Raw genomic sequence first — 57,671 nt, 5'->3', positions numbered from 1 at the left:
GAGATCCAGATGCGTAATTTCGAAGCCAGCATTCCGGTTGGATTCTTCTGCTATCCTATCAGCCAGGCAGCAGATATCACGGCTTTCCGTGCAACAGCAGTTCCGGTTGGAGAGGATCAGCTTCCTATGCTGGAGCAGTGCAAAGAGATCGTACACAAGTTTAACACAGTATATGGTGAGACACTTACAGAGCCGGAGATCGTACTTCCTTCCAACAAGGCGTGCCTGCGTCTGCCAGGTATTGATGGTAAGGCAAAAATGAGTAAATCTCTTGGAAACTGCATTTATCTTTCTGATGAGGCAGATGAGGTTAAGAAGAAGGTTATGTCCATGTTCACGGATCCGAATCATCTTCGTGTTCAGGATCCGGGAAATGTTGATGGTAACCCGGTATTTATTTATCTGGATGCTTTCTGCAAACCAGAATACTTCCCGGAATTTCTTCCGGATTATCAGAACCTGGACGAGCTGAAAGACCATTATAAGAGAGGCGGACTTGGAGATGTTAAGGTTAAAAAGTTCCTGAACAACGTTCTCCAGGCTGAGCTTGGCCCGATCCGCGAGCGCCGTAAAATGTGGGAACAGCGTATTCCGGATGTTTATGACATTTTAAGAGAGGGCAGTAAGGTGGCTGAGGCAAAGGCAGCTGAGACTCTGAAGGATGTAAAGGCTTCTATGAGAATTAATTATTTTGATGATGATAGTTTGATTCAGTAAAATATGTGGATTTTAAGTGTCAGTAAAATATGTGAATTTTAAGTTGACATTTCGTTGGTTATGGCATATCCTAATAGTAGCTAAGGATTAGAGCAATAGTCCATCGAAAGCAAACGAAAACCCCGGAGGTGTGCGAGACTTCCGGGGTTTTCTATTCCGTTTATGTAGGTGGCTTATGCCTTAGGCTGTTATGCTGCCTATTTGTCTTTTCTGTCCAGCCATTTGTAAATGCAGTAGCTAATTACATTTACTGCGACAGGGACAAGGATTAGAGCAATAATATTATCCATCGAATTCACCTCCTTTCTGCTGGAGGCTCGGCAGCTTTTATAGTATAACATAAGGGCAGACAATTAGAAATAGCGTATAATAAATTTGGACATATAAAAAATATTGCATGTAAAGAAAAAATACTTGACACACACTACAAAATACGGTATGATACCCAAGGTGATAACGAATGGAAAAGTTTGTGGAACGTACTTTGCTCTATGATTTTTACGGAGAGCTTCTTACGAAGAGACAGCAGCAGATCTACGAGAGTGTAGTTCTGGAGGATTATTCTTTAAGTGAGGTTGCAGAGGAACTGAATATCAGCCGTCAGGGCGTACATGATATGATCAGACGCTGTGACAAGGCACTGGAAGGATATGAAGAGAAGCTGCATCTGGTGGAGAAGTTTGTGAATATCCGGGGACAGGTACAGAAGATACATGAGCTTGCATCCGGATATCACGCTGATGATATTGAGGCAATATCCAATGTGATTTTAGAGGAGTTATAATTCATGGCATTTGAAAGCTTAACAGATAAACTTCAGAATGTATTTAAGAAGCTGAGAAGCAAAGGCCGTCTGACCGAAGAGGATGTTAAGATTGCTCTTAAAGAAGTTAAGATGGCACTCCTTGAAGCAGACGTTAACTTCAGAGTCGTGAAACAGTTCACGAAATCTGTACAGGAACGTGCAGTTGGACAGGACGTTATGAACGGACTGAACCCAGGCCAGATGGTCATCAAGATTGTAAACGAAGAGCTGGTTAATCTTATGGGAAGCGAGACTACAGAGCTTCCGATCAAGCCTGGCAATGATCTGACTGTCATTATGATGGCAGGTCTTCAGGGAGCCGGTAAGACTACTACCGCAGCCAAGCTTGCAGGTAAGATCAAGTCGAAAGGTAAGAAACCTCTTCTGGTAGCCTGTGACGTTTACAGACCCGCAGCGATCACTCAGCTGCAGGTAAACGGTGAGAAACAAGGCGTGGAAGTCTTTACCATGGGTGATAAGCAGAGCCCGGTAGACATAGCCAAGGCGGCTGTTGCACATGCCAAGGCGAATCAGCAGAATGTAGTGATCATTGATACAGCAGGTCGTCTTCATGTCGATGAGGATATGATGCAGGAGCTTGCTGATATTAAGGCTAATATTGAGGTAGATGCTACAGTCCTTGTAGTAGATGCCATGACCGGACAGGATGCAGTCAATGTAGCCCAGACTTTTGCAGAGAAGGTTGGAATCGATGGAGTGATCCTGACCAAGATGGATGGTGATACCCGTGGTGGTGCAGCCCTTTCCATCAAGTCCGTAACCGGTAAACCAATCCTGTATGTAGGTATGGGAGAGAAGTTATCCGATCTGGAACAGTTTTATCCGGAGAGAATGGCATCCCGTATCCTTGGTATGGGAGATGTAATGAGCCTGATCGAGAAGGCAGAAGCAGCCGTAGATCAGGAAGCAGCCCAGGAGATGTCCAAGAAGCTGAAGAAGATGGATTTTGATTTCAATGACTATCTTACCAGCCTTGAACAGATGAATAAGATGGGCGGAATCTCCAGTATCCTGAATATGCTCCCAGGTGTGGGAAGCAAGATGAAAGATGTGGAGAGCATGATTGATGAGAAAGCAATGGACAGAACCAAGTCCATTATTCTTTCCATGACTCCACAGGAGCGTTCTAATCCGGGAATCCTGAACCTTTCCCGCAAGAACAGAATTGCCAGAGGCGCAGGTGTGGAGGTTGCAGAAGTCAATCGCCTTGTGAAACAGTTTGAGCAGAGCAAGAAGATGATGAAGCAGATGCCGGGTCTCATGGGCGGCGGCAAAATGGGTGGTAAAAGAGGCGGCTTCAAGCTTCCTTTTTAACATAAAATAATTAAATTAACTAATAAAGAGAAAGTAAATTGGAGGAAAATTAAAATGGCAGTTAAGATCAGATTAAGAAGAATGGGACAGAAGAAAGCACCTTACTATAGAATCGTTGTTGCAGATTCCCGCAGCAAACGTGATGGAAGATGTATCGAAGAGATCGGAACATATGATCCAAACCAGGAGCCAAGTGTATGCAAGGTTGACGAAGAAGCAGCTAAGAAATGGCTTGCAAACGGTGCTCAGCCTACAGAAGTTGTTGCTAAGATCCTCAAACAGGCCGGAATCGAGAAATAATTTAAGGAGTATCTTAGAGGTTGCCAGAATGGTTCAGACTGCACAGTATTTCCTGTGAAAGTCGTGAACTGTAACCGGCAATTTTCAGGGGGTATTTCTGTAACGTCCAGATGAGGGCATTTTTTGAATATGCTCCGGGGCGGGATCAGGGAGGTGTGTAATGAAAGAATTAGTAGAAGTAATTGCAAAATCTCTTGTTGAAAATCCGGACGAAGTAGTCGTTACCGAAACAGAAAAGGATGACGCTGTTGTTATCGAACTGAAGGTAGGACCATCTGATATGGGTAAGGTGATCGGACGTCAGGGCAGAATCGCCAAGGCCATCCGTACCGTAGTAAAAGCGGCTTCTTCCAAAAGCAGCAAAAAAGTGATTGTAGATATTCTGCAATGATAAGCAAGATATATGGATGCAGGAGCTGTGGAGACATGGCTCCTGTTTTTACTTATGAAAGTCCTGGACGGCAGACATATTCGTTTTTTGTAGAGGAGTTTTGAATGGAAGATTTATTAAAGGTTGGAGTAATTACCACCACTCATGGCGTGCGGGGAGAAGTAAAAGTATTCCCTACCACAGATCCGGAGCGTTTCCTGGATCTTGAATACGTGATTCTGGATGCTGGCAGAGAGATGAAAAAGCTGGAAATCCGTAACGTGAAATTTTTTAAGAATCTTGTGATCCTGAAATTTGACGGGATTGATAATATAAATGATATTGAAATGTACAAAGGCAGAGACCTGTGGGTTCCCAGAGAAGAAGCCCAGGAACTGGATGAAGATGAATATTACATCGGCGACCTGATTGGCATGGAAGTGGTTCTGGAGGACAACACCCATTTCGGAACCCTGAAAGATGTTATGGAAACAGGAGCCAATGATGTTTACGTAGTAGAGCTTCCAGATCATCAGGAAGTACTTCTCCCGGCAATCAAGGAATGCATCCTTGACGTTGATCTGGAGGAGAATGTGATGACGGTACATTTGATGAAAGGACTTTTGTAAATGAATTTCCATGTTTTGACCCTTTTTCCAGAAATGATCCGGAATGGAATGAACACCAGCATTACAGGACGTGCCATTAATGCAGGAATCCTTTCTGTGGAGGCCATAAATATCCGCGACTATGCTTTTAACAAGCACCAGAAAGTAGATGATTATACTTACGGCGGCGGTGCTGGAATGCTGATGCAGGCAGAACCGGTTTACCTGGCTTATGAAGCGATTGCCGAGAAAGCCGGGAAGCGCCCCCGTGTGGTTTATCTCACCCCGCAGGGACAGGTGTTTAATCAGCAGATGGCAAGAGACATGGCGAAAGAGGAAGACCTGGTTTTCCTTTGCGGTCACTATGAGGGAATTGATGAGCGTGTTCTGGAAGAAATTGTGACGGATTATGTGTCTATCGGAGACTATGTGCTTACAGGCGGCGAGCTTCCGGCCATGGTTATGATGGACTCTATTTCCCGCATGGTTCCAGGCGTGCTCAGCAATCAGGAGTCTGGCGAGACCGAGTCCTTTGCAGGAAACCTTCTGGAATATCCCCAGTACAGCCGCCCGGAAGAGTGGCATGGTAAAAAGGTTCCGGAGGTTCTTATGTCCGGTCATCATGCAAATATAGAGAAGTGGCGCAGAGAGCAGTCTATCATTCGTACAGCCAGAAGGCGCCCGGATCTGCTGAAAAAGGCAGATCTCACCAACAAAGAATGGAATTTTGTGCGGCAGCTGAAAAAGCAGTGGAAAGAGGAGGAATCCAAAGATGAGAACATCTGATTTTTACTATGAGCTCCCTCAGGAGCTGATCGCCCAGGATCCGCTGGAGGACAGAAGTTCTTCCAGACTTATGCATCTTTCTATGGCAGATGGCAGTATTGAGCATCGCCATTTCAGGGATATACTGGACTATCTGAATGAAGGTGATACTTTGGTTATCAATGATACCAAGGTTATTCCGGCAAGGCTTTACGGTCACAAGGAAGAGACTGGCGCAGTGATCGAAATCCTTCTTCTGAAAAGAAGAGAGAACGATATCTGGGAATGCCTGGTAAAGCCTGGCAAAAAGGCTCGTCCAGGTGCCAAAATCACATTTGGTGATGGCATTTTAGAGGGCGAGATCATCGACGTGGTGGACGAAGGCAACCGTCTAATCCAGTTCCATTATGAAGGCATTTTTGAGGAGATTTTGGACCAGCTGGGAGAGATGCCGCTGCCGCCATATATCACTCATAAATTAAAGGATAAGAATCGCTACCAGACTGTTTATGCAAAGAATGAGGGTTCCGCAGCAGCTCCTACAGCAGGTCTGCATTTCACCAAAGAACTTCTGGAACAGGTGAAAGCCAAGGGCGTAAATATTGCCCATGTAACGCTTCACGTAGGTCTTGGAACTTTCCGTCCGGTTAAAGTAGATGATGTAGAACAGCATCACATGCATTCTGAATTTTACATTGTGGAAGAAGACCAGGCGAAGCTGATCAACGATACCAAGAAAAATGGCGGACGTGTGATCGCAGTTGGAACTACCAGCTGCCGTACACTGGAGTCTGCAACTGGTGAGGATGGTGTTCTGAAGTCTGGAAGCGGCTGGACAGAGATTTTTATTTATCCAGGCTATAAATTTAAGATGATCGACGGTCTGATCACCAACTTCCATCTGCCGGAATCCACACTGGTTATGCTGGTGTCTGCACTGGCTGGAAAAGAGAATATTCTGCATGCCTATGAGGTTGCAGTGCAGGAGAAGTATCGGTTCTTTTCATTTGGGGATGCGATGCTGATATTATAATCAAAAAATACCCCCGGAGCTTTCGCTCTGGGGGTGCTGAATAACATATTTTTTCTATCCGATCCAGGAACTTCTTTCCTGGATTTTTTCCATAATTCTGGTCTTTTCATCCCCTTCAGCAGGTGTTGGCTGGTAATTGTTATAGCCGTAAGCGGAGGAGATGGAACATGGGATGATATTTGTTACATTATCTGCTTTTACGCCGTCGTTTGAGATGGTAAAGGTCTGCTGGAAAATCATACTGTCCATGTCACTTGGGGCGCTGTTTCCGCCGAAGCAGAAGTTTCCAAGGCTGTATACAATATTCTTTCCTTTATATTCTTCAATTCCCTGAAGTACATGAGGATGATGCCCACACACCAGATCAGCACCAAGGTCAATGGCAAGATGTCCAAGTGTGGTCTGATTGGAGTCTGGAACGGTTTCTTTTTCGTTTCCCCAGTGGAAGATAACGATGATCAGTTCTGCGCCATCTTCTTTTACCTTGGCAATGTTGTCTTTCAGCTGCTGTTCACGCTCTAGATGATCGTATAACTCATAGATTCCAACAAGACCTACTTTTACCCCTTTTATATCCATTACAGCCGTCTCATCATAGCCGAAATGAACAATTCCCTGGCATCCAGGGCATCCATGGTATCCTGAAAGCTCTGCTCGCCGTAATCATGGCTGTGGTTGTTAGCTGTGTTCACTGCTTCCACAGAACTGCTGGAGTAAATTCCTGCAAAAGATGCGGGTGCTTTGAATGCGAAGGTTTTATCCTCGCGGCTGCTGCTGTCTGTGAAGGTTCCTTCATTGTTGGCGATAGTCAGGTCATCTGCTTCAAAAATGCTCTTTACATTCTGTAAAAAGTATTCTTTTCCATAATTTTCAAAATATGCATTCAGGCTGGTACTGTAATCGAAGGCTTCATCTGTACCAAGGGTACAGTCTCCCACAACGCTTATAGTAAGGGTGACTGGGGTGTCGTGCTTCGATTTTGTTGAAACAGTATCGCTGCTTTCGGAATCAGAAGATGAATCTGAGCTGTCACTGGAAGATTCTGCAGTCTGCTTAGCTCCATCGGCAAATAAAGAATCGTTCTTTTCGCTGTCAGAAGAAAGAGCAGAACCAGTTGTATTTTCGTCGGTTGCGTTGTTTATATTCGAAGAGTTTACACTCTTTGTCTTTCCTGCACATCCCCGGACGATCAGGAGCAGTACCACCAGCAGCAGGACACCACCTGCGGTCATACAGATCTGCCGGATTTTTTTCTGGCGCCGGCGGTAATATTTGGATTTTTTGTATAAATTCTTTTTCTTTTGCATACGTCTGTCCTCATATGGCTTTTGTATATGATGTCGCCGACAGGCGACGTGTTTGTTCCGTATAAACATTGAGGCAAAAATCCATAGGTCATGTTTTGAGTGAATAGCCCTGTGAACTTTTGCCTTTGATTTACATTACAATAATATTTATCTGAAGAATTTATCGTAATAACCCATTACGAAAATCAACAGTACAATAAGCGGCAGTACATAGGTAAGATATGGACGTGCCCACTTCGGGAATTTAATGCCGTTTCCTGTATCCGCTTCTTTGATGAAATTGTCCCATCCCCATCCGTAGCGGGTTACGCAGAACAGCAGGTAAACTAGGCTTCCAAGCGGAAGCAGGTTATTGGAGATGATGAAGTCCTCCAGATCCTGGATGGTGCTTCCTGCGCCCAGTGGCTGAAATCCGCTCCATACGTTGAAACCAAGTACGCATGGCATGGATAAAACAAAGATTGCAATTCCGTTTACCAGAACTGCCTTCTTACGGCTCCAGCCCCACAGATCCATGGCAAAGCTTAAGATATTCTCAAATACTGCAATGACGGTGGAGAGAGCTGCGAATGTCATAAAGATAAAGAACAGTGCACCCCAGAAACGACCGCCCATCATCTGGTTAAACATGTTCGGCAGTGTTACGAATACAAGTCCAACACCCTGTGTAGGGCTTACATTGTAAGCAAAGCATGCCGGGAAAATAATAAGTCCGGCCATTAGTGCCACGAAAGTATCCAGAATACCAATCTGGATGGATTCGCCCATAAGGCTGCGGTCTTTGTCGATATAACTTCCAAAGATTGCCATTGCGCCGATCCCAAGGCTCAAGGTGAAGAATGCCTGTCCCATAGCGGCATAAATACCGGAAAGCAGTCCGTTCTCTTTCAGACGGCCAAAATCCGGGAGAAGATAGAACTTAATACCCTCGATGGCACCTGGAAGCGTACAGCTCTTAACGCAAAGAACTACCATAATAGTAAGAAGACATACCATCATAACCTTTGTGATACGTTCAACACCTTTCTGCAGTCCCATGCAGCAGGTACCAAAACCGAATGCAGTTACGATTACCATCCAGAAGGTCATTTCTCCAGGATTGGAGAGCATGGTGTTAAATACGTTTCCTACCGCTTCTGTATCAAGACCTGTGAAGGTGCCGCTTGCTATTTTAAAGAAGTAAGCCAGCATCCAGCCGCCTACAGTGGTGTAAAACATCATCAGCATATAGTTGCCAAGCATGGCTCCATAGCTGTAAAGGTGCCATTTGGTGCCCTTTGGCTCAAGGAGATGGAAGCTTCTGGCAGCGGACTTGCGGCTTGCGCGTCCGACAGCAAATTCCATAACCATAATAGGCAGTCCAAGAATTACAAGGAACAGAAGATAGATCAGTACAAATGCTGCGCCGCCGTACTGTCCTGTTATATAAGGGAAGCGCCATACATTGCCGATTCCAATGGCGCAGCCGGCTGAAATGAGAATAAATCCAAGCCGGGATGAAAACTTTTCACGTTCTTTCATGTTGATTTCCTTCCTTTTTTCTATGTATGAATTCTGTGAAAAAGTATGGGACAAAAGTCTTTTTTACAGAAGAGCACACCTTTTAACAGTATAAGAATAAAATGGGTTTTCGTCAATAAATATCTTGAAAAAGAAGGGGGAAATGCTAAAATATATAGGATGTACTTAAGGAGTGCCTGAGAGCCAGCTGTTTCGCGCCTATGGCGCTCCCGCAGCTGCCGACCGCATTCGTAATCCGGGCCATCGCCCTACTTACTCATACGGTCTAGCCCGTTCGATATCCAAGAGTTCGCTCGTGCAAGCATGGCTCATTTTTGGCTACCGTACGGGATTTTCATAATAAAATAGTAAATAAGAAGGGAAAACGACATGTTATATATAGGAAATCATACTTCATCATCTAAAGGCTACGCAGCCATGGGACGCCAGATTGTAAAAAATGGCGGCAACACGTTTGCATTTTTTACCAGAAATCCAAGAGGAGGGAATGCCAAAGCTATTGACCCTGCAGATGTGGCGAAGTTTCAGGAGATTGCCAGGGAGCATGAATCGGCAAAATCGTGGCGCATGCGCCTTATACCTTAAATGCCTGCGCGGCCAAAGAAAATCTGCGGGATTTTGCCAGAAATACTTTTTCGGATGATCTGAAACGCATGGAAGCCACACCAGGAAATTATTATAATTTCCATCCAGGCAGCCATGTGGGACAGGGAATAGAGGTTGGAATTCAGAAGATTGCAGAAGTGCTGAATGCAGTTCTTACTGAAGAACAGACCACTACAGTTCTTCTTGAAACCATGGCTGGAAAAGGCTCTGAGGTGGGAAGCCATTTCCAGGAGCTTCGTGCCATCATGGACCTTGTAGAAAAACGCGATAAACTTGGAATCTGCCTGGATACCTGCCATGTGTGGGATGGTGGCTACGATATTGTAAACGACCTGGACGGTGTCTTAACTGAATTTGACCGCATCATCGGTCTCGACCACTTAAAAGCCATCCACCTAAACGACAGCCTCAACCCTCTTGGCAGTCACAAAGACCGCCACGCCAGAATCGGGGAAGGCCAGATTGGTCTTGATGCCCTTGTCCGTGTCATCCGGCACCCGGCATTGGAGGGAAAGCCTTTTATTCTGGAAACGCCTAATGATGATGAGGGTTGGACAAGAGAAATTGCACTTCTTAGGGAAAGATATTCAGAATAAATTGCTATTTAGTGTGTTGAAAGTTGTTCAAGGCGGACGCACTCGGACAATGGTGATTGCTCACTCGCCGGCGCAACGCTCCAGCGAACTAACTGCTAACTGCGACTAAATCGTTCAGGAGAGCCTTCACGATTAAGTCTCCGTAAGCAGTGGATTTCGCCTACGCTAAAACCGCGCCTGAAATGGCTCGCTGGAGCAATCACCATTGCCCGAATGCTGTGTACTGGCTAGGACTTATTTGTACATAGGAACTTTCAACAGGTGGGGAGGGTGAGTGACTGGCTTCCATATACTATATCGGAAACGAAAGTTTATGGAAATCTTGCCGGAAATTAGCGGCTTTTACAATTTCTATGAAGTATTTGCACATTTTCAGGGCTGTTTTGCAAACAAAGAACTTGACATATTATTATATGTGTCTTCGATACCTCATTTAGATGGTTGGTACTTCGCAGCTTTATTGTTTTTATCTAATCCATCATTGCCAAGAAAGTATCAGAAAACCAATCACTCCCCCTCTTCCTCGTTAAAAGTTCCTAAATAGAATCAGTCCCAGCCGACACACAGCATTTGGGCAATGTGTATTACTCCAGCGAGCCATTTCAGGCGCGTTCTTAGCGCAGATGAAATCCAGCGCTTACGGAGACTTATGCGTGAGGGCTCTCCCGAACGCATTAGTCGCAGTTAGCGATTAGTTCATCGGAGCGTTGCGCCGGCGAGTGAGTAATACACATTGTCCAAATGTGTCCCTCCTGAAAACTTTTCACCCTCCCAACACACTAAATAGCAAAACGGTGTTTCAATACCTATGCATTGAAACACCGTATTTTCTATAGTGATTTATGAATTATGAGAGAACCTCGTTCTTCAGCTCATCTCCATTGATATAAGCCTGCGCATTTTCCATAGTTGTCTCTGCAATGTTAGTGAGCGCTTCTTCTGTAAAGAATCCCTGATGGGAGGTCATGGTTACGTTCGGGAAGGAGAGAAGCCTCTGGATCAAGGAAGTCTGCATGATGCTCTCAGACAGATCTTCGAATACGTAATCAGATTCCTCCTCATAAACATCCAGACCAACTGCGAAGAACTTGTGGTCACGGATACCGGAAATCAGATCCTCCGTCTTGATAAGACCGCCACGGGAAGTGTTTACAAGGATAACTCCGTCCTTCATCTGGGCAATTGTCTTTTCGTTGATAATATGTTTGGTTTCGTCAGTAAGCGGGCAGTGCAGGCTGATCAGATCACTGGTAGCCAGCAACTCATCAAGAGAAACGTATTCCAGGAAGTCAAGATTCTTGTTTGGGAAAAGATCATATGCAATGACCCGCATTCCAAATCCCTTGCAGATTCTTGCCATAGCCTGACCAATTTTACCAGTACCGATAATACCAGCTGTTTTCTTGTAAAGGTTCACGCCCATAAGACCGCTTAAAGTAAAGTTGTTCTCACGGCATTTGATGTAAGCCTTGTGAGTGTGACGGTTAGCTGTAAGCGCCAGCGCCATTGCGTGCTCTGCAACAGCCTCGGGAGAGTAACCTGGTACACGCAGAACTTTCATGCCATATTTGTGGGCTGTCTTAAGATCCACGTTATTGTAACCAGCGCAGCGCATAAGGATCAGTTTTACACCCTGCTGATGTAATTCTTCAATAACAGGAGCGCCAAGGTCTGCATTTACAAAAGCACAGATTGCTTCATAACCTTTTGCAAGAGAAGCGGTCTCCTCATGGATATTTGCTTCAATAAATTTAATCTTAATATCTGGAAATTCAGGTAAAAGTTTTTCAAAAAACTGCTCGTCATAATTTTTGGTTCCGTAAAATAAAATTTTCATTATTTCTGGCTCCTTTCTTGTGGCAGCCGCTCTTTTGTCTGGGCTGTTCACCTTCGCTTTGTTTGTTTTAGTGTTTCTCAACTTACAGTGGGATTATACGTTATTTTTTTGAAGAAAAAAAGAGGAAAACGGAAAGTTTTTTAACTTCGTCGAAATCGTTAAAAAAATATCAATATAGAAATGAGATTAAAACGAATTTTAAAATTGCACAGAAATTAATACATGGTAAAATGTGCAATATGTATATTTCAAAAGAAAATACAAGCATATAATCTGGCAAAATATGACAGTTACACTAAACTAACATTGACTATTATTTAACATAAAATAATAGGAATGCACATCTAAAAAGGCAAAAAAACAGGAACCTAAATGGAAAAATGGTTATTGCTCACTCCGTTCACAGTAACGAAAAATGTTCTCATTTAAGTTCCTGAGGTTTAGATTATTCCCCTAACCTATACAGATCCTCATAAAATTCCGGATAAGAAATCTTCACACAGTCCCCCCCCTTAATAGAGAGCGGTCCATCACAGAGCAGTCCGGCAACAGCGAAGGACATAGCCACTCTGTGATCCAGGTAAGAGTCAATCTCTGCCCCATGCAGTGGTTTTCCCCCATGAATGATCATGCCGTCATCTGTAGGTGTAATGTCCGCACCCATGCGGGAAAGATTCTCTGCCATAACCAGAATACGGTCTGATTCTTTTACTTTAAGTTCTTTTGCATCCTTGATCACAGTAGTTCCCTCTGCGAAAGCCGCCATAACTGCAATCATCGGAATCTCATCAATAAGCGTCGGGATAATTTCTCCGCCAACAGTTGTACCATGAAGAGAACTGGCGCGGACAAGAAGGTCAGCAGTAGGTTCTCCATCCATATTAACATTTAGCAGGGTAATGTCTGCGCCCATGTCCTTACACACACGGAGCAGTCCGTCTCTTGTGGGATTGATTCCCACATTCTTCAGAAGAATCTCACTGCCTGGCACCAGAAGTCCGGCAGCGATGAAATAAGCAGCAGAAGAAATATCCCCAGGTACTGTAATTTCTCTGGCAAAAAGAGATGGTTCCGGAGCAATGGAAGCGGTAGTTCCCTCAGAAGTTACCTGAGCTCCAAAATAGTTTAACATGATTTCTGTATGGTTCCTGGAAAGAACCGGTTCGGTGACGCTGGTAATTCCGTCAGAATACATTCCTGCAAGAAGTACACAGGATTTTACCTGAGCAGAAGCAACTGGGGAATCATAGTGAATGGCCTTCAGAGGATGACCTGTGATCCGAAGGGGAACACAGTTATTTCCCTTTATGCTTGCAATATCAGCGCCCATGGAAAGGAGAGGCGTCATGATCCGTTTCATGGGACGGCTCTGGATAGAGTCATCGCCGGTAAGCTCCGATACAAAATTTTGTCCTGCAAGAATACCGGAAATCAAGCGGGTAGTTGTGCCACTGTTTCCGACATCCAGAATATCAACAGGGGCAGATAATCCGTGGAGTCCTTTTCCATGAACCAGGATTTCTCCGCTGTTATTCTCAATATCAATGCCCATTTTGCGGAAACAGGAGATGGTGGAAAGGCAGTCAGCTCCTTCCAGAAAATGGGTGATCTTTGTGGTTCCTTTGGCAAGGGAACCGAACATGACGGCACGGTGGGAGATGGATTTGTCGCCTGGGACTGTAAGTTCTCCGTGGAGATTTGTAAGTTTTTTTATTTCCATAATAATCGTTCCTTAAATATAAAGTTTAATACAGCAAAAACGGGTATCGGCTATATTACTTATAAAGAATTAGACGAGTCAATATGGCGGTTACTTCGTATTTGCTGTATTGATACAGAGTTTGTCTGAAAAATTAATTGTGATGTATCCAATAAACAACTGCCGGTGCGCTGGTTATCGCTCATAAACAATATAATTGCGCTTTTTCAAAAGTGCAATGGCCCGTTCCATAGCGTCTTCTTCATAAAATTCGATTTTCAGAACGCCCTGCTCGAATTCGCGGTTGTGGATGATGCCGATGTTTTTAATGCTGATCTTGTCCATGGCAAGGATGGTGGCAATGGTAGCGATTCCGCCGGCCTCATCTGCAATATCCAGATAAAGCACATAAGCCTTGCGGATAGGACCATTATCCACAACATCAATGGAATCACGGTAATCCCTGGAGCTTGCAAACATCTGATAAATAGCATCTGCCTCCTTCCCATCTGTAGCACAGTTGTCTACAGAACAGCGGATCTGGATCAGCATGCGGATGTAGTCGTCCAGAACATTGGAAATGTTCTCATGGTTTCCATGCAGATCTGCTGCCACATAACGGGAGAGGAGGAGGCAATCCTTGTAATATCGCGGAAACCGCCTGCTGCGATGGTCTTCATATATTCGGCATCGTTGTCCAGAGTTTTTACCAGATTTACAAGGGCGGAAGCAATAATATGGGGCAGATGGCTTACACCTGCTGTAATAAAATCATGTTCTTCAGCTGTAAGCACCATAGGGATAGCACCAAGAGAACTGATCAGCTCTGTAAAATCTGAAATATATTCCAGTCCCACTTCCCCGCCCGGAGTAAGAATATAGTATGCATTTTCCAGAATGCGCTCGTTGGAATGGTCAAAACCGGTTTTCTCAGAACCGGCCATAGGGTGACCGCCGATAAAGCAGTCTGTCATTCCCAGCTCCTCCACTTTCTGATGGATGATTCCCTTTACACTTCCCACATCTGTGATAATGCAGCCTGGCTGGCGGATCTCTTTCAGATATGCAAGGCACTCCAGGTTGATCTCTACCGGAGCACATAAAAATACATAATCACAGGATCCAAAGCGTGGATCCTTCATTTCCTCACAGACACCATCTATAATGCCGGTGCTGATGGCGGAGGCAAGTGCTTCCTTACTGCGGTTATAGGCCAGAATGTGGTAATCCGGATGGTACTTCCGGATGGCCTTGGCGATAGAGCCGCCAATCAGACCGAGACCGATAAAACCGATTGTCTTCATAATATAATGTCGTTTCCTTTCCTTCGTTAAAGTGAAAAATTATCTTATGATATTGTACGAGATTCCTCGCAAATTGTCAATTCCTACAGAAATGACAAAATAATCTAAACTTTTTTGAAAAAAGACCGTCAAAATCCCAGAAAATACTTGAAATTCTTCTGAATATTTAGTAAAATATGAACATATTAGACAAACAGGGAGGTATTACATATGGACGTTTTTAGAACTGACCGAATCAGAAATGTAGTGCTGTTAGGACACGGCGGTGCTGGAAAGACAACTCTGGCAGAAGCAATGGCATATCTTGCCGGCTTGACCAACCGTTTAGGCCGTGTAGAAGATGGCAATACAGTCAGTGATTATGATAAAGAAGAAATCAAACGACATTTCTCTATCACTACATCTCTGATTCCGGTCCCGTGGCAGAAGAACAAGGTAAACATTCTGGACACTCCCGGATATTTTGACTTCGTAGGAGAAGTTGAGGAAGCTGTCAGCGCTGCAGACGCAGCAATCATCGTAGTATCAGGTAAGGCAGGGGTACAGGTTGGTACCCAGAAGGCATGGAATCTCTGCGAGAAGTATAAACTTCCGCGAATGATTTTCGTTACCGATATGGACGTGGACGATGTAAGTTACCGTAAGGTAGTAGATCAGCTTACCGAGCTTTATGGCAAGAAGATTGCCCCGCTGCATTTCCCGATCCGTGAGGATGGCAAGTTCGTGGGATATGTTAACGTTGTGAAGCAGGCCGGAAGAAAATATATCGACAAGGGACAGAAGGAAGAGTGCGAGATTCCTTCTTATCTGGATGAGTATCTTGAGAAGTATCATGATATCCTGATGGAATCTGTAGCAGAGACCAGCGAGGAATTCATGGATCGTTATTTTGAGGGAGACGAGTTCTCCGTTACAGAAGTTTCCGCAGCACTTGCCGCCAATGTACAGGATGCAAGCATTGTTCCGGTATGCATGGGATCCCCGATCAATCTTCGCGGCGTATCCAACCTTCTGGACGACATCTGCGGATATTTCCCAAGCCCGGACAAACGTTCCTGCAACGGTATTTCCCAGAAGACCAACGAGATTTTTGAAGCAAATTACGATTTCGCCAAAGCAAAATCAGCATATGTATGGAAATCCATCGTGGATCCATTCCTTGGCAAGTATTCCCTGATCAAGGTTTGCTCCGGTGTTATCAAATCTGATGATACCCTTCTCAATGTTGAGAAAGGCACAGAAGAGCGCTTGAACAAATTATATGTTCTTCAGGGTTCCAAGCCTATCGAAGTTCCAGAGCTCCATGCAGGTGATATCGGTGCAATTGCCAAATTAGTCAGTGTTCAGACTGGTGACAGCCTTGCCACCAAGGCGAATCCGGTTCTTTATCCGAAAGCAATTCTTTCCACACCTTATACCTATAAGAGATTTAAGGCTGTGAACAAGGGCGATGAGGATAAGATTTCCCAGGCTCTTGCCAAGATCATGAGCGAAGACAGGACTGTTCGTGTTGAGAACGATGGTGCTAACCGTCAGAGTCTGATCTATGGTATGGGCGATCAGCATCTTGATGTTATTGTCAGCATGCTGAAAGAGCGTTATAAAGTTGATGTAGAGCTTTCCAAACCGAAGGTTCCATTCCGTGAGACCATCCGCAAGAATTCTGACGTAGAAGGCAAACATAAGAAACAGTCCGGCGGACATGGACAGTATGGACATGTTAAGATGCGTTTTGAGCCGTCTGGCGATATGGAGACTCCATACGTATTTGAGCAGGTTGTTGTTGGTGGTGCAGTTCCGAAGAACTACTTCCCGGCAGTCGAGAAGGGCCTTCAGGAATGTGTTCAGAAAGGACCTCTTGCAGCATATCCGGTAGTTGGTGTAAAGGCTACTCTTTATGATGGATCTTATCATCCGGTAGATTCCTCAGAGATGGCGTTTAAGATGGCTACCATCCTTGCATTCAAGAAAGGCTTCATGGATGCTTCTCCGGTACTGTTAGAGCCAATCGTTTCCATGAAGGTTACAGTTCCGGATAAATATACAGGTGACGTTATGGGCGATCTGAATAAGCGCCGCGGCCGTGTTCTTGGAATGAATCCGGATCATAACGGAAATACCATTATTGAAGCTGACGTTCCTCTTCTTGAGATTTATGGATATTCCACAGATCTTCGTTCCATGACTGGTGGAAGTGGTGACTTCTCCTACGAGTTTGCCCGCTATGAGCAGGCTCCTGGTGATATCCAGCAGAAAGAGATCGAAGCAAGGGCAAGTAAGGTTGACGCTGCTGATGAATAAGTAGTATAATGAGACGGAGAATTTCTTGAAGAAGCTCTCCGTCTTTTATGATGGAAGTTCATATGAGGAAAGAAGGAGGAATATTATGAACAGAAAAGGAATCAAAAAGATTATGCTGTTTTTACTTGCTTTTATGCTTGTATTTCCGGTTTATTCATTTGGAAAAGCAGAGGCGGTTCAGGCAGCAGCATTAAAAGCACCGAAGCTTTCCAAGGTGGTACGTGTAAACAAAAGTGTTAAAATTACCTGGAAAAAGAGTAAAGGCGCTTCCGGCTACTATGTTATGCGTAAGACAGAAAACAGTTCCTGGAAAAAAATCAAAACTGTGAAAGGCGGTTCCAAAACATCTTACACAGATAAAAAAGTGAAGAGTGGAACTACATACTACTACACAGTAAAAGCCTACAAAGGAAAGAAAGTAAGTTCCTATAACAAAAAAGGACTGAAAATTGTTTATGAGGTGCCAACCACAACGAAACCGGATACTGCCGGCGGAAATACCACGGCAACAGGTTCCACTGTTGCAAATACAGCTTCCGAATATACCATTGAAACGGATATGGTACTTTCTGGTTCCGGTTCCGGTTACCATGCGAAGCTGGTTGCCTGCACGGCGACCTCTGCAGTAAGCTTTGGTATCCAGTATGACAAGCATGCAAGAGCTCCCTATACAGGTAAGGCGTGGTTCATGATCGAGAATGTAGCCCACAATGGTGCAGGCGGTCAGAACTATATCTGGGTTCAGAAAGCGGCCAGAGATAAGACTTACCATGTAATGCTGACTGTGAAAAAAGACGGAACCTGCAATTGCTATATCAATGGCAAACTTGTCAAAACAGTTAAAAACAGCAGCCTTGCAAACACAACTGTCTATCTTCGCGTAGAGGGTTCTGCAAGATTAAACGGAGATTCTGTAAATGCCACATTCAGCAATATTGAATTGAAGGCTGACGGCAAATATTATGCAGATAAGATCTGGGGTACACATGATTTCACAACCAATAAGGGAATCAAGGCAGATGCTTCCGGATATGCAGCTTCCAAGAGAGTGACGATCAAAGGAAAAGTAAAAGGACTGGCAAGTGGTCAGGACTGGGATAGTGCATACGAGCAGGTATCCGGAATCATTCAGTTTGTGAACTGATAGAATGAGATATAGTAGAATGACAAATTATTCTAAACGGACATGCTGCTGCAAATGACATCACTATATATGAAATAAAAACAGCATTCAGACAGAATTATGAAGAAGTATATTCTGTCTGGATGCTGTTTTATTTATAAAATAATAATCTTAATATAGCATTTACAGGATCTTAGTTGTCCATTTACTGCAGTCCCACACCTGTGAAACCACATCCTGATAAAATTCCGGCTCATGGCAGATGAGAAGCACACTTCCACGGTATTCCTTTAGTGCCTCCTTCAGAGCTTCTTTTGCATCCACATCCAGGTGGTTGGTAGGCTCGTCAAGAAGAAGGACATTTGTCTCTTTGTTTACCAGCTTGCAAAGGCGGACCTTGGCCTGCTCACCGCCGGAAAGCACACGGACCTGACTCTCAATATGTTTGGTGGTGAGACCGCATTTTGCAAGTGCGGAGCGGACTTCATACTGGGTATAAGATGGGAATTCTGCCCAGATCTCATCAATACAGGTAGTTTTGTTGTCACCTTTTACCTCCTGCTCAAAATATCCGATCTGCAGATTGTCCCCTAATTCCCTGGTTCCCTTCAATGATGGGATCAGACCAAGAATACTTTTCAGAAGAGTTGTTTTTCCAATTCCGTTGGCACCTACAAGCGCGATTTTCTGGCCTCTTTCCATGGAAAGGGTGAGAGGGCGGGAAAGGGGCTCGTTATATCCGATCACAAGATCCTTTGTCTCGAAGATGTATTTGCCAGGGGTGCGTCCCTGTTTGAAATGAAACTCCGGCTTTGGTTTCTCGGCAGCCAGTTCGATCACGTCCATTTTGTCCAGCTTTTTCTGGCGGGACATTGCCATATTTCTGGTGGAAACCCGGGCCTTGTTTCTGGCAACGAAATCCTTCAGTTCGCTGATTTCCTGCTGCTGGCGGCGATAAGCCGCCTCTAACTGAGCTTTTTTCACTTCATAGACTTCCAGAAAGTGGTCATAATCGCCTACATAACGGTTCAGCTCCTGATTTTCCATATGATAAACGATATTGATTACATCATTGAGAAACGGAATATCATGGGAAATAAGGATAAAAGCATTCTCATATTCCTGAAGATAGCGTTTCAGCCATGCAATGTGCTCTTCATCCAGATAGTTGGTGGGCTCATCCAGAAGAAGAATATCTGGTTTCTCCAGAAGCAGCTTGGCAAGGAGCACCTTGGTACGCTGTCCGCCGCTGAGATCTGTGACATCACGGTCAAGCCCAAGATCCAGAAGACCAAGTGCCCGGGCAACCTCTTCTACCTTGGAATCAATTACGTAGAAGTCGTGCATGGTCAGGGTATCCTGGATAGTTCCCAGTTCCTCCATAAGAACTTCCATTTCTTCCGGGGAGGCTTCACCAAGGGAATCACAGATGGTATTCATTCGTTCTTCCAGTTCAAAAAGCCAGGAAAAAGCAGATTTCAGCACGTCGCGGATGGTCATGCCAGGAGCGAGGACAGAATGCTGGTCCAGATAACCTACGCGGACATTTTTTGCCCACTGGATCCTGCCCTCATCCGGCATCAGTTTGTCAGTTACAATATTGAAGAAGGTGGATTTTCCCTCTCCGTTGGCGCCTACCAGGCCAATATGTTCTCCTTTTAAAAGACGGAAGGAAACATCATGGAAAATGGCTCTGTCACCAAATCCGTGGGTAAGGTGTTCAACATTTAAAATACTCATAGATAACTCCTGTTCTTAAATCAGAGCGTGCTTGAAACAGGCTCCGGTGTATATAGATAGCAGCTTGCGGTTTGCAGAGCAGCCGTTTTGCAAATTCAGAGCTGTATGCAAGATGCAAAGAGGGAAAAATGTTACAATCAGGATAGCTGCCGGATTCCTGCAATATCTGGTGAAGCCATCAGAGAATAGTTTGTATAATAAACTACAAATCCCGGTTTGGCTCCAGCCGGCTTTTTCACATTCTTTTTCTGGAGATAATCAATCTCTACCTTTGGTGCAGTGCGTCCCTTGGAATAAAAGGCTGCAAGATTTCCTGCTTCTTCAAAGGTGCGGTCCGGAAGTGTGCCGTCTTTTGTCTTTACCACAACATGGGAGCCTGGCATCTTTTTGGCATGGAACCACCAGTCATTTCCTGTGGCAAATTTAAAGGTCAGCTCATCATTCTGGTAGTTGTTTTTTCCTACATAAATATCGTATCCATCGCTGGAAACATAGTGGAAGGGTTTGGATTTCACCTGCATTTTGGCACCTTTTTTGTTTCCGTAGTGGCGCTTCACATAGCCGTATTCCATCAGCTCTTCCTTGATCTGGGAAAGGTCGCTCTCCTCAGCGGCAATGTCCAGGGCATTGGAGATGGATTCCAGATGTTCGATCTCGCTGGTGGTATCTGCAATCTGAACCTCCAGAGCTTCCTGGGTACGCTTCAGCTTACCGTAACGATCGAAATACTTCTTGGAATTCTCCTGGGGGGTCAGGGTAGGATCAAGAGGAATGGTGATTTCTTCTCCATTATAATAGTTCACAGCCTTAAAGGATTTACAGCCTTCTTCCAGACCGTAGCCGTAGGTGTTGATCAATTCGCCGTAAACCTTGTATTTGTCTTTTTTCTCAGTGTCTTTCATCTGCTTCTGCTGAAGGCTTAATTTTTTTCGGTTGCGGTCAAGGGCAGTCTGGACGATCTTTCGGAGATCCGCAGATTTCTGACGGATACGGGTGATCACGTCGCGGGAGGCATAATAGGTTTCCAGCATCTCTGACACAGATTCAAAGGTCCGGGTGGTGAAGCCTTCTCCATATTGGGAAAAAGGAAGAACACCGTATTCAACCGGCTCGTCCCCTTTGAAAACAATAACCGGGGTAAATTCTTCCCTCCGGATCTGTTCCATTAAACGGGTGAATTCTGTATAAAGCTGCTCTCTGGTATTCTCATCTAATGTCTGGACATCGTCATTTCCATCAATGGAAGCGCGATAGCAAAGTTCCTGAGCCATTACCGGGCTGAAACCGGTAAGCGTCTGATAGAGAGCTTTGGAGACAGCATTGGATCTGCCACATACTTTTTCCATGAAATCCTCTCTGGAAATGGTAAGAGGATCCAGCTTGTCCTGAGTGTGGGGGATGAAATAAGGACGTCCTGGCAGAACTTCACGTACAGAACTTACGTTGCAGGATACGTGCTTGATACTATCCAGGATCATATTATTATCATCACAGAAGATAATGTTGCTGTGCTTTCCCATCAGTTCCATAATGAGAACCTTATGGCATACATCACCAAGTTCGTTCAGGTGCTCCAGCTCAAATTCTACAACACGCTCCAGACCAGGCTGGCGTATCGCAGTGATCCTGGCGCTTCCGATGTGCTTGCGGAGAAGCATGCAAAAATTAGGAGCAGTCAAAGGGCTGATCCGGTTTTTGCCTGTAAAATAGATCAGAGGCAGGGAGGCGCTGGCGGAGAGAAGCAGACGCTTCTGACCATTTGCACCTTTTCCGGTGATCAGCAGTTCGTCACTTTCCGGCTGGGCAATTTTGTTAATGCGTCCCCCGGAGAGATTTTTATTTAATTCAGAAACCATTGCAGCAATGGTAATTCCGTCAAAAGCCATAAAAAACTCCTTTCTGTTGACAGGTTACCGGTCGCTCCGTGACCAGTAACCGTGACATGCAGACTTTATTATAACAGCAAAAAAAGGATTTGACTAGGGTTTTAGAATGAACTATAATAAATCTGTATGCGTAGGCAACTGTGAACGGTAACCTGCGTAGAGTTATTGCCTGAATATCAGAGACGATTCTGTTATGCGGAATGGTACTCTTTTCAGACAGTATTCGGAATAAAAATAAAGAAAGAGATTACTATGATAAAAAGTATGACCGGCTTTGGAAGGGCCGAGGTGATTACAAAAGAGCGGAAAATCACCGTTGAGTTAAAATCCGTCAATCACAGATATCTGGATCTGAGTATCAAAATGCCAAGGAAGCTGGTTTTCCTTGAGGGCGCGATCCGGAATCTTATGAAGACCTATATGCAGCGTGGTAAAGTGGATGTGTTTATCACATATGAGGACTACACCTTAAGCTGTGGCGCACTGAAGTATAATAAGGAGCTTGCAGGAGAATATCTTGCATATATCCGTCAGATGGCAGAGGAATTTGGCCTTGAGAACGATGTGAAGGCAGGAACTCTTTCCCATTATCCGGACGTGCTGACTATGGAGGAGCAGTCTGTAGATGAGGACGCATTGTGGGCAGTTCTGGAAGCACCGCTTCGTGAGGCCTGCGAGAAATTTGCCCAGTCCCGTGCAAGAGAGGGAGAGAATCTGAAGAACGACCTGATCGCCAAGCTGGATGCTCTTGATGAGAAGGTAAGTCAGGTAGAAGCCCGCGCTCCGGAGGTTGTGGATTCTTACAGAGAGAAGCTGGAAGCCAAGGTTCATGAGCTTCTGGAGGATTCTCAGATCGAAGATTCCCGTATTGCAGCAGAAGTTGTCCTGTTCTCCGACAAGATCTGCAACGATGAGGAAACCGTCCGTCTCCACAGCCATATCCAGGGAATGAAGAAGATGCTGGAGGAGAAGGAAGGCATCGGACGCAAGCTCGATTTTATGGCACAGGAGATGAACCGTGAGGCAAATACCATTTTGTCGAAATCAAGTGATCTGATTATCTCCAATATAGCAATTGATCTGAAGACAGAGATTGAGAAGATCAGAGAACAGGTTCAGAATGTGGAGTAACCTAGTACATCGTTTTCGAAATAACTATACCACTCACTTGTCTGTGAATCCGATTGCACAGGTATAAAAGCCTCGGCGTAGCCCGCTACGCCTGCGTTTTTATACCTGCACACTCGAATTCACATCCTACGCGATTGGTATAGTTATTTACGAAACGATGTACTAGAGCGTGTTTGAAAAAGGCTTTCTGCAAGATGTGTAAAAAGCAATCTGTCTTATAACAGACTATTTTCAGTTGCATTGCTGGATACAATTATGTATAATGACCCTAAACTTATAAAAGAAGGTTTTTTTATGGATAAAATCATTAAAGAAATTGAAGATATGTCACTAAATGCATGGCCCTCCCATAAAATGGAGCTTTATGATGGATGGATTCTCCGTTTTTCCTATTTTTATACACATAGAACAAACAGTGTGGAGCAGTTCGGAACTTCTACCCTTTCCTGGAGGGAAAAGGTTTCTTTCTGCGAAGCAGAGTATGCCCGACTGGGCAGCCCTGCAATTTTTAAGATCAGTCCTCTGGTTTCTCCGGATTTTGATTATCTTCTGGAAAACCGCAACTACGAAATCCAGCACACAACAAATGTTATGGCAGCCTCACTGGATGGAGCAGATCTTTCTGCGCCTTGCGATCTGGTAACTCTTACTGACGATATTCCAGATATTTGGATTGAAAGTCTTTTTGATCTGAAAGGCACCATTAATCCTGTTCACCGTGCTGTAGTTCCATCCATGTATCATGCCATCGTAAAAGACACCGTATGCGCCTCCATCTGGAGTAACGGAAAAATTATTGCAACCGGGCTTGGCATTCTGGATCGAAATTATATTGGATTGTACGCTATCCATGTTCGCGAAGATTTCAGACACAAGGGTTATGCTCGTCAGATTTGTACTGCACTTCTAAAAGAAGGAAAAAAGAAAGGCGCAACTAAGGCCTATCTTCAGGTAGTAGAGGGAAACACTCCAGCACGTAATCTTTATGAATCACTTGGACTTCATTATCTCTACACCTATTGGTTCCGGGTTCAGACACATACAAACTGAAAACTTTTCAGAGCATGTTTAAAAAAGGCTGCGATCAGTGTTTATCCTGATCACAGCCTTTTATTTGGGAATCGTATTTTTTGACTTATTCAACAAGTTGATTTCTCAAACAATCAACTTTCCAGTAAGTGCATTGCTTCATAATCCATCTTATGCCATATTATTTAATTTGGGGTTTTGTATATAATTCAGCTCCTGGACTGCTGCCATTTATATGGTCTTCTTCTCCAGCTTAGCAGGTCTTATGTTTCCTACAACCATGCCTGTAAGCGGGCTGAAATAAAGAAGACTGGTAAGTACGCAGTAGATTGGAGTCATGATTGCAAACTGTACAAGACGTCCTGGCATAATTGCATAGAAGTTTGCTCCGATCATTACCAGTCCTGCAGTGGTCAGTCCAAGTGTTCCCACTACGCCAGAGACTGCAATTGCGACACACATAACAACAGTCTTTACTTTTCTGTTCTTTTCAGCCATTAGTTTTCCAGCCAGTCCGGGGATCACACCCCAGGCAACTGCTGATAAAGTAATCAGTGGATTAACTCCATAGCCTTTCATAAAACATCCAATGATATCGGCAACAGCACCTTCTACACCACCAGCTACAGGTCCCATCCAAAGACCTGCCAATACAGTGGCGACAGTTCCCAATGTAATTCGATATACACCAAGATCAATTACCAGAACGCGTGACAGCACAAGCTGGATTGCTACCAGCAGTGCAAGGAATACAAGAGTCTTAACACTCCATGTCTGTTTGTTTTTACGCATAAAAAAAACACCTCCATAATGATTAAAATAACAGAGTAGTTACCATAAATAATAATCCCTCCACATTATGAGATGTTCTCACATGTAGCAACGGGTGCGGAAAATATATCGTAAACAGTCCTGCTGCTTTTCGTTTCACGGCGACTCCCCAGCCAATGAACACTTGACGCATAAATTCCTACTTCGCTATTATTTATTTAAAATGATTATAGCACAAAATATAGAAATTTCAATATGTATTTGTTATAATATTCACATAAATAAATTAGTCGTTACTGTTTACTGGTAATGTTCCGCGAGTGTTTTTTGTGAACAAAGTTCACAGAAAACCCGAGAATCTTAGCGCGAAATCATGCGAATGCATGATTTCTGTGCATCGCGAAGCGCGTTACTGTTCACTGACAAATGTTTGTGCATACTCTCCTCTTTTTCGCATATTCTAAGAATATCTTCCCTTATATAGGAAAAATATTTGACAAAAAGGAGTGTTTCTATGAATATAAAATCCACAAACAAATCATCCTGCCAAAAACAGCCGCCACTACAGAATCCTTACAATGTTTTTTATAATAATTACATGAATACAAATGCTACTACAGAATGTACAGGGCTTGGCTATCGTATGCCGGATAACTCGGAGGAATGGAATGCCTGCCGAGAGGTTTTCGATTTTCTTCCTGTACCATTTCCGGATTCGGAGGATACAAAGCAACAATGAAAAATTTCACAAAACTATTACTTGGCTCTTTGGTACTGTTCTCTCTGTCAGGATGTACTGCCGGTGATATGATCACCAGCTATACTTCTACATCTGATCAGAGTGAAACCACCTTACAGAACACTTCAGGAACACCCAAACAGCGTGTTTATATGGATGAAATCAAAGGAACCCTTAAGGATTTCACCGGTGCCACCCTGACTATGGAAAGTCAGGAACAAACTTACGTTTTTAATCTTTCTGAAGCAACTTTGGAATGCGAAGATGGCATGATCACTGGAGATGAAATCAGTGTCATTTATGAGGGGCAGCTCTCTAACAAGGATACCAGCACTGTAAAAGCATTGAAAGTAGTAGACGACTTTCACAAAAAGAATCAGCTGGAAGTACGAAAGGCCTATGGGGAAGTACAGAGTCTGACTCCAAATACCATTACCATAAAAAATAAAAAAGGCAAAACAGCCACCTATCCAATCACTGGAACAGAACAATATTATCAGAATGGCATCCGTACCGGTGTATGGGTATACATTCATTTTAAAGGCAAGTTTACTTCCAGTCAGGATACCCAAAGTTCTTCTCTTAATGCCAGTCATCTGAAAGTACTAAGCATTTCAGATATTGATCCGCTTACACTTCCAGATCCAACACCAACACCAGATCCTGCACAAGTTCCTGCCGATGACTCAGCAAAAGAACAGCAGATTCATGCAGAAATTCAGAATATTTCCCTGAATACGCTCACAGTTCTTCCCTCTGGCTCTGATAGCACAATAAATGTAGATTTGTCTCAGACTCCTTCTTACTTTAAAGGTGGAACAGCACCAGGCTCCTATGTAACCATAACTTACACTGGACAATTTCAGGGAAATTCACTGGATGGTGTTACTGTTACAGCAGTCACCGGTGATGATCCGGATTCTCTTGGAAGCCGGGAAATTACCAGCTCAGTCAGCGGTACAATTATAGGCCATACAGCAAATACCGTCACACTTCAAACTGGCGATGGCGCAACCATAACCTGCTTTACAGAAGGGGCAAAGGATACCTCCACCAGTAATATGGAATCCGGCGCAGGTATCTGCATTACCTTTGATCCTACAAAATCCAAAAATTCCAACATTTATACATCTATCAAGATTCAGGACGCCTGAAGGTGTCCTGAATCCTTTTCTCTCCATCTGCCAGCCAGGCTCTCACATCCCCGGATTCTCCCAGAATGTCCATAAATGCCTGGTATTCATCCATTAAGCCCTTCCCATGTAAGACCATATAAGCTCCTGCATCACTTCCAAGAGCCACCTTTGCTCGGTACTTGTATGCCAGACGAAGGTTCTTTGTGGCCAGTTCTATAATAGGATCAAGCACTGATTCCTTATATCTTCCACATCCACGAAGATTTCGAATTGTCACAAGAGTAGGAACCCATACACTATCACTGTCAGCTAATTCTCTGATTGTTTCCGGATCAATATAATTTCCATGTTCTACTGAATCCACACCAGCTTCCACAGCTGCCTGTACACCATAAATTCCATTGGTATGGCTCATCACCGCCATCCCTTCTTCATGGGCAATATGTACCATCTCGCAGACTTCCTTCCTGTCTAAAGGCGTTCCGGTAATCTGTCCATGGTTATTAAAATCCAGAAGTCCTGTGGTCATAATTTTAATAAAATCTGCCCCTTTGTTTTTCGCTTCTTTCAAAAGGACATGGTATTCTTTCATAGTGTCAAAACCTTTTCCCACGATAGAGCCATAGTGTCCATTTTTATGGATGGCAAAAATAGGAGTACGATAATCAATTCCATATTCTGGTGCCAGTTTCCTGGCTCTTTCCGATACTCCTAATGCATCTCCACCATCTCTTACAAAGACAATCCCCAGCTCTTCATAAGCTTTCAAATGTTTCCGTATCACTTCATCGTTTACATGATCCTTATGAATAGAAATTGCATCTTTATAATTCAGTCCATCCATGATCAGGTGCGCATGACACTCTCCAAACATTTCTTCCTATAACACTGATTATCTTGAAAAATAATTCAGCTTTTCCTTTCTTCCGCAGAACGTGTTTAAAAAAAGGACTTCTGCAAGATGTGCGTCACAATTTGTGGGAGATTTTGTCCGGAGGAGGGCGTCGTAGCGAGCTACAACAACCGAATTCCAGCAAAATATACCGCAAAGTGGGGCGTACAGATTGTGGGAATGCTTTTTCAAACACACTTTAATACGGATTTTTTTCAATCCTCTTTTATTATTTATTGCAACTATTCAGCGGGTGCTATTCCGCAAGGTGCTTTTGCGAAGGAACTGAACAACTGCTATTTATTTTCGAAAAAGGCTCGAATTTCTTTCTCGGAAGCCTGCACAGACCCCTGTACAAAGAAAGGCTTACCGCCTCCCCTGCCATTCAATACTGCATTCATCTCTTTTGTAAACTGACGTAAGTCTCCGTCTTTTTCTCCCATAGCATACTTATAGCTTCCATCTGCATTCCTGGAGAATACTGCACAACGCCCCTTACAAACCTGTAAAATTGCATCTGTAAGCTTCTGAACGCTTCCTGCTTCCATTCCTTCCTGGAATAAAAGCACATTCTCTTTTTCTTTCCATTTAGCAGCTTCGCCAACGATAAATTCTTCTTCTAATGCATGTACTCTTCCCTTCAGAGCAAAATTTTCATCCTGAAGCCTTGCTACCGCTGACGCTGTTTTGTCCATTTTCGCAGACAGCTTCACGGAAATCTGACGATTCTGTTCATTTACCATATTCAGATAATCAAGCACTCGCTTACCTGACAGCATTTCCATACGAACCCCCTCACGGAATTTCACCACAGAAAGCAACTTCACCATTCCAATTTCTCCAGTACGCGTCACATGAGTTCCGCAGCATGCGCAGGTATCTGCTCCTGGAAAGCGCACAATACGAACCCATCCGGAAAGCTCTTTCTTGCTTCTGTAATCCAGATTTTTAAGTTCCTCCTCTGTAGGATAAAAAATCTCAACTTCCTGGTTTTCCCAGATAATCTGATTCACTTTCGCTTCGATTTCGGCCATTTGTTCTTCATCCAGCATTCCGCTGAAATCGATGGTGATCACATCGCTTCCCATGTGGAATCCCACATTGTCATATCCAAATGCTTCGTGTACCAGCCCACTTACAATATGCTCTCCGGAATGCTGCTGCATAAGGTCAAATCTTCTGCCCCAGTTAATTTTTCCTATTACATCCATACCAACTTCCAAAGGCCCATCTGTATAATGAACTAACTCTCCATCCTTCTCATGAACTTCCTTAACATTTATTCCGCCTAATATACCGGTGTCACTGGGCTGTCCGCCTCCTTCTGGATAAAAAGCGGTCTGGTTTATAATTATTTCATAGCCTTTTTTGCTCTCACGACACTCCAACACCTTGGCGGTAAATTCTTTTTTATATACATCTTCATAATATAACTTTTTTGTATCGTACATAAATGCTCCTTCTTTCATAAATTAAACAGCAGGATTTATTTCTATCTTTTATTCACGAAACTGATTATAGTCTATTTATGCTCTTCCCGCAATTTTTATTTTTTCTCTGTATTTAGTCATTTCAGGACGTGTTCAAATATACCGCAATCTCCCACAAAGTGGTGCGTGCAGATTGCGGGAATGATTTTTCAAACACGCTCTAGCCCATCCGATATCTATGAATTCTCTCATGCAAGCATGGCTCATTCATGGTTTCCATCCGGGACTTTTATAGTAAAAACACCTTGCAAAATAGTACCAGCTGAATAATTACAAAATTTTTATTTATTTTTGAAGAACTTTATCAGGCAGTCGCGTTATAATTAGAGAACGGACAGGAAGGAGGCTGATAACATTTCACAGGAAGAATATCTGGAATATCTGATTGACCAATACCAGAATCTGATATATTCCATATGTCTGAAATCAGTAGGTAATCCTTTCGATGCAGAAGACCTCACTCAAGAGGTATTCCTGTCTGCCTACAAAAGTCTCGCCCACTTCGATGGGCTTTATGAAAAAGCCTGGCTTAGCAAAATTGCAGTACGCAAATGCCTTGATTTCCTAAAAGCTGCCGGACGCCGTTCAATTCCAACGGAAGATATTTATTTCTCACAGCTTCCTGATCTGGAGAATCATTCTTCCCCAGAGGAACAGTATCTGCAGTCTGATTCGGAACAGCAGGTATTTCGGATATGCAGCGGCCTGAAAAGTCCTTACAAGGAAATTGCCATTGCTCATTTCTGTAAACAGATGTCCGTAACAGAAATATCGCAAAAAGAAGGCAAAAACCCTAAGACCATTCAGACACAGCTATATCGTGCAAAAAACATGTTGAAAAAAATGTTGGCAGAAAGGAGCGATTAAATGCATATCAATAATAATGACCTGAATAATTTTCAAAATGAAGAGATGAACACTGATGAAATCATTGCATTTCTGGAACATATGAAGCACTGCGACTACTGTCTTAACCAGCTTGCGGACAAATATACAGATCATGCATCCTCAGCTCCCGCCTATCTGAAAGAAACAATTATGGAACGTGTTACAGCTCCTGATATTCAGATACAGAAAACAGCAGCGAATGCTACCTATAAAATGCGGTTTTTCTATGAGGGGCTCCGCACTGTAGTCGGAGTCGTACTTGCACTGGTTATGTTGTTCAGCCTTGGGCAAATGGACTTCGTCTCGCCTCAGCTTCCGCAGTCCACAGCCAAATCATCTGAAACGCGCCGGGAAATTAGAACTTCATTACGTAATTTTTCAAATGGAATTACAGATGGAATCTCTGATGCTCCCCAGAAAGTTGTCAACTACATTAATTCTATTTCAAATACAATAACAAACGGAGGTAACTAACATGCAAAAACAAAAAAAGGGATTCCTGCTTTTTATCTCTTCCCTGATTCCTGGTGCGGGAGAAATGTATATGGGATTCTTTAAGCAGGGAATCAGCATTATGACTCTATTCTGGGCTATTATCGCAATTGCCGGAGGGCTTAATATCTCCTCTCTGGTTATCTTTCTTCCTGTATTATGGTTCTACAGTTTCTTCCATGTTCATAACTTGAAAGAACTGCCGGAAGAAGAATTTTACGCGATAGAGGATAACTATATTCTGCATCTTGACCGTATATTTCAGAATAATATCAGGCTCTCGCAAAAACATATTAAAATTGCGGCAATTCTCCTGATTGTTTTCGGAGTTGCTGTTTTCTGGAATGGTTTCCGTGATCTGCTCTTCTGGATTTTACCAAATTCTCTGGCTATTATTATACAGGATATCATGTACCAGATTCCTTCTGTTATCATTGGAATTCTGATCATCGTTGCCGGTTATCAGCTTCTTACAGGAAAAATCAAAAGCATCTCTCCTGACGAAAAAGCTGATTGTAAAAAGATGTGTCAGAACATTATTGGCAGCCATATCGTCCTTATCAACAGCCTGTTGATAACAGCGCTCCACAAATGAATACAAAATCAGCACCTGCCTCAACAGTGTCTTCAACAACACAGCCAGATCAGAATGCGGATAATGTAATAAAGAATACCGATATCAAAATTTCGGATACTACTTCAGTTCAACCATTCATTACTGCTGAGCCAGACAATAATGCTGCAAAATAGAGTAACTATTCCAATAAAAGTCAGGTATCTGCCACATAATATTTCTAATAACTTTACCGCCGATAAATTTATTTTATCGGCGGTATTTTTATTGAGATTTCTCCAAAAGCCAGCTTACTCTGAGTGCCATCAGTCTCCTGAACCAGCAATTTCCCATCTGGACAAATCGCTAATGCTCTGGCACTTCTGCTGCTTTTATTATCTGTAATTGTAATTTCATTTCCTGGAACAATATTATGTTCCACGTATTCTTCCGACAATTTCAATTCCCGGGTTTCTTCCAGAAGATAGTTCACAATCTGCGCTGCAAGGCGGTTCCTGTCCGCAGTTCTGGAGGATTGTTCATCTTCATAGATTCCTCCGGCAATTTCCTGAAGCTCTTTGGGGAATTGTTCCTGCTCAACGTACAGGTTCAGCCCAATTCCTACAATTGCAAATTCTATATTTCCACTTTCAAAATCTGTGACCGCCTCTGTAAGAATACCACAAACCTTACGGTTATCCTTGTACAGGTCATTTACCCATTTAATTCCAAGTTTTACACCGCATACTTCTTTCACAGCCTTATGCACTGCAGTAGCTGCTGCAGTAGTGATCAGAAGACTGCCCTCCAGTGTCCCCTTCGGTTCCAGAATAACACTGAGATAAATCCCACTGCCTTTAGGAGAATAAAACTCCCTGCCTCTTCGTCCTCTTCCTACTGTCTGCTCCATGGCAACAACAAAAGAGCCGTGTCCAGCCATTCCGCTCACAGCCAGCTGCCTTGCCTCCAGATTGGTAGAGCTGATTGCATCAAATATTTTTATCTCAACCTGTGGATCCTCCAGAAAAAGTCTGATTCCCTCTGCTGAAATCAGATTACTCTCTCTTGCAAGCATATATCCCTTATTCGGTCCGGCCTCAATGGGGTATCCTTCCTGGCGCAGACTGTTCACAGCTTTCCAAACTGCGGCTCGTGTACAGGAAAGCTCCCTGCCAATATCCTCGCCAGATAAAGTTTCACCTTTATGCTGTTCTAATAACTCCAAAAGTCTGGATTTAACCGTCATGCTTTTATCCTTCATAATTCTCCAGGGCTTTTCTTAAAAAATCCCGGTATTCTTTTCGCACATTCTCCGGTGAAATCACTCTCACGCTATTTCCAAGGGCAGCAAGCCAGCCATAAAACTGTGTACTTACATTCACCTGTACCCTGGTGACGGAGTGCTCATTGTCTTTGGACATGATCATAATATCCTGCCCAAATCGATCAATCATTACACCCACAAGATGGTTCTCAAATTCCAGATTAACTTTCTCTTCACGGCCTCCAAACATTCCAAAAGTACCGGCAGCAAATCTGGCACTGTCAAATTTCCGGAAGAGTTCGGCACCATTTCTTGCTTCATTCTCTGTAAGGATCTTCAACATTTTATCTACGCGGTAATGCTTCACAATGCCACTCTTCTCATCAACTCCTATCAGATAATAATTACCATCCTGCCATATCATCTGCCATGGACTGATCTGATAGCGAGCTCCACCTTTCTTCAGATGTCTCTCCTTGGACACTGTCCATTCTGTATACTGGAAGCTGATCTGTCTGTTCTGTGAAATTGCTCTGTGTATCTCATCTACATTATAATAAATGCTCTCGTTTGTATTCTTCACCCGATCCAGTACGATTGCCTGCCGCTGCAGGTCTTTGGCCTGATAAATACTGGTAAGGTGCTCCAGTTTCTGGATCAACTGCCGCGATTTCCCAACAGTAAGAAATCTGGAAAACTGAACAGCATCTACAAGAAGCTTCAGCTCTGCAGTCTCAAACTCACGGCTTGCAAGATAAAAACCAGACGGTCTCTCTCTTCGATTCATAATATCCATTCCGAACACACGCAAAGTCTCTATATCGTCATATATCGTCTTCCGCTCTGCATGAATTCCCAGACTCTCCAGATAGGAAATCAGATCTTTCACACTCATGGGATGTGCCTCATCTGTTTTCTCAGAAAAGACTCGCATAAGATATAAAATTTTCAGTTTCTGCTGGAAAGATTTTGGCATATCCTTACTCCTATTTATCTGTCAATACTGCTACGACTCCAGAATATAATACCATAAAAGCAAAGAGCAGAGCAATAAGATCTGCACCATGAAAATCATAATTAAAGATCATAGCTCCCCCGATCATGAGCTCCAACGTAATAAAAAGTCCCAGTATCATGGCTGTGCTCCCGGAAAATTTCCTGCCGCGGCTCTCCTGTGTATCCTCCATATATCCCTCTGCAAGGGCAGCTCTTCTGCTGTTAATACTTCTGCCTGATTTCCACATAATATCTCCTCCGTTTCCCAAACTCCAATATCATCCGCCATCAAATACCGAACGTATTTTCCGAACATATTTTCTTTATGAGACTAGTCTACCACAATATCAGTCCTATAAAACGGTATGAATCAGTAATTTCCGAATATCTGTTCGGTTTTAAGTGATAAAAAAACGTCTGAACCTGTTTCAAACAGAATCAGACGTTTTACTTTTTACAAAATCTAAATGAACATGTCTACAGGCTTATTTATTCGCTATACTTTCATAGTAGTTAATCCACAAACATGTTTTTACATAAATCCAGCGAACACAGAAGCGGCAATAACAGTAAGAAGTCCGGCAACGGCAATTGCCAGGCTGCTCATAGCACCTTCTACAGGACCCAGTTCCATTGCCTTAGATGTACCTATGGCATGGGCTGAAGTTCCAAGTGCCAGACCTTTCGCGATAGGCTCCTCAATTTTTGCCACTTTAAGGACTGCCTCCGCAATCACATTTCCCAGCACACCAGTGATAATAATAACTGCAACCGTGATCGTAACAAGTCCGCCAAGTTCTTCCGATACACCCATTCCAATGGCTGTAGTAATGGATTTCGGAAGCAGAGTAACATACTCCGAATGGGAAAGTCCAAACAGCTTTGCAAAAATCAAGACACTGACCATACTTGCAAGTACACCGGAAACAATTCCTATAACGACAGCTTTCAGATTCTTACGAAGCAGAGTAAGCTGTCTGTAAAGCGGTACCGCAAGACATACTGTAGCAGGAGTAAGCAGATAACTGATATACTGACCGCCTGCATTGTAGGTCTTATAATCCACCTGCATAAACTGAAGCATTCCCATTACACATAGAATTGCAATCAAAAGAGGATTAAACAGCGCCATTTTAAACTTTTTCTTCAGCAAAAGACCGACCTCATATCCAGCCAGACTTAATGCCGCCCCGAAAAACAGGGAATTTTCTATAAAATTTATCATTTCTTATCTTTCCCCCTGTCCTTTCTGATCACAAACTGAGTACTGCGTCCAGTAACTACCATTACAATGACGGTTGTCAGAATTGTTATGAGCACAACAGGAAGCCAGATTGGTTGCAGATCACCCCACGCTTCCAAAAGTCCCACACCTGCAGGAACGAACATAACCGGCATAATTTCAACCAGAAAATCTGCTGCTTCCTCTACCTGCTCAAGTTTCAGAATTCCGCTTGCAAGTGCTCCAAGCATCAGCACAAGACCATATACACTGGCCGGTACCGGAAGAGGCAAAAGGATATGTAATCCCTCACCCAACGCTGAAACCAGCAAAATAATACAAAACTGCCTCAGATACTTCACTTTTTGTCTTCCTCCTCGCTGTCTCCACAAAGAAGTTCATTTGCAATTTCCAGATAAGGCTGAAGCTCCTCAAGAGAAGCCCTGCCATTTCGCTTCATCTTTGTAATCCCTGGATACTGTGCAGGGATGGATCTTGTCATATTTCTGTCACCGTAGATTTTCACCATATCTCCATTTTCCAAGGTATCCCCGGCAATTAATTTATCATTTTTGTTATAAATTCCTTCCTTGGGAATCGCTGCCTTGAAAACAGTTTTTTTATCCATATCTACGAATACCATTTCCTTCAGTATATCTCCGGCTTCCACATAAATAGCTCTTATGGCTTCATTTTCCAGACGGGCTTCCTCCTGTTTGTCTTTCTGTGCCTGTCTGGCAACCAGATTCCAGAACGAGCCGCCTACTACGCCAAAGATCACCAGAAGAATGACAATTCCTACAATGAATTTTACATCGATTTCTTTTTTCTCCACTGCAAATCCTCATTTCTTTCATGGCTTTTTCTTCTGCCCTATTATACATTATCTTGTTAAAATTGCAATGTCATCTTTCGACAATTCTCTCCCCTGTTTTTCCCAATTTTTCTACAACATAATTGTAAAACTGTGTTCTGGATATTCCTTTTTTCCACATTGCAACTGTTCAGAGCACGATTTTTTCCACCTGCCAGCTGCCGTTTTCCACGGTCATAACTGCCATGGTCACGTCTCCACCAAAGCGGCTTCTGCCGCAGCTTCCAGGGTTCAGCCACAGCCTTCCGTCAATTTCTTTTGCAAAATACTGATGACTGTGTCCAAAAATCACCACCTGGGTATCCCCTAACTCCCAGGCAACATCTTTCCTGTCATGAACCATAAAGAATTTCACATTTCCAACTGTAAAGTTCAAGCTTCTTCGCAGATTCTGTGCCCAGTATCCATCATTGTTTCCTCGCACTACATATAAAGCGCCCAATGATCTTATAGTATCCAGAAGCTCCGGTCTGTCCACATCTCCAGCATGAAAAATGCAGTCACAGGACTGTAATATGTCCAGAACTTCTGTCCGTAAAAGACCATGTGTATCTGAAATAATTCCAATTTTAATTCTCTTATTTTCTATCATTTCACCGTTCCTTATACCACATTCATCTATATTTTTTCAAAAAACAGCCTTTTCCTCAAAACAGACAGATTTTCCCATACTCGCCGTCAAATCCAGGTTTACAGATTACTTCTCTGTTTCTAAGTTTCCGAATGCCTGAAGCAATCATGTGACTACTTTCTTTCTCAATATCCGCAATGGGAATTTCCCTTAAAATATCAAATTCATTTCCCAGTTTCTGAAGCATCTTTTCATATTCACCAGTGACTGTTTTGGTGGTTACAGCCTTTCCAACACAGGCAGAAATCACCTCAGGAAGAGGTACAATGCTCTCAAAAGGTCTGGCATTTTTTCTCACAAACCCATTTTCTCTATCAGCCAGATCCATAATTCTGTGATTCACTCCCATAGTCAGTTTTTTCCCACATATAGGACATATTCCATGATACTTTTCTGCTTCTTCCGGACTCAGACAGATGTGACATTTTCTGTGTCCATCATAGTGATATTTTCCCTCTTCCGGGAAAAATTCCAGTGTTCCAAGAAAACCTTTTCCATATTGGACAGCACCATAAAGTCCCTGATAGGACAATTCAATGTCCAGTAAGTTAGCCTCTCTTCCAAGCTTTGATGGAGAATGTGCATCTGAGTTTGAGATCAGCTGAAGTCCATCAAGTGCAGATAAACGCCAGTTCATAGGTGGATCTGAAGATAATCCCGTTTCCACAGCATGAACATATGAAGTAAGATCTTCAAAACATTCTTCCATGGTATCAAACCCTGATGCGGCACCAAAAAGCCCGAAGTGGGGAGTCCAGATATGTGCCGGAACCAACATTCCATCGGCACAGTTTTCCAGTAAAATTTCCAGAAGATCGTGACAATCAAGTCCCAGTATTGGCCTTCCGTCTGAGTGAATATTTCCAATCTTTTCCAGTCTCCCAGCTATTTTATCTGCTTCTTCAAGGCCGGATAAAAGAAGTACATTATGCACCTTGCGGCACTTTCCATTCTTCTTATAGATAGAACTGATCTCCCCTGTAATTACGAAACGGGGAGCTCCCCCAGGAAGCATTTTCGCCTCTTCCAGCACATATTCATCTCTTAACCGATACAGTCCACTTTCTGCCGGAACCAGCTTTTCTTTCAGTTCCTCCCGCCAGGCAGGATGGGTAAAATCACCGGTTCCCACTAAAGAAATTCCTTTTTTTCTTGCCCACAGATCCAGATATTCCGGGGTTCCAAGCTTGCTTGTTGCCATGGAATATCTGGAATGAATGTGAAGATCTGCGATTATTTCCACTTAATTAACTCCATTTCAGTCATTTATATTTTGATTTGCAACTGCTCAAAATTCTCAAAACTATAGAAAAAAACACTTTCCAATGTGTTCTTTTTATTTCTTTTTATTTCTTTTTATACCAGTTTGTAATCCATTTTCCTGCTGCTGTCAGATTCTTTGAGGACCATTTTCCTGTATTACTGCAGCCGGATTTTATAAATGCAGAGCTTTCTGCCTTATTTGACAGGCTCCATGCCATATAGCTGATATTGTTTTTATCCAGGAAAGTCAGCCACTTTTTTGCTTCAGCTTTATCAAGTCCACCATTTCCAGAAGCATCACAGATACTAAACTCGGATACAAATAACGGCAGTCCTTTATCAAGGGCAGCCTGTGCTTTATCTCTCAGCCATTCCTTATGTGTTGCTGCGTAAAAGTGCAGGGTGTACATTACGTTTTTCCTGTATTTCTTACTAACCGGGGAAAGCGCAGCCTGATCTACATCCTGTGACCAGTTGGGCGTTCCTACCAGAATCACAGCTTTTTTGTCATAGGTGCGGATACCTTTTATAATCTTTTCAGCGTATTTTTTTATTGTACTCCAGGATGTTCCTCCATTTGGCTCATTACAGATTTCGTAGATCACATTGGTATTATTTTTGTATTTTTTTGCCATTTTTTTGAAAAACTTCAAAGCTTCTTTCTGATTTTGCTGAGGGTTTCCATCACTTAAAATATGCCAGTCAATAATCACATACATACCTGCATTTGTGGCATATTTTACACCGTTATCAATACACGCTTCCAGCTTACGCCGATTGGATGCATCCCCGGTACAATAGCCGTTATATTCAGCAGTATACATGGCAAGACGCACTGCATTTACCTTCCAGTTTTTCTTCATAAAAGTAAATGCACTTTGATTTACATACTCTGGATACCAGGACAGACCATGGGTGCTGATACCTCTAAGCTGTACTTTTTTCCCACTGCTGTTTACAAGCTGTGTGCCTTTTACCTGTAATCTGGGAAGCTTGGACGCAGCCGCTACCGGTACACAGAATGCACATAAAAATACGATTGCAATAAGCAAACCGAACCATTTTTTTCCTTTTTTTCTCATTAAAAACCCTCCTCCATTAATCTCCAGCCGTTGTCTTTTAGCCACTTTTGTCTTTCCCGGTAATCTGGAAGGATCTTCTCAACTTCTTTCCAGAATGCCTGGGAATGGTTCATTTCCCTACGGTGGCAAAGCTCATGGACCACCACATAATCCAGCACCTCAGGAGGTGCCAGAATTAACAGCCAGTTAAAATTCAGATTTCCATTTGCGGCACAGCTTCCCCATCTTGTTTTCTGTTGACGCAGGGTAATTTTCCCATAGCTTACCCCTAACTTTTCTGCATAATATGCCACTCGCCTTGGAATTACCACGCAGGCTTTATTCTGCAGATGCTGTCTTTCCAGGGCAGACAGCTTTTGTACGTTCTCCTTCTGTGCATCTCTTTTCTGGATTTTTTCCAGATTTTTCAGGATCCATTCTTGTTTTTCTTCCACAAATTTCTGAATTTTTGCTTCGGAAAGACGGAGAGGCGCGCGTACAACAACACTGCCATCAGCCTTAATTTCCAGGCTCATAGTTTTGCGGCTGCTGCGGATGATCTGGTAAGAAATCTGAGAGCTCAGCATAGGATTTTCTCCATGTAAGCGTTCATCTGCTGCTCCAGTATTTCCATCTTTTCTCTGGTGTCTTTATCCTTATATTCCAACCGCTTTATAATCCTGGAAATATAATTCTTTTCTTTCATGATCTGCCATGTTTCCTTAAAATTCAGGTCATAATACTGCGCTGCATAGGACACCCAGTAATCTACGGACGTAATCCGGTCAGGAGATGAAACTGCCTCTTTTCTCAGGCAGGATTCCCATACCTTTGGAGATATTTTGCCCTCTCCGGCATGCTCCTGAGGGACACCGATCATAGCCTCCACAGAATCCACCAGCTTCACTCTGCAATTGTCCAGCTTGTCCGCATCGCGGATCATTTTTGCGTGGAAAAGAGTTCTTTCGTCCTGAATTCCTTCCAGCCTGAAATCACTGTGTCTGGCAATTGCCACGCGAATGATGTCATCATAGCTTCGGTCTTCTATGAATCTGCTGATCATCGGATTTTCTCCCTCAAATAACAGTTGTACACCGAATGCAGCGTGATCCATAGTGTCCGGTGAAAAGCTGTTATAAAGACGAAGCTGTTGGAATCTTCCAATATCGTGAAGCAGGGCAATAAGCTCTGCAAGCTGCTGGTCTTCCTCATTCAAATGCATTCTGTGACCAATTTCACGAGCACTTTTTACCACCCCATATGTGTGAATGATTTTTAATTTTATCTTTTCATCTTCTCTGTCATATCCATTTAAATAATCCTCGAAAACGCCTCTTGCATGTTTAAAATCTATCTTCAAAATGCCTTCCTTTCCGCTGTATCTTTTGCACATCCAGAGCGAATATTAAGTAACCGCTTTTGTCAATGTGCAGATACTGAACAGCAGCTCTTTTAATCCTTATTATAAACCACCTGGTTTTCTTTTCCAATAAAAGCGTCAGATTTTCGAAAATTTCTACAGACTTGCGAAGGTTTGACGCATAACGTATAATACAAGACAATGATAACATATATTAATTATAAGCAAACAAATTTCGCTATTGTTTACATTTCGTTACGGTTCACTGGTAACGTTCCGCGAGGCGTTTTTGTGAACAAAGTTCATAGATAACACAATTCTGCATGCTTCGTGAAGCTTGTGGATAATACTCATTTTCAGGGAGGATGCCATGGCAGATAAAATACCTGATATTTCACCAAACGTAGACGAAACCATGAAGGAGCTTGAAACCCATGGTTCTTTTGAGCTGCCAGTAGAAACTTATACAGATAATTGTGAGATTTTCCGCTCCTTATACAACCACTGGCATAAAGAAATGGAGATCATCTGTATTGACAAGGGAAACGGGCTTGCAAGGCTTAACCGGGAAACACTGCGTCTGAAAGAGGGAGATCTTCTCATTGTCAACAGCGGTGTTCTGCATGGAATCAAGTCAGATTCCAGACATATTTTATATTACAGAAGCGTGGTGTTTGACCTTAGCTTTCTGGCGGGTCCTGCAGGGGATCTCTGTCAGGAAAAAGTAATCTCCCTGCTTATGGAGAACCGGGCAGAATTCACCCATCTGATCACTCCTGCCAATGAAAATTATAATAATATTTTCCATCTTTTCTGCGAGATCCATAAATGCCACAAGGAAAAACCGCCCTTCTATTATATGAAGCTGAAAGGACTTTTCTATGGGCTTTTTTATGAAATGCTGGCAGGAAATTACATCATTACTACAGATGCCGAACAGAACAGGAATCTTTTATCTGTAAAAAAGGTCCTGGACTATATCAGTGCCCATTACCGTGAGCCTCTGTCTGTAAAGGAACTGTCCGGTCTTTCCAATTACAGTGAATTCTATTTTATGAAGCTGTTCAAACAGTATACCGGAAAAACAGCAGCAGCCTACCTGAATGACTACAGACTTGAAAAGGCAAAGTCCCTGCTTTTGCATACAGATGCATCTGTGACGGACATTGCTCTGGATGTAGGTTTTAACAATACCAGTTATTTTATAAAAAAATTTCAGGAAGCCAATCAGCTGTCCCCTCACAAATTCCGCAAAAAAATGTCATAACAGAACAGTTTTGTTGTATTTTTCTAAGAGATGCATATGCTAATATAACACCATCGAACAAAGGTGATGTCCACGGCATCAGGCATACCGGTGGATTTCAGACGAGCATCATTCACACGCTCTCGAAAGGAGAAAATAATTATGAAAGCTTTAGAAACTATGATCCAGAACATGTTCCACAAAGACTGCGCAGCATGTACCGACCAGGAAGTATACGAAGCACTTCTCACCTATACAAAAGAGCAGTTAGCTGCAAAAGGCTATCACGATGGCAAGAAAAAAATTTACTATATTTCTGCCGAATTTCTCATTGGTAAGCTTCTTTCCAACAATCTGATCAATCTTGGAATCTACGATGAGGTTGCAGAATTTCTGAAAAAAAATGGCAAATCTCTTGCAGAAATTGAATCTGTTGAGCCGGAACCATCTCTTGGAAATGGTGGTCTTGGACGTCTGGCTGCATGTTTCCTGGATTCTATTGCAACACTTGGACTTCCTGGAGAAGGTATTGGTCTGAATTACCATCTTGGACTTTTCAAACAAGTTTTTGAAGACAATCTTCAGCATGAAGTACCGAATCCATGGATCACTCCTGATTCCTGGCTGACTGCTACAAATGTAACTTATATGGTTCCTTTCAGAGGTTTTTCCCTGAAATCTACCATGTATAGTATTGATGTTGCAGGCTATGAAAACAAAGCGATCCACCTTAATCTTTTTGACATTGATCTGGCAGATGAGTCCATGGTTCATGATGGAATTACCTTTAACAAAAAGGATATTCTCCACAATCTGACACTGTTCCTGTATCCGGATGACAGTGATGAAGATGGACGTAAGCTTCGTGTTTACCAGCAGTATTTCATGGTCAGCAATGCCGCTCAGCTGATTCTGGATGAGGCAGTTTCCAAGGGAAGCAACCTTCATGATCTGGCTGATTATGCTGTCGTTCAGATCAACGACACTCACCCAAGTATGATCATTCCTGAGTTCATCCGCCTTCTTGGTGAGCGTGGAATTGACTTTGATGAAGCTGCTGAAATCGTTTCCCATGTATGTGCATATACCAATCATACAATTCTGGCTGAGGCACTTGAAAAATGGCCAATCCATTATCTGGAAGACATTGTTCCACAGCTGGTTCCGATCATCCGCAAGCTGGATGAAAAAGTAAAAGCCAAATATCCGGCTGAAAATCTTGCTATTATTGACAGCAATAATCTGGTTCATATGGCACATATGGACATTCATTATGGCTTCTCAATCAATGGTGTTGCAGCCCTTCATACAGAGATTCTGAAGAACTCCGAGCTGCATCAGTTTTATGAAATTTATCCTGAAAAATTCAATAATAAGACCAATGGTATTACTTTCCGCCGCTGGTTAATGTATTGCAACCAGCCACTGACCAAGTTTATTTCTTCACTTATTGGAGAGGGTTATAAGAAAGATGCCGATGAACTGAAGAAGCTTCTGGCTTACAAAGATGACCAGAAGGTTCTGGATCAGCTGCTTGAGATCAAGACAAATGCAAAGAAGATCTGCAAGGATTTTGTTCTGGAAAATACTGGCATCGAGATTGATGAAAACAGTGTTTTTGATATCCAGATCAAGAGACTTCATGAGTATAAACGTCAGCAGTTAAATGCTCTTTATATTATTTATAAGTATCTGGAAATCAAAGACGGAAAGAAACCGGAAAGACCGATTACTTTCATCTTTGGTGCAAAAGCAGCTCCTGCTTATTACATTGCAAAAGATATCATTCATCTGCTTCTGACTCTGGAAACCCTGATTCAGAATGATCCGGACGTAGCACCTTATATGAAGCTTGTTATGGTGGAAAACTACAATGTAAGTGCTGCTGAAAAACTGATCCCTGCCTGCGATATTTCCGAGCAGATTTCCCTGGCTTCCAAGGAGGCAAGCGGTACCGGAAACATGAAGTTTATGCTGAATGGTGCTATTACTCTTGGTACTATGGACGGAGCAAATGTTGAGATCAGCGATCTGGTTGGCAAGGATAATATTTATATCTTTGGTGAGTCCAGTGATGAAATTATCAAGCATTATGAGAAGATGGATTACAATTCCAGATCAATTTATGAGGGAGATGCTGATATTAAAAAGTATGTAGATTTTATTGTCAGCGAGCCGATGCTGAAGCTTGGTAAAGAGGAACATCTGAGAAACTTCTATAACGAGCTTTTGAATAAAGACTGGTTTATGACTTTGCTGGATCTCAAAGATTATATTAAAGTTAAAGATCAGGTATTTGCAGATTATGAAGACCGTAACAGCTGGGCAAAGAAAATGCTCGTAAATATCGGAGAAGCCGGATTCTTCTCTTCTGACAGAACCATTGAGCAGTATAATAAAGATATCTGGCATTTAAACTAAAAAAGTCCATCCCGTGGCAGTATATATAGCTGTCGCGGGATTTTTTTTAACAATATTCACATTTTCACTCTGAAGTATTACTCTTTTTCTGTTACTGTCTGCAGAGTCAACAGTGATCTTTTTCCCATTACTGTTCCCCTAAGTTCGTACAAAATAAAGCAGCATAACCTTGCAAAATCGAGGATTTCCAATTACAATGAATACATCATTCATGAAAGGATTTTACAAAATGACAAAGGAAGAACTCGCTCTTGAAGTGATAGATCGATTAAAGAAAGAATACCCCCTGGCAGATTGCACTCTTGATTACGATGAAGCCTGGAAACTGTTGGTTAGCGTACGGCTGGCAGCACAGTGTACAGATGCCAGAGTCAATGTTGTAGTGCAGGATCTGTATGCCAGATATCCGGACGTAGCCGCACTTGCAGCAGCTACCCCTGAAGAAATTGAAGCGATTGTAAAGCCTTGCGGACTGGGAAAAAGTAAAGCCAGAGACATCAGCGCATGCATGAAAATCCTGCATGAAAAATACCATGACAATGTTCCATGTGACTTTGACGCTCTTCTCGCCCTCCCTGGTGTAGGACGCAAAAGTGCCAATCTGATCATGGGCGATGTATTCGGTAAACCAGCTATTGTCACTGATACACACTGCATTCGTCTCACCAACCGGATTGGCCTTGTGGATGGAATCAAGGATCCTAAGAAAGTTGAAATGGCACTGTGGAAAATCATTCCGCCGGAAGAGGGAAATGACTTCTGTCACCGCCTGGTAAACCACGGACGGAAAGTCTGTACTGCCAGAACCAGGCCTTATTGCGACAGATGCTGTCTCGCTGATATCTGCGCAAAAAACGGAGTAGACTAAAGCAAAGGCTTTCTGCAGGATATGCAGGTTTTAAAGCTCCCTATAAAAAGGAAGCATTTTCGCCCGGATATTTTCTCGAAAATGCTTCCTTTTACGGTTATTCTCCCACACTTCTTCTCAACGCAAACATAAAAATCTTCTCAAATCCCACACTCACTGCAATAATGACAATTGTCCATGCAAACAGGTCTGGTGTCTCCAGATACACCTTGGCTTTGTATAATTTTTCACCGATGGAACCAGCAGGAATGCCGATTACTTCAGCCGCAATTCCCGCTTTCCAACAGAGACCAAGTCCCAGTTTACAGGCAGTAACTGCATATGGCATAACCTGGGAAAGATAGATAAATTGTAATTTTTTTCCCACTCCCGCTCCAAAGGAATCTGCCATCTCCAGAAGCTGTTTGTCCGTCTGCCTGATTCCTTCCAGAATATTTGTATATACCACTGGAAAAACCATGAGAAACGAAATAAAAACGGATAAGTTTCTGGATGGGATCCAAATCAGGCACAGAATGATAAAAGAAGCAACTGGCGTAGCTTTTATCACCATGATCAATGGCTCCATCAGCACTTCCACAGCAAAAAAAGCAGAAGAAAGCGCCGCCAGAACCGTTCCCAGGATCAAAGCCAGAGAAAATCCCAGTATAATCCTTACGAAACTGAACACCACAGATTTCCAGAAATCTTCCATTACAATCAATTCGGTAAGTCTCTTTATAACAGAAACAGGAGATGCCAGAAGGATCTCCTGTTTCAGCCACATACTGGTCAGCTGCCATACCATAATCCATACAGCAGCTGCCACAATTTTATAAAATATCCGATATTTTTTTGCCTTATCAGCGTTTATAATAGAAGTCCTCATCTGGTAACTGACCTCCGATTGTTTCCGGATTCTGCTCATTTAGTGTGTTCAGATAGCCGGAAAGAATGGTCTGCATTTCGTCGCCCTCCATAAATACAATACTGCATTCCGGAATGGCTTTTGCTGCAACTTCTGCCGGAATAATATCATGGTTTCCAATGATCTGGGCAGCTGCTTCTGTATCAGAATTTACAAATTCTACAGAGTCCTTATATGCATCCATAAACGCATCAATATCTGCTTCATGCTCTTTCAGATAATCATTTCTGGCAATTACAACACCTGTTACCAGCCTGCTTCCATCTGTTGCAGAAGACTCCCAAAGCTCATTCAGGTCAAGGGCCACACGAAGGTTCTCATTCTTCATAAGTGCAGTGGTTACAAAAGGCTGTGGAAGAAGTCCAACTGCTGTCTGGTCTTCTGCAAGCGCTGCTACAACCTCTGCATGCTCAGACTTGTACTCAATGGTCACATCCTTCTCCGGATCCAGTCCATTAGACTTCAGAACAGAGTTTAACGCATACTCCGGAGTTGCACCTTTACCGCTGGCATAAATCGTTTTTCCCTTTAAATCATCTACAGACTGAATGGAATCACCATTCTCCACCAGATAAAGAACACCAAGAGTATTTACTGCCAGAACGCTAACGTTTTTATCTGTTTTCTGATATAAAACGGAGGCTAAATTGGATGGAACAGCAGCTACATCTACCTGTCCCTGAACGATCATTGGAACAATTTCATCTGGAGATGCAGCAAGGGAAAACTCATAATTCTCATCGTCCAGAAGCTGTGCCATTCCCATTGCAGTAGGCCCCTTTAGTGCCCCAATTTTCATTACAGAACTGTCTGTATCCGTCTCATCAGCTGGCTCTTCTGATGTCTCATCTGCCGCTTCCGTTTCTTCATTCTGTTCTTCTGCCAATACAATATTTGCGCTTCCAATACCTCCAGCCATTGTTCCAACACCAAGTGCAGCTGCCATAAACCATGATAATGCTCTTCTCTTCATAGAATGTCCTTTCCGGATCTTTACCTGATCCCATCAGTTCGTAATAGGTTACTGTTCACTGGTAACATTCCGCGAGGTGTTTTTTGTGAACAAAGTTCACAGAAAACCCGAGAGTTGCGGCGCGAAATCATGCAAAGCATGATTTCTGTGCATCGCGAAGCGTGTTACTGTGAACGGAGTGAACAGTAACCGTAATAGAAACTATACTGCTACAGCAGTCAGATATTTGTCTCTTGGATTTATAGTCAAACTATATGCGTCATAATCATTATCCAGATCAAAACATGGAATTCAGGAAAAAGAGAAATTCAGTTTCGTCACAGTCAAAATAATCCGGTTCTACCCATATCATGCTTTATACTGCCTGAAGAAAAGGGTCAGACTGTCCAGGGCCTTGGCAAGGACAAGCGCTTCCTTCTCGTCCAGTACATCAAGCACTGCATCTGTCATTTTGCGGTGAAATTCCGCATGGTGATGATATGCCTTTCTTCCTTTCAGGGTGAGATGGATAAATACCACACGGCGATCCTGCTCACTTCGCTCCCTTGTGGCGTATCCCTTTTTTACAAGGCTGTTCATGGAAGTAGTCAGGGAACCTACGGTGATATTCAGTTTGGCCGCAATGTCGGACATTTTGTTCCCACCAAGGCCTACAGCTTCAATAATATGCATATCATTATTCGTGATATCCTTATATTCTTCCGTAATGATTGCCTGCTCTTCCAGCTCCATAATCTCGTTAAACAGATGTACCAGTACATCATTAATAACTTCCCTGTTCTCCACTCTTTTCTCTCCTATAATGTGACAACATTATTTTCTATAAAACATTCAAGCAAATATTTACGGTAAGTATATCACAATTTGATATGTTTTTCTACAATTTTACAAATTTCTAAAACGAGTATAGCGCTTATTCAGTAATTTTTCCGGCTCAAGCATCTGATATATTTCCAGGAATTCTTCTATTCTGTTTTTCAACTCTTCCATGGTATCTGCCATATTTTCTCTGGTAAGAGGCTGATTCTCAGGGATTACCTGCTCAATAATTCCAAGGTTCTTCAGATCTGTGGCTGTCAGCTTCATTACTTCTGCCGCTTCCTTTGCCCGTGTGCTGTCTTTCCACAAAATAGATGCAAAGCCTTCTGGGGAAAGAATTGAATAAATGGAATTCTCCATCATCCAGACCTGATCACCTGCGGCAAGAGCAAGGGCTCCACCGCTGCCGCCTTCTCCGATTACAATAGAAAGCACCGGAACTTTAAGGCTTGAGAGCTCATACAGATTTCGGGCAATTGCCTCTCCCTGGCCCCGTTCTTCCGCCTCCAGTCCACAGAATGCCCCAGGTGTATCCACAAGGCAGATCACTGGTCTGTGGAACTTTTCTGCCTGCTTCATAAGACGCAGGGATTTTCGATAACCTTCCGGAGAAACCATGCCAAAATTATGGGCAATATTCTCTTTTGTACCATTTCCTTTTTCCTGGACAATCACAGTTACAGGCTTTCCTGCCAGGTATGCAATACCGCCAACCAGAGCCGGATCATCACCAAAAAGCCTGTCTCCATGAAGCTCTGTAAAATAATCAAACAGCCATGGAAGATAATCTTTTCCTGTTGGACGTTCTTTGCTTCGTGCAAGAGAAACATGCTCCCAGGCAGATTTTTTTGCTGTAATTTTCGTCGTAAAATCCACATTCAATTTGCTGTTTACAGACATGCTATCAGCTGAATCAGATTTTTTTACAGAAATATTCTCTGCATTTTCCTGCCCTTCCAGACTTTCTGCGCAGTCATTTTTACAGTGCATTTTCAAGAGTCTGGCCAGTGTTTCTTTCATGTTCTTTCGTTCTGCAATCTGATCAATAAATCCATGTTCCAACAGAAATTCTGAACTCTGAAATCCTTTAGGAAGCTTCTGCCGGATCGTTTGTTCTATCACTCTGGGACCTGCAAAACCAATTAATGCACCTGGTTCTGCCAGGATAATATCTCCCAACATGGCAAAGCTTGCTGTCACACCACCGGTAGTTGGATTCGTAAGGACACTGATATAAAGAAGCCCGGAATCGCTGTGTCTTTTTAAAGCTGCGGAAGTCTTTGCCATCTGCATCAGGGATACAATTCCTTCCTGCATTCTGGCACCTCCTGAGCAGGCAAAAAGCACTACAGGCAAACGTTCCTGTGTTGCCCTTTCCACTGCTCTGGCAATTTTTTCTCCCACATTTTCTCCCATACTAGCCATGAGAAAACGGCTGTCACACACTCCAAGCACTACAGATATTCCACCTATTTTTGCCTTTCCTGTGACAATTGCTTCGTCCAGATTTGTCTTTTCCTGAAGCTTTTTTACCTTCTCTTCGTACCCCTTATAGGACAAAGGATTACTTATTGGCATTACCTTATCCCACTCTTCAAAGGTTCCTTCATCTGCCAGCATTTCGATTCTTCTCCTTGCATGAACACGGAAATAATTACCGCAATGCGGACAGATATAGGCATTCTTTTTCACCTCATCTACAAATACAGCGGCCTTGCAGGCATTGCATTTCTTCAGCATACCATCCGGCACTTCTGGTTTCAGTTCTTTATCTGCACCTGCAGATTTGTTTGCAATTGTACGTTTAAAGGCATATCTAAGCTTCATTTACCTTCACTCCTCCGATCTGATGACTCTCCAGAAAGCCGATATCAAATACACCTTTCTGATAGTCCGGATCGTTCATAATTTCAAACTGATAGTCTACATTTGTATCAACACCCTGAATGATCATTTCTCCAAGAGCGCTTTTCATTTTTGCAATCGCTTCCTCACGGTTATTGCCGTGTACGATCAGCTTTGCAAGCATGGAATCATAATACGGTGGAATCTGATAACCATTGTAAATTCCTGTATCTACCCGGATTCCCTGGCCTCCGGGAAGATGAAGATCCGTGATTGTTCCAGGTGACGGGCGAAAATTTTTCCATGGATTTTCGGCATTAATACGACATTCTATAGCATGTCCCTGAATATGAATATCTTCCTGGGAAAAAGGCAGAGCTTCCCCGGAAGCAATCCTTAACTGCTCCTTAACCAGATCCAGACCGGTAACCCATTCTGTCACAGGATGCTCAACCTGAATACGGGTATTCATCTCCATAAAATAAAATTTCCCTGTCTTTTCAAGGAGAAATTCAATGGTTCCGGCATTTACATAATGTGCTGCTTTCGCCGCTTTTACTGCTGCAATTCCCATCTCTTTCCGCAGCTCTTCTGACACTGCCATAGAAGGAGATTCTTCAATCATTTTCTGATGATTTCGCTGAATCGAACAGTCCCTTTCTCCAAGGTGTACTACATTTCCATGACTGTCTGCAAGGATCTGAAATTCAATATGTCTGGGATGTTCCACAAAATGCTCGATATACATGGTTCCATCTCCAAATGCGATCTGAGATTCCTTCTGGCTGTAAGAAATGCCAGTTCAAAGTCCTCCGGAGAGAAGGCAGTTCTCATACCTTTTCCACCGCCTCCAAGAGCTGCTTTTATGATGACCGGATAGCCAATCTGACTGGCCTCTCTTGCTCCTGTTTCCACATCCAGAATAGCTTTTGTAGTGCCGGGGATTACTGGAACTCCTGCTGCTTCCATGGTATTTCTGGCAATCTGTTTGTTTCCCAGATTCTGGATTACCTGTGATGGAGGTCCCACAAAAGTGATGCCGCACTGCTCACAAATCTGGGCAAATCTGGCATTTTCAGATAAGAAGCCAAATCCAGGATGTATTGCATCTGCACCGGATACTATGGCGGCACTGATAATACTTTCCATATTCAGATAACTTTTAACAGAAGGTCCCGGTCCAATACAGATGGCTTCGTCTGCAAGCTGCGTATGCAGGCTTTCTTTGTCTGCCTCAGAATACACTGCAACTGCTTCTATTCCCATTTCCCGACAGGCGCGGATGATCCTTACGGCAATTTCTCCGCGATTGGCAATTAATAACTTTCTGATCATAATTTCACCCTTCCGAGTATCGTTATATACATCTATCTAGCCCACCATAAAAGTAAGTTCCGCTTTCACTACAACCTTTCCATCCACAGTTGCCACAGCCTCTCCAACACCCATAGGCCCTTTCTGTTTCATGACTTTCATTTCCAGTTTTAGCTTATCTCCAGGCTGAACTTTCCCTTTAAACCGGCACTTATCAATGCCGCCAAAGTAAGCAATCCTGCCTTTGTTTTCAGGCTTGGAAAGAATCGCGACCGCACCTGTCTGTGCCAGTGCCTCCACGATCAGAACGCCTGGCATTACCGGCTCCTGGGGAAAATGTCCTTTAAAAAAATCCTCCCGGAATGTGACACATTTATAGCCAACAGCAAATTCTCCCGGTTCATAATCTTCGATGTAGTCAACCAAAAGGAACGGGTGACGATGAGGAAGGATTTCCTCAATTTGTTTTATATTTAAGTGATTCATATCTGCTCCTATTTCATTGAAAAACAAATGTATTTATCCTATTTTTGATAAAATGGTCTGCGTGTCAAAAGGGATTCTGACCTTTTAACATGGATATTATAAAATTTAGCTTCTTTCTATATCAACGGATTACAAATAACGGCTGTCCATACTCTACAGGCTGACCGTTTTCAACCAGAATTTCTGCAACTTCTCCATCAAAATCGCTTTCAATATCGTTCATCAGTTTCATAGCTTCTACAATAGCAAGAATCTGTCCTTTTTTTACTATATCTCCCACTTTTACAAAGGCAGGAGCATCCTCAGATGGAGCTGCATAGAATGTTCCTACCAGAGGAGATTTCACAGTATTTCCTGTTGGTTCTCCGTTGGAAATCATTGTATCTGAAGCCTGTTTTTTCTCACTTGCAGAAAGTTCTTTATCCGCCATTTTTCTATCTGGAGCCTGTTCTGAAATGCTATACTTTTCTCCATATACGAAACCTTTTTCTCCTGTTTCAGCACCAGATAATATGTTATTTTGCATGGTTCCAGGTATGATCACAGGTGCAATTTTATTATTTAAAGTCAGTTTCACTCCATCACTTTCATAGCAGAAAGACTCCAGATGAGAAGCTGATACATGGTCAACCAACTTTAATATCTGTTCAAATTCCATGATTTTTTCTCCTTATTTACAGCAATTTCTGCAGCAATTCATACTTTAAATGTAGCTGTTCAGTACCTTCAAAGTTACAGGCTTCGTAAACTGATATTACTCACTTTTACCTGTATTTTTTCATTAAAAGTACTGCGTTATGTCCACCAAATCCAAGAGAATTACTCATAGCATAATTTACTTCCTGCCGTGTTGGTCCGCCGATACAATAATCGAGATCCAACTCTTCTTCTGTCTCCTTTGTGCCTACAGTCTGATGAATAAAACCTTCCTCAATGGACTTCACACAGACAACAGCTTCCACACCTCCGGCGGCTCCTAAAAGATGTCCGATCATAGATTTGGTAGAATTGATTTTTACCTTCTTTGCCGCATCTCCAAGGGCTGCTTTAATGGCTCTTGTCTCAAAGAGATCGTTGTGGTGTGTACCGGTTCCATGCGCATTAATGTAGTCGATTTCTTCTGGCTGTACACCAGCTTCTTTCATTGCATCCGTCATAGCACGTGCCGCTCCGCTGCCGTCTTCAATCGGAGACGTAATGTGGTAGGCATCGGCAGTTGCGCCATATCCCACTACCTCAGCATAGATCTTCGCACCACGTGCTTTTGCATGCTCAAGTTCCTCCAGAACAACAACTCCGGCTCCTTCTCCAATTACGAAACCGCCTCTTTCTTTATCGAATGGAATGGACGCACGATATGGATCCTGACTGGTGCTAAGGGCGGTCAGATTCGTGAATCCCGCCACACCAACCGGGCTGATCGCACCTTCCGTTCCCCCTGCGATCATAACCTCTGCATCACCATACTGGATTGCACGAAATGCATCTCCGATACAATGTGTTCCAGACGCACAGGCAGTCACTACGTTGGTGCATTTTCCCCTTGCACCAAGAGCAATGGATACGTTTCCAGCGGCCATATTGCTGATCATTTTGGGAACAAGAAGAGGGTCAACCTTGGATGGTCCGCGCTGGATCAGTCTCTGATCTGCAGATTCCATTGCCTGAAGGCTTCCAATTCCGGATCCCACGATCACTCCGACACGGAAAGGATCTTCTTTTCCCATTTCAATTCCTGCATCTGCCATAGCCTCCTTTGCTGCAGCCACTGCATATTGGGAAAACAGTTCCATTCGTTTGGCAGATTTGAAATCCATATAATCTTTTGCATTAAAATCTTTTACTTCTGCCGCAAGCTTCACCTTAAAATCTGCAGTATCAAATCTGGTAATTTCTCCAATTCCTACCTTACCTGTTTTTACACTTTCCCAGAAGGCCTGCACATTATTTCCCACAGGTGTTACTGCTCCAAGTCCAGTCACCACTACACGTCTTTTACTCATAACATTCCTCCGTCTACGCACAAAACCTGCCCTGTAATATATCTGGCTTCCGGTGATGCCAGGAATGCTACTGCCTTGGCTACATCCTCCGGTTCACCATAAGTTCCCATAGGAATATTCTTCAAGGTTTCTTCTTTTACCTTATCAGAAAGTACATCTGTCATGTCCGTTCTGATAAAGCCAGGAGCAACGGCATTTACGGTAATTCCTCTTGATGCAAGTTCCTTTGCTGCAGTCTTTGTGAGACCGATCACACCTGCTTTTGAGGCTGCATAATTAGCCTGTCCGGGGTTTCCGCCGAGGCCAACAATGGATGCCATATTTACAATGCGTCCGCTTTTCTGCTTCAACATCTGTCTGGCCACATGACGAATGCAGTTAAAAGTTCCTTTAAGATTTGTATCTATAACCCTACAGAAATCATCCTCACTCATTGCCATCAGAAGCCCGTCTTTTGTAATTCCTGCGTTATTCACCAAGATATCTATCTGTCCATATTTTTTTACTGTTTCTTTAATAAAAGCGCCGCAGGCATCAAAGTCAGATACGTTGCACTGACTGGTTTCAGCCGAACCTCCGGCAGCAATAATCTCTGCTTTCACTGCCTCTGCTTTTTCTTTTGAACCATTATAATTTATAACTACAAATGCTCCCTTAGCAGCAAGCTCAAGAGCAATCGCTCTTCCAATTCCACGGGAAGCACCTGTTACAACTGCAATCTTTTTTTCTGCATTCATTCCTTGTTTTACTCCTGTAAAGTCAGGTAAATATCATATTTTTCCAGCACGACAAGCATTAACTTTCCCCTTGTTAACCACTTCTGAATTTCTCCGTATCGGCTGCTTCTGATAATACCTGTATTGTTTTAATTAACTGTTTTTGATCTTATTTTCTACTGTGTATAAGATCTGAAATCTGTTCAAGATCTTCCACATTCTGAATATTATAGGTCTTCATTTCCGGCGCTATTTTCTTCATAAAACCAGCCAAAGTCTTTCCGGGACCAATCTCTACGAAAGTATCCACACCCTCCTGAATCATCTTTCCACACTCTGCTGCCAAAGAACAGAGGAAGAAATCTGCCTTGCAAGAAGATCTTTTGTCTCGCTGATGTCTGTCACACACTGGGCGGTCACATTGGTCACATAAGGAATCTTCAGACCGGAAAACTCTACTTTTGACAGTTCTTTTTCCAGTTCTTTTCCTGCATTTTGAAGCAAAGAGGAATGAAAAGGACCACTTACTGCAAGGGAAAGTACACGCCTTGCACCGGCTTCTTTCAGCTTCACAGAAGCTTCTTCTACAGCGGGTTTTGGTCCTGTGATAACAATCTGTCCAGGGCAATTATAATTGGCAATTTCAGCCTTTGTTCCTGCAATTGCGGTCTGGATCTTATCTGCATCAAGACCTATAACAGCTGCCATAGAGCCTTCTCCTGCCGGCACTGCGTGTTCCATAAGGATTCCTCTTTTTCGCACAGTTACTATGGCATCTTTCACACTCATTCCACCTGAAACAGCGATAGCACAGTACTCTCCAAGGCTTAATCCGGCAGTTATATCCGGATAAAGCCCACACTCCTCCACCACTTTTTCCATTGCAAGACAAGTAGTTACCAGTGCTGCCTGCGTATATTCTGTAAGGTTTAATCTGTCATTTTTTTCAAAGCAAAGAGCTTTCATATCCAGAGAAAGCCATTGACTTGCCTGGTCAAAAACCTGTCTGGCAGAGGGATACTTTTCATAAAAATCCTGTCCCATTCCAGCCTTCTGTGCTCCCTGTCCAGGGAAAAGAAATGCGATCTTACTCATAAATTCCAGTTCCTTTCAACAACGCATCCGTCTCTTTTACCAACTTTCTGATCAGTTCCTGACAGCTCATCTGCTCCTTCACAAGTCCTGCACTCTGACCAGCCATAACGCTTCCCATTTTCACATCTCCGTCTACAACAGCACGGCGCAGGCTGCCAAGCGTCATCTGCTCCAGTTCCTCAAACGGAACTCCTTCTGCCTCTTTTTTCAAGTATTCTTTTGTCATCTGATTGCGGAGAGCACGTACCGGATGACCGGTGGAACGACCGGTTACCTTTGTATCAATGTCCTTTGCTTTCAGTATCATATCTTTGTAATTCTGATGTGCCCAGCACTCTGTGGTTGCCACAAAATGAGTTCCCATCTGAACAGCTTTTGCACCAAGCATGAAGGCTGCTGCAATCCCTCTTCCGTCTGCGATTCCACCAGCTGCAATAACCGGAATGTTCACTGCATCTACGACCTGAGGCACCAGAACCATTGTGGTTGTCTCACCGATATGACCGCCGGATTCACATCCTTCTGCCACTACAGCATCCGCTCCGCATCGCTCCATTCTCTTTGCGTGAGCCACAGAAGCAATAACCGGAATGATCTTTACTCCTGCTTCTTTCCACATTTTCATGTATTTCTCAGGGTTTCCTGCACCAGTTGTAACCACTGGAACTTTTTCTTCCACAATTACCTGTGCAATCTCATCTGCATATGGACTCATCAGCATAATATTCACACCAAAAGGTTTATCGGTGAGTTTTTTCACCTCCCGTACCTGCTGTCGAACCCAGTCTGCAGGAGCGCTTGCGGCTCCAATCAGCCCAAGCCCGCCAGCTGCTGAAACAGCTGCTGCCAGATGATATTCTGCCACCCAGGCCATGCCGCCCTGAATGATCGGGTATTCAATTCCAAGTAATTCCGTAACTTCTGTTTTCATGAAATTCTCCATTCTGTAATTCCGTTATACCATACCCACCTATGGCAAATACATGCCGGAATCATCCTTTAAATAACTTATATTTCCTGACATTCCGGCTGATTATTTCTGTATACTGCCAAAGTCTGAATACAAAATTTTCAAATTACTGGCGACTCTGAAGATAGCTTTCCACATCACCGATGGTCTTAATATTCTCAAGATCTTCAGTAGGAATCTCTACCTCAAACTCTTCCTCCAGTGCCATTACCATCTCAAAAAGATCAAGGGAATCTGCTCCGAGATCTTCTTTGAAAGATGTTTCTGCTGTCATTGTACTTACGTCTGCTCCTAATGAATCTGCTGCGATTTCTTTGATTTTTTCTAACATTTTTTTGTTCTCCTTATTTTGTTTTTTAGATTTTCAAATCCATTTTTCAACTTTTTATGATTCAAAGCTTTACTTGGTTGCTGTTCACTTTATATGACCCGAGTGTGTTGAAAAAGGCATTCTGCAAAATAGGCGCGCAAATTGCGGAAATGATTTTCAAAGCGCTCTCTAACAACCTGTATTTATCAGCCTGAATTACCTGATTTCCATGGCAAAGCAGTCTTTTTTATCTGCTATAGTTTTATTTTTCAAAGCCCTGATACACATTTTTACCACTGAAGCAGGCTGGCTCCATAGGTAAGTCCACCGCCAAATCCTGAAAGGATAATCCAGTCTCCTGAATTTAATCTGCCTTTTTTATTCCACTCATCCAGGAGAAGCGGAATGCTTGCGGAGGATGTATTTCCCAGATTTTCTATATTCATCGGATACTTTTCCAAAGGTTCGTTCATGTGTTTTGACACTGAAGCAACAATCCTTTTATTCGCCTGATGAAGCATGTAAAAGCGGATTTCTTCTTTTGTTTTTCCTGCTTTTTCCAGCACCTCCATAATCACTTCCGGAACTTTGGAAACTGCAAATTTGAATACTTCTTTTCCATCCATCAGCATGTAAGTTGAAGAAATATCTGCGTCTTTTTCTATAAATTGCTGCTGATTGCGGCTGACACAGGTAAGGGCTTCGCCTCTGCTTCCAATAGAATGAACAGCCTGGGTATAGACTGCATTTTCTTCCGCTTCCAGCACCACCGCACCGGCGCCATCGCCAAACAATACGCAGGTACTTCTGTCCTTCCAGTTTGTAAGATGGGAAAGAGTTTCAGAACCAATTACCAATGCCCTGCGATAAATCTGCTGTCCCAGATAGGCCTGGGCTGTATTCAACGCCAACAGAAATCCTGTGCATGCACCGTTCAGATCAAAACAGGCTGCGTTCACTGCACCGATCAGTTTCTGCACTTCGCATGCAGCACACGGCATGATTCTTTCAGATGACATGGTAGACACCAGGAGCAAATCAATCTCTTCCGGTCGCATTCCTGCATCTGAAAGAGCTTCCTCAGCCGCACGAGCTGCCATATAAGCAACGGTCTCTCCACCGCTTGCAATGTGTCTCTGACCGATTCCGGTTCGCCCACGAATCCACTCATCACTTGTATCCATCATGTGGGACAGTTTGTCATTGTCCCACACCTGAACCGGCCTGTAGGAACCGGTTCCCTTTATTTTTCCAACCATAATACCCTCCAGGTATGTTGTATAGTTCTTATTTTTAATTTAAAATAGTTTGATTATCAAAGTATATCACATTTTTGGACTTTGTCAATAAAAAATACTGTCAAAACCAAAACTTTATTTTGTTTCGGTTCTGACAGTATTTTGGGGTTATTTCTTTACTTTGACTTTGCAGGTAATTTTTTTGTTTCCTGACTTCACTGTAATTGTAGCTGTTCCTTTCTTTTTCGCAACTATTTTTCCTTTTGAATTTACTGCTGCTACTTTGGAATTGGAACTTTTATAAGTTACTTTTTGCTGGCTGGTGACTGGTGTGCGAGTAACTTTCAGCTGAAAGCTTTTTCCTTTTCTGGCAAGGATTATATTCCGTTTATTCACGGAAACAGCAATTGTTTTTACAATACCTTTCTGCACTTTTACCTGGTAAATCCTACGGCTTCCGTTGGTATAAGTGATGGTTACCGTTGCTTTTCCAGCTTTTTTCCCAGTGATTTTGCCCTTCTTATCCACTTTGACAATTTTCTTATTGGTGGTGCGGACTGACTTTATTTTACCACCGGACTTGTAGGTTTGTTTTACCCGTAAGGTAAGTGTGGTGGTAGTTTGCACGGGTGTCGCAGTCGGCACTGGGGTTGCAGTCGGGATTGGAGTGACGCTTACAGTGGGTATCGGTGCTACGCTCGCGGTTGGGGTCGGTTCCGCACTTACGATCGGCGTCGGTTTCACGCTTACGGTCGGAGTCGATTCCGCACTTGCAGTCGGGGTCGGAGCCACGCTTGCAGTCGGGGTCGGTTCCG

54 protein-coding genes, 6 pseudogenes and 1 riboswitch (1 of these 61 running past the window's edge) are annotated in these 57,671 nt (G+C 43.1%); of the genes and pseudogenes, 22 read left to right on the top strand and 38 right to left on the bottom strand.

The window, feature by feature from the left end:
* The 8 genes from trpS to queA all read left to right on the top strand — a co-directional run.
* A protein-coding gene (gene trpS, locus DW904_RS07295) for a tryptophan--tRNA ligase (RefSeq protein ID WP_118578859.1) crosses the window boundary here: on the top strand, nucleotides 1–717 show its 3' portion. The gene continues 345 nt to the left of window position 1, outside the view; only the last 717 of its 1,062 coding nucleotides appear in the window; its start codon lies beyond the left edge, outside the window; the stop codon is at nucleotides 715–717.
* 460 nt (nucleotides 718–1,177) lie between these two features.
* Nucleotides 1,178–1,501: a YlxM family DNA-binding protein gene (ylxM, locus tag DW904_RS07290; RefSeq protein ID WP_118578857.1), complete on the top strand. Its 324-nt coding sequence runs from the start codon at nucleotides 1,178–1,180 to the stop codon at nucleotides 1,499–1,501.
* Nucleotides 1,502–1,504: 3 nt separating this feature from the next.
* On the top strand, nucleotides 1,505–2,857 hold the full coding sequence (ffh, locus tag DW904_RS07285) for a signal recognition particle protein (RefSeq protein ID WP_118578855.1): 1,353 nt from the start codon (nucleotides 1,505–1,507) through the stop codon (nucleotides 2,855–2,857).
* A 54-nt stretch (nucleotides 2,858–2,911) separates the two neighbouring features.
* Nucleotides 2,912–3,157, top strand: a complete 246-nt coding sequence (gene rpsP / locus DW904_RS07280) for a 30S ribosomal protein S16 (RefSeq protein ID WP_117852013.1) — start codon at nucleotides 2,912–2,914, stop codon at nucleotides 3,155–3,157.
* Between the two features lie 160 nt (nucleotides 3,158–3,317).
* Nucleotides 3,318–3,548, top strand: a complete 231-nt coding sequence (locus DW904_RS07275) for a KH domain-containing protein (protein WP_021926512.1) — start codon at nucleotides 3,318–3,320, stop codon at nucleotides 3,546–3,548.
* Between the two features lie 104 nt (nucleotides 3,549–3,652).
* Nucleotides 3,653–4,156, top strand: a complete 504-nt coding sequence (rimM, locus tag DW904_RS07270) for a ribosome maturation factor RimM (protein WP_118578853.1) — start codon at nucleotides 3,653–3,655, stop codon at nucleotides 4,154–4,156.
* Nucleotides 4,157–4,921, top strand: coding sequence for a tRNA (guanosine(37)-N1)-methyltransferase TrmD (trmD, locus tag DW904_RS07265; protein WP_118578851.1), 765 nt, complete (start codon nucleotides 4,157–4,159; stop codon nucleotides 4,919–4,921).
* On the top strand, nucleotides 4,908–5,933 hold the full coding sequence (gene queA, locus DW904_RS07260) for a tRNA preQ1(34) S-adenosylmethionine ribosyltransferase-isomerase QueA (protein ID WP_118578849.1): 1,026 nt from the start codon (nucleotides 4,908–4,910) through the stop codon (nucleotides 5,931–5,933). Before trmD ends, queA begins: the two co-directional genes overlap by 14 nt.
* A 54-nt stretch (nucleotides 5,934–5,987) precedes the next feature.
* Here the strand turns inward: queA and DW904_RS25165 are convergent, their stop codons facing one another.
* The 3 genes from DW904_RS25165 to DW904_RS07250 form a co-directional block, all read right to left on the bottom strand.
* A complete protein-coding gene (locus DW904_RS25165; RefSeq protein ID WP_347562050.1) occupies nucleotides 5,988–6,512 on the bottom strand; it encodes a CapA family protein in 525 nt (174 codons plus the stop codon).
* Entirely contained in the window at nucleotides 6,512–7,240 is a 729-nt protein-coding gene (locus DW904_RS25160) for a CapA family protein (RefSeq protein WP_347562049.1), read from the bottom strand. The genes DW904_RS25165 and DW904_RS25160 overlap by 1 nt, the downstream gene beginning before the upstream one ends.
* Nucleotides 7,241–7,387: 147 nt before the next feature.
* Nucleotides 7,388–8,761, bottom strand: a complete 1,374-nt coding sequence (locus tag DW904_RS07250; protein WP_118578847.1) for a sodium-dependent transporter — start codon at nucleotides 8,759–8,761, stop codon at nucleotides 7,388–7,390.
* Between the two features lie 369 nt (nucleotides 8,762–9,130).
* Here DW904_RS07250 and DW904_RS07245 point away from each other — a divergent pair.
* Nucleotides 9,131–9,963, top strand: a pseudogene (locus DW904_RS07245) (deoxyribonuclease IV).
* A gap of 847 nt (nucleotides 9,964–10,810) precedes the next feature.
* On the opposite strand, the gene DW904_RS07240 reads toward DW904_RS07245, so the two are convergent.
* From DW904_RS07240 to DW904_RS07230, 4 genes are all read right to left on the bottom strand, one after another.
* Nucleotides 10,811–11,800 carry a 2-hydroxyacid dehydrogenase gene (locus tag DW904_RS07240; protein ID WP_118578845.1) on the bottom strand — a complete coding sequence of 330 codons (990 nt, stop codon included), beginning with the start codon at nucleotides 11,798–11,800 and terminating at the stop codon, nucleotides 10,811–10,813.
* Nucleotides 11,801–12,245: 445 nt separating this feature from the next.
* Nucleotides 12,246–13,520 (bottom strand): 3-phosphoshikimate 1-carboxyvinyltransferase, encoded by a 1,275-nt coding sequence (gene aroA / locus DW904_RS07235; RefSeq protein WP_118578843.1) that lies wholly within the window; start codon nucleotides 13,518–13,520, stop codon nucleotides 12,246–12,248.
* Nucleotides 13,521–13,694: 174 nt separating this feature from the next.
* Nucleotides 13,695–14,051 carry a hypothetical protein gene (locus DW904_RS25155; RefSeq protein ID WP_347562048.1) on the bottom strand — a complete coding sequence of 119 codons (357 nt, stop codon included), beginning with the start codon at nucleotides 14,049–14,051 and terminating at the stop codon, nucleotides 13,695–13,697.
* Nucleotides 14,045–14,803, bottom strand: coding sequence for a prephenate dehydrogenase/arogenate dehydrogenase family protein (locus DW904_RS07230; protein WP_347562047.1), 759 nt, complete (start codon nucleotides 14,801–14,803; stop codon nucleotides 14,045–14,047). Before DW904_RS07230 ends, DW904_RS25155 begins: the two co-directional genes overlap by 7 nt.
* Before the next feature lie 210 nt (nucleotides 14,804–15,013).
* Between DW904_RS07230 and DW904_RS07225 the strand changes: the two genes are divergently transcribed.
* Together DW904_RS07225 and DW904_RS07220 are read left to right on the top strand one after the other, a co-directional pair.
* Nucleotides 15,014–17,104, top strand: coding sequence for an elongation factor G (locus tag DW904_RS07225; protein WP_118578841.1), 2,091 nt, complete (start codon nucleotides 15,014–15,016; stop codon nucleotides 17,102–17,104).
* Nucleotides 17,105–17,189: 85 nt separating this feature from the next.
* Nucleotides 17,190–18,248 (top strand): hypothetical protein, encoded by a 1,059-nt coding sequence (locus DW904_RS07220; protein ID WP_118578839.1) that lies wholly within the window; start codon nucleotides 17,190–17,192, stop codon nucleotides 18,246–18,248.
* Nucleotides 18,249–18,410: 162 nt separating this feature from the next.
* Here the strand turns inward: DW904_RS07220 and DW904_RS07215 are convergent, their stop codons facing one another.
* Nucleotides 18,411–19,967: an ABC-F family ATP-binding cassette domain-containing protein gene (locus DW904_RS07215; protein WP_118578837.1), complete on the bottom strand. Its 1,557-nt coding sequence runs from the start codon at nucleotides 19,965–19,967 to the stop codon at nucleotides 18,411–18,413.
* Between the two features lie 137 nt (nucleotides 19,968–20,104).
* Nucleotides 20,105–21,853 carry an NFACT RNA binding domain-containing protein gene (locus DW904_RS07210; RefSeq protein ID WP_118578835.1) on the bottom strand — a complete coding sequence of 583 codons (1,749 nt, stop codon included), beginning with the start codon at nucleotides 21,851–21,853 and terminating at the stop codon, nucleotides 20,105–20,107.
* A 252-nt stretch (nucleotides 21,854–22,105) separates the two neighbouring features.
* Between DW904_RS07210 and DW904_RS07205 the strand changes: the two genes are divergently transcribed.
* Together DW904_RS07205 and DW904_RS07200 are read left to right on the top strand one after the other, a co-directional pair.
* Complete coding sequence (locus tag DW904_RS07205) at nucleotides 22,106–22,984, top strand: YicC/YloC family endoribonuclease (protein WP_118578833.1); 879 nt, start codon at nucleotides 22,106–22,108, stop codon at nucleotides 22,982–22,984.
* A 294-nt stretch (nucleotides 22,985–23,278) separates the two neighbouring features.
* A complete protein-coding gene (locus tag DW904_RS07200) occupies nucleotides 23,279–24,034 on the top strand; it encodes a GNAT family N-acetyltransferase (protein ID WP_118578831.1) in 756 nt (251 codons plus the stop codon).
* 210 nt (nucleotides 24,035–24,244) lie between these two features.
* Here DW904_RS07200 and DW904_RS07195 read toward each other — a convergent pair whose 3' ends face one another.
* Entirely contained in the window at nucleotides 24,245–24,805 is a 561-nt protein-coding gene (locus DW904_RS07195) for a folate family ECF transporter S component (protein ID WP_118578829.1), read from the bottom strand.
* Between the two features lie 86 nt (nucleotides 24,806–24,891).
* A riboswitch (THF riboswitch) is annotated at nucleotides 24,892–24,993 on the bottom strand.
* Nucleotides 24,994–25,298: 305 nt separating this feature from the next.
* On the opposite strand from DW904_RS07195, the gene DW904_RS07190 reads away from it, so the two are divergent.
* Both DW904_RS07190 and DW904_RS07185 read left to right on the top strand, forming a co-directional pair.
* Nucleotides 25,299–25,523 (top strand): hypothetical protein, encoded by a 225-nt coding sequence (locus DW904_RS07190; protein ID WP_118578827.1) that lies wholly within the window; start codon nucleotides 25,299–25,301, stop codon nucleotides 25,521–25,523.
* Nucleotides 25,520–26,677: a hypothetical protein gene (locus DW904_RS07185; RefSeq protein WP_118578825.1), complete on the top strand. Its 1,158-nt coding sequence runs from the start codon at nucleotides 25,520–25,522 to the stop codon at nucleotides 26,675–26,677. Before DW904_RS07190 ends, DW904_RS07185 begins: the two co-directional genes overlap by 4 nt.
* Here the strand turns inward: DW904_RS07185 and DW904_RS07180 are convergent.
* Entirely contained in the window at nucleotides 26,658–27,533 is an 876-nt protein-coding gene (locus DW904_RS07180) for an amidohydrolase family protein (protein ID WP_118578823.1), read from the bottom strand. The genes DW904_RS07185 and DW904_RS07180 overlap by 20 nt on opposite strands.
* Nucleotides 27,534–27,620: 87 nt before the next feature.
* Between DW904_RS07180 and DW904_RS25150 the strand changes: the two are divergent.
* Nucleotides 27,621–27,698 (top strand): annotated as a pseudogene (locus tag DW904_RS25150) (DUF6783 domain-containing protein); the annotation flags it as partial.
* On the opposite strand, the pseudogene DW904_RS25145 reads toward DW904_RS25150, so the two are convergent.
* Nucleotides 27,663–27,749: pseudogene (locus DW904_RS25145) on the bottom strand (DUF6783 domain-containing protein); the annotation flags it as partial. The pseudogenes DW904_RS25150 and DW904_RS25145 overlap by 36 nt on opposite strands.
* A 98-nt stretch (nucleotides 27,750–27,847) precedes the next feature.
* The gene (locus DW904_RS07170; protein ID WP_118578821.1) at nucleotides 27,848–29,002 is read right to left on the bottom strand and encodes an alanyl-tRNA editing protein; all 1,155 of its coding nucleotides are present in this window, start codon (nucleotides 29,000–29,002) and stop codon (nucleotides 27,848–27,850) included.
* Nucleotides 29,003–29,395: 393 nt separating this feature from the next.
* Here DW904_RS07170 and DW904_RS07165 point away from each other — a divergent pair, with 393 nt between their 5' ends.
* The 3 genes from DW904_RS07165 to DW904_RS07155 are packed head-to-tail and all read left to right on the top strand — an operon-like array spanning nucleotide 29,396 to nucleotide 31,016.
* Nucleotides 29,396–29,908, top strand: coding sequence for a sigma-70 family RNA polymerase sigma factor (locus DW904_RS07165; protein ID WP_118578819.1), 513 nt, complete (start codon nucleotides 29,396–29,398; stop codon nucleotides 29,906–29,908).
* Entirely contained in the window at nucleotides 29,909–30,403 is a 495-nt protein-coding gene (locus tag DW904_RS07160) for a hypothetical protein (protein WP_118578817.1), read from the top strand.
* A 1-nt stretch (nucleotide 30,404) separates the two neighbouring features.
* Nucleotides 30,405–31,016, top strand: coding sequence for a hypothetical protein (locus DW904_RS07155; protein ID WP_118578815.1), 612 nt, complete (start codon nucleotides 30,405–30,407; stop codon nucleotides 31,014–31,016).
* Nucleotides 31,017–31,239: 223 nt separating this feature from the next.
* Here the strand turns inward: DW904_RS07155 and DW904_RS07150 are convergent, their stop codons facing one another.
* The 11 genes and pseudogenes from DW904_RS07150 to DW904_RS07100 all read right to left on the bottom strand — a co-directional run bounded on the left by DW904_RS07150 (nucleotide 31,240) and on the right by DW904_RS07100 (nucleotide 39,645).
* Nucleotides 31,240–32,235 (bottom strand): biotin--[acetyl-CoA-carboxylase] ligase, encoded by a 996-nt coding sequence (locus DW904_RS07150; RefSeq protein WP_226855117.1) that lies wholly within the window; start codon nucleotides 32,233–32,235, stop codon nucleotides 31,240–31,242.
* On the bottom strand, nucleotides 32,225–33,214 hold the full coding sequence (locus DW904_RS07145; protein WP_118578813.1) for a WYL domain-containing protein: 990 nt from the start codon (nucleotides 33,212–33,214) through the stop codon (nucleotides 32,225–32,227). The genes DW904_RS07150 and DW904_RS07145 overlap by 11 nt, the downstream gene beginning before the upstream one ends.
* Nucleotides 33,215–33,224: 10 nt before the next feature.
* On the bottom strand, nucleotides 33,225–33,482 hold the full coding sequence (locus DW904_RS07140) for a hypothetical protein (protein ID WP_118578811.1): 258 nt from the start codon (nucleotides 33,480–33,482) through the stop codon (nucleotides 33,225–33,227).
* Nucleotides 33,483–33,766: 284 nt separating this feature from the next.
* Nucleotides 33,767–34,459 (bottom strand): LrgB family protein, encoded by a 693-nt coding sequence (locus tag DW904_RS07135; protein ID WP_118578809.1) that lies wholly within the window; start codon nucleotides 34,457–34,459, stop codon nucleotides 33,767–33,769.
* Nucleotides 34,456–34,818: a CidA/LrgA family protein gene (locus DW904_RS07130; RefSeq protein WP_118578807.1), complete on the bottom strand. Its 363-nt coding sequence runs from the start codon at nucleotides 34,816–34,818 to the stop codon at nucleotides 34,456–34,458. Before DW904_RS07130 ends, DW904_RS07135 begins: the two co-directional genes overlap by 4 nt.
* On the bottom strand, nucleotides 34,815–35,291 hold the full coding sequence (locus DW904_RS07125; protein ID WP_118578805.1) for a hypothetical protein: 477 nt from the start codon (nucleotides 35,289–35,291) through the stop codon (nucleotides 34,815–34,817). The genes DW904_RS07130 and DW904_RS07125 overlap by 4 nt, the downstream gene beginning before the upstream one ends.
* 169 nt (nucleotides 35,292–35,460) lie before the next feature.
* Nucleotides 35,461–35,922, bottom strand: a complete 462-nt coding sequence (locus DW904_RS07120) for a metallophosphoesterase family protein (RefSeq protein ID WP_118578803.1) — start codon at nucleotides 35,920–35,922, stop codon at nucleotides 35,461–35,463.
* A gap of 58 nt (nucleotides 35,923–35,980) precedes the next feature.
* A pseudogene (locus tag DW904_RS07115) lies at nucleotides 35,981–37,162 on the bottom strand (endonuclease Q family protein); the annotation flags it as partial.
* 145 nt (nucleotides 37,163–37,307) lie between these two features.
* Entirely contained in the window at nucleotides 37,308–38,306 is a 999-nt protein-coding gene (locus tag DW904_RS07110) for a glycoside hydrolase family 5 protein (protein WP_118578801.1), read from the bottom strand.
* Nucleotides 38,306–38,872 (bottom strand): SprT family zinc-dependent metalloprotease, encoded by a 567-nt coding sequence (locus DW904_RS07105; protein WP_226814855.1) that lies wholly within the window; start codon nucleotides 38,870–38,872, stop codon nucleotides 38,306–38,308. The genes DW904_RS07110 and DW904_RS07105 overlap by 1 nt, the downstream gene beginning before the upstream one ends.
* Entirely contained in the window at nucleotides 38,866–39,645 is a 780-nt protein-coding gene (locus DW904_RS07100) for an HD domain-containing protein (RefSeq protein WP_319017282.1), read from the bottom strand. Before DW904_RS07100 ends, DW904_RS07105 begins: the two co-directional genes overlap by 7 nt.
* A 370-nt stretch (nucleotides 39,646–40,015) precedes the next feature.
* On the opposite strand from DW904_RS07100, the gene DW904_RS07095 reads away from it, so the two are divergent.
* The 3 genes from DW904_RS07095 to nth all read left to right on the top strand — a co-directional run bounded on the left by DW904_RS07095 (nucleotide 40,016) and on the right by nth (nucleotide 44,180).
* Nucleotides 40,016–40,912 (top strand): AraC family transcriptional regulator, encoded by an 897-nt coding sequence (locus DW904_RS07095; RefSeq protein ID WP_226836606.1) that lies wholly within the window; start codon nucleotides 40,016–40,018, stop codon nucleotides 40,910–40,912.
* Between the two features lie 141 nt (nucleotides 40,913–41,053).
* The gene (locus tag DW904_RS07090; protein ID WP_118578799.1) at nucleotides 41,054–43,312 is read left to right on the top strand and encodes a glycogen/starch/alpha-glucan phosphorylase; all 2,259 of its coding nucleotides are present in this window, start codon (nucleotides 41,054–41,056) and stop codon (nucleotides 43,310–43,312) included.
* Between the two features lie 229 nt (nucleotides 43,313–43,541).
* On the top strand, nucleotides 43,542–44,180 hold the full coding sequence (gene nth / locus DW904_RS07085; RefSeq protein ID WP_118578971.1) for an endonuclease III: 639 nt from the start codon (nucleotides 43,542–43,544) through the stop codon (nucleotides 44,178–44,180).
* Between the two features lie 97 nt (nucleotides 44,181–44,277).
* On the opposite strand, the gene DW904_RS07080 is transcribed toward nth, so the two are convergent.
* The 14 genes and pseudogenes from DW904_RS07080 to DW904_RS07015 form a co-directional block, all read right to left on the bottom strand.
* Nucleotides 44,278–45,048 (bottom strand): ABC transporter permease subunit, encoded by a 771-nt coding sequence (locus DW904_RS07080; RefSeq protein WP_118578797.1) that lies wholly within the window; start codon nucleotides 45,046–45,048, stop codon nucleotides 44,278–44,280.
* Nucleotides 45,023–46,060 carry an ABC transporter substrate-binding protein gene (locus DW904_RS07075; protein ID WP_118578795.1) on the bottom strand — a complete coding sequence of 346 codons (1,038 nt, stop codon included), beginning with the start codon at nucleotides 46,058–46,060 and terminating at the stop codon, nucleotides 45,023–45,025. The genes DW904_RS07080 and DW904_RS07075 overlap by 26 nt, the downstream gene beginning before the upstream one ends.
* Before the next feature lie 348 nt (nucleotides 46,061–46,408).
* Nucleotides 46,409–46,846: a MarR family transcriptional regulator gene (locus DW904_RS07070; protein WP_330382748.1), complete on the bottom strand. Its 438-nt coding sequence runs from the start codon at nucleotides 46,844–46,846 to the stop codon at nucleotides 46,409–46,411.
* A gap of 99 nt (nucleotides 46,847–46,945) precedes the next feature.
* On the bottom strand, nucleotides 46,946–48,706 hold the full coding sequence (locus DW904_RS07065) for an acetyl-CoA carboxylase carboxyltransferase subunit alpha (protein ID WP_118578793.1): 1,761 nt from the start codon (nucleotides 48,704–48,706) through the stop codon (nucleotides 46,946–46,948).
* Nucleotides 48,696–50,059 (bottom strand): annotated as a pseudogene (locus DW904_RS07060) (acetyl-CoA carboxylase biotin carboxylase subunit). Before DW904_RS07060 ends, DW904_RS07065 begins: the two are co-directional and overlap by 11 nt.
* A gap of 36 nt (nucleotides 50,060–50,095) precedes the next feature.
* On the bottom strand, nucleotides 50,096–50,524 hold the full coding sequence (fabZ, locus tag DW904_RS07055) for a 3-hydroxyacyl-ACP dehydratase FabZ (RefSeq protein WP_118578791.1): 429 nt from the start codon (nucleotides 50,522–50,524) through the stop codon (nucleotides 50,096–50,098).
* Between the two features lie 121 nt (nucleotides 50,525–50,645).
* Nucleotides 50,646–51,182 carry an acetyl-CoA carboxylase biotin carboxyl carrier protein gene (accB, locus tag DW904_RS07050; RefSeq protein WP_118578789.1) on the bottom strand — a complete coding sequence of 179 codons (537 nt, stop codon included), beginning with the start codon at nucleotides 51,180–51,182 and terminating at the stop codon, nucleotides 50,646–50,648.
* A 106-nt stretch (nucleotides 51,183–51,288) separates the two neighbouring features.
* Nucleotides 51,289–52,527: a beta-ketoacyl-ACP synthase II gene (gene fabF, locus DW904_RS07045; protein WP_118578787.1), complete on the bottom strand. Its 1,239-nt coding sequence runs from the start codon at nucleotides 52,525–52,527 to the stop codon at nucleotides 51,289–51,291.
* The gene (gene fabG / locus DW904_RS07040) at nucleotides 52,524–53,264 is read right to left on the bottom strand and encodes a 3-oxoacyl-[acyl-carrier-protein] reductase (protein ID WP_118578785.1); all 741 of its coding nucleotides are present in this window, start codon (nucleotides 53,262–53,264) and stop codon (nucleotides 52,524–52,526) included. Before fabG ends, fabF begins: the two co-directional genes overlap by 4 nt.
* A 148-nt stretch (nucleotides 53,265–53,412) precedes the next feature.
* Nucleotides 53,413–54,338: pseudogene (gene fabD / locus DW904_RS07035) on the bottom strand (ACP S-malonyltransferase).
* Nucleotides 54,331–55,269 carry an enoyl-[acyl-carrier-protein] reductase FabK gene (gene fabK / locus DW904_RS07030; protein ID WP_118578783.1) on the bottom strand — a complete coding sequence of 313 codons (939 nt, stop codon included), beginning with the start codon at nucleotides 55,267–55,269 and terminating at the stop codon, nucleotides 54,331–54,333. Before fabK ends, fabD begins: the two are co-directional and overlap by 8 nt.
* Nucleotides 55,270–55,414: 145 nt before the next feature.
* Nucleotides 55,415–55,639 (bottom strand): acyl carrier protein, encoded by a 225-nt coding sequence (gene acpP, locus DW904_RS07025; RefSeq protein WP_118578781.1) that lies wholly within the window; start codon nucleotides 55,637–55,639, stop codon nucleotides 55,415–55,417.
* A gap of 269 nt (nucleotides 55,640–55,908) precedes the next feature.
* Entirely contained in the window at nucleotides 55,909–56,877 is a 969-nt protein-coding gene (locus DW904_RS07020; RefSeq protein ID WP_118578779.1) for a beta-ketoacyl-ACP synthase III, read from the bottom strand.
* 147 nt (nucleotides 56,878–57,024) lie between these two features.
* Nucleotides 57,025–57,671: Ig-like domain-containing protein (locus tag DW904_RS07015; protein WP_202187683.1), on the bottom strand; the 647-nt coding region annotated here is incomplete at its 5' end.

It is taken from the genome of Ruminococcus sp. AM42-11 (genome assembly GCF_003480145.1).
GTDB lineage: Bacteria > Bacillota > Clostridia > Lachnospirales > Lachnospiraceae > Blautia_A > Blautia_A faecis.
The sequence above is the reverse complement of the archived record's forward strand: the minus strand, read 5'-3'. Positions and strand labels throughout refer to the sequence as shown.

Excerpts from the sequence above, each read along its gene's own strand:
- ylxM (WP_118578857.1), top strand. The coding sequence starts at position 1,178 with ATGGAAAAGTTTGTGGAACGTACTTTGCTCTATGATTTTTACGGAGAG.
- ffh (WP_118578855.1), top strand. The coding sequence starts at position 1,505 with ATGGCATTTGAAAGCTTAACAGATAAACTTCAGAATGTATTTAAGAAG.
- rpsP (WP_117852013.1), top strand. The coding sequence starts at position 2,912 with ATGGCAGTTAAGATCAGATTAAGAAGAATGGGACAGAAGAAAGCACCT.
- DW904_RS07275 (WP_021926512.1), top strand. The coding sequence starts at position 3,318 with ATGAAAGAATTAGTAGAAGTAATTGCAAAATCTCTTGTTGAAAATCCG.
- rimM (WP_118578853.1), top strand. The coding sequence starts at position 3,653 with ATGGAAGATTTATTAAAGGTTGGAGTAATTACCACCACTCATGGCGTG.
- trmD (WP_118578851.1), top strand. The coding sequence starts at position 4,157 with ATGAATTTCCATGTTTTGACCCTTTTTCCAGAAATGATCCGGAATGGA.
- queA (WP_118578849.1), top strand. The coding sequence starts at position 4,908 with ATGAGAACATCTGATTTTTACTATGAGCTCCCTCAGGAGCTGATCGCC.
- DW904_RS25165 (WP_347562050.1), bottom strand. The coding sequence starts at position 6,512 with ATGGATATAAAAGGGGTAAAAGTAGGTCTTGTTGGAATCTATGAGTTA.
- DW904_RS25160 (WP_347562049.1), bottom strand. The coding sequence starts at position 7,240 with ATGCAAAAGAAAAAGAATTTATACAAAAAATCCAAATATTACCGCCGG.
- DW904_RS07250 (WP_118578847.1), bottom strand. The coding sequence starts at position 8,761 with ATGAAAGAACGTGAAAAGTTTTCATCCCGGCTTGGATTTATTCTCATT.
- DW904_RS07240 (WP_118578845.1), bottom strand. The coding sequence starts at position 11,800 with ATGAAAATTTTATTTTACGGAACCAAAAATTATGACGAGCAGTTTTTT.
- aroA (WP_118578843.1), bottom strand. The coding sequence starts at position 13,520 with ATGGAAATAAAAAAACTTACAAATCTCCACGGAGAACTTACAGTCCCA.
- DW904_RS25155 (WP_347562048.1), bottom strand. The coding sequence starts at position 14,051 with ATGCTGATCCAGATCCGCTGTTCTGTAGACAACTGTGCTACAGATGGG.
- DW904_RS07230 (WP_347562047.1), bottom strand. The coding sequence starts at position 14,803 with ATGAAGACAATCGGTTTTATCGGTCTCGGTCTGATTGGCGGCTCTATC.
- DW904_RS07225 (WP_118578841.1), top strand. The coding sequence starts at position 15,014 with ATGGACGTTTTTAGAACTGACCGAATCAGAAATGTAGTGCTGTTAGGA.
- DW904_RS07220 (WP_118578839.1), top strand. The coding sequence starts at position 17,190 with ATGAACAGAAAAGGAATCAAAAAGATTATGCTGTTTTTACTTGCTTTT.
- DW904_RS07215 (WP_118578837.1), bottom strand. The coding sequence starts at position 19,967 with ATGAGTATTTTAAATGTTGAACACCTTACCCACGGATTTGGTGACAGA.
- DW904_RS07210 (WP_118578835.1), bottom strand. The coding sequence starts at position 21,853 with ATGGCTTTTGACGGAATTACCATTGCTGCAATGGTTTCTGAATTAAAT.
- DW904_RS07205 (WP_118578833.1), top strand. The coding sequence starts at position 22,106 with ATGATAAAAAGTATGACCGGCTTTGGAAGGGCCGAGGTGATTACAAAA.
- DW904_RS07200 (WP_118578831.1), top strand. The coding sequence starts at position 23,279 with ATGGATAAAATCATTAAAGAAATTGAAGATATGTCACTAAATGCATGG.
- DW904_RS07195 (WP_118578829.1), bottom strand. The coding sequence starts at position 24,805 with ATGCGTAAAAACAAACAGACATGGAGTGTTAAGACTCTTGTATTCCTT.
- DW904_RS07190 (WP_118578827.1), top strand. The coding sequence starts at position 25,299 with ATGAATATAAAATCCACAAACAAATCATCCTGCCAAAAACAGCCGCCA.
- DW904_RS07185 (WP_118578825.1), top strand. The coding sequence starts at position 25,520 with ATGAAAAATTTCACAAAACTATTACTTGGCTCTTTGGTACTGTTCTCT.
- DW904_RS07180 (WP_118578823.1), bottom strand. The coding sequence starts at position 27,533 with ATGTTTGGAGAGTGTCATGCGCACCTGATCATGGATGGACTGAATTAT.
- DW904_RS07170 (WP_118578821.1), bottom strand. The coding sequence starts at position 29,002 with ATGTACGATACAAAAAAGTTATATTATGAAGATGTATATAAAAAAGAA.
- DW904_RS07160 (WP_118578817.1), top strand. The coding sequence starts at position 29,909 with ATGCATATCAATAATAATGACCTGAATAATTTTCAAAATGAAGAGATG.
- DW904_RS07155 (WP_118578815.1), top strand. The coding sequence starts at position 30,405 with ATGCAAAAACAAAAAAAGGGATTCCTGCTTTTTATCTCTTCCCTGATT.
- DW904_RS07150 (WP_226855117.1), bottom strand. The coding sequence starts at position 32,235 with ATGAAGGATAAAAGCATGACGGTTAAATCCAGACTTTTGGAGTTATTA.
- DW904_RS07145 (WP_118578813.1), bottom strand. The coding sequence starts at position 33,214 with ATGCCAAAATCTTTCCAGCAGAAACTGAAAATTTTATATCTTATGCGA.
- DW904_RS07140 (WP_118578811.1), bottom strand. The coding sequence starts at position 33,482 with ATGTGGAAATCAGGCAGAAGTATTAACAGCAGAAGAGCTGCCCTTGCA.
- DW904_RS07135 (WP_118578809.1), bottom strand. The coding sequence starts at position 34,459 with ATGATAAATTTTATAGAAAATTCCCTGTTTTTCGGGGCGGCATTAAGT.
- DW904_RS07120 (WP_118578803.1), bottom strand. The coding sequence starts at position 35,922 with ATGATAGAAAATAAGAGAATTAAAATTGGAATTATTTCAGATACACAT.
- DW904_RS07110 (WP_118578801.1), bottom strand. The coding sequence starts at position 38,306 with ATGAGAAAAAAAGGAAAAAAATGGTTCGGTTTGCTTATTGCAATCGTA.
- DW904_RS07105 (WP_226814855.1), bottom strand. The coding sequence starts at position 38,872 with ATGCTGAGCTCTCAGATTTCTTACCAGATCATCCGCAGCAGCCGCAAA.
- DW904_RS07095 (WP_226836606.1), top strand. The coding sequence starts at position 40,016 with ATGGCAGATAAAATACCTGATATTTCACCAAACGTAGACGAAACCATG.
- DW904_RS07090 (WP_118578799.1), top strand. The coding sequence starts at position 41,054 with ATGAAAGCTTTAGAAACTATGATCCAGAACATGTTCCACAAAGACTGC.
- nth (WP_118578971.1), top strand. The coding sequence starts at position 43,542 with ATGACAAAGGAAGAACTCGCTCTTGAAGTGATAGATCGATTAAAGAAA.
- DW904_RS07080 (WP_118578797.1), bottom strand. The coding sequence starts at position 45,048 with ATGAGGACTTCTATTATAAACGCTGATAAGGCAAAAAAATATCGGATA.
- DW904_RS07075 (WP_118578795.1), bottom strand. The coding sequence starts at position 46,060 with ATGAAGAGAAGAGCATTATCATGGTTTATGGCAGCTGCACTTGGTGTT.
- DW904_RS07065 (WP_118578793.1), bottom strand. The coding sequence starts at position 48,706 with ATGAAGCTTAGATATGCCTTTAAACGTACAATTGCAAACAAATCTGCA.
- fabZ (WP_118578791.1), bottom strand. The coding sequence starts at position 50,524 with ATGAATCACTTAAATATAAAACAAATTGAGGAAATCCTTCCTCATCGT.
- accB (WP_118578789.1), bottom strand. The coding sequence starts at position 51,182 with ATGGAATTTGAACAGATATTAAAGTTGGTTGACCATGTATCAGCTTCT.
- fabF (WP_118578787.1), bottom strand. The coding sequence starts at position 52,527 with ATGAGTAAAAGACGTGTAGTGGTGACTGGACTTGGAGCAGTAACACCT.
- fabG (WP_118578785.1), bottom strand. The coding sequence starts at position 53,264 with ATGAATGCAGAAAAAAAGATTGCAGTTGTAACAGGTGCTTCCCGTGGA.
- fabK (WP_118578783.1), bottom strand. The coding sequence starts at position 55,269 with ATGAAAACAGAAGTTACGGAATTACTTGGAATTGAATACCCGATCATT.
- acpP (WP_118578781.1), bottom strand. The coding sequence starts at position 55,639 with ATGTTAGAAAAAATCAAAGAAATCGCAGCAGATTCATTAGGAGCAGAC.
- DW904_RS07020 (WP_118578779.1), bottom strand. The coding sequence starts at position 56,877 with ATGGTTGGAAAAATAAAGGGAACCGGTTCCTACAGGCCGGTTCAGGTG.